Source organism: Candidatus Poribacteria bacterium, from assembly GCA_021162805.1.
Lineage (GTDB): Bacteria > Poribacteria > WGA-4E > B28-G17 > B28-G17 > JAGGXZ01.
This window is the reverse complement of the sequence record JAGGXZ010000168.1, coordinates 1-55,643: the sequence shown is the minus strand read 5'-3', so window position 1 is coordinate 55,643 and position 55,643 is coordinate 1. Positions and strand designations below refer to the sequence as shown.

At 53.5% G+C, this 55,643-nt stretch carries 52 protein-coding genes; 33 read left to right on the top strand and 19 right to left on the bottom strand.

Translation table 11 applies throughout. The features are described 5' to 3' along the window. Nucleotides 1-187: 187 nt before the first annotated feature. Nucleotides 188-340 carry a hypothetical protein gene (locus J7M22_13115; GenBank protein ID MCD6507549.1) on the top strand — a complete coding sequence of 51 codons (153 nt, stop codon included), beginning with the start codon at nucleotides 188-190 and terminating at the stop codon, nucleotides 338-340. Nucleotides 341-548: 208 nt separating this feature from the next. On the opposite strand, the gene J7M22_13110 is transcribed toward J7M22_13115, so the two are convergent. Continuing rightward, complete coding sequence (locus tag J7M22_13110) at nucleotides 549-1,814, bottom strand: hypothetical protein (GenBank protein ID MCD6507548.1); 1,266 nt, start codon at nucleotides 1,812-1,814, stop codon at nucleotides 549-551. A gap of 407 nt (nucleotides 1,815-2,221) precedes the next feature. On the opposite strand from J7M22_13110, the gene J7M22_13105 reads away from it, so the two are divergent. The 3 genes from J7M22_13105 to J7M22_13095 all read left to right on the top strand — a co-directional run bounded on the left by J7M22_13105 (nucleotide 2,222) and on the right by J7M22_13095 (nucleotide 4,096). After that, complete coding sequence (locus tag J7M22_13105) at nucleotides 2,222-2,914, top strand: LysE family transporter (GenBank protein MCD6507547.1); 693 nt, start codon at nucleotides 2,222-2,224, stop codon at nucleotides 2,912-2,914. After that, entirely contained in the window at nucleotides 2,892-3,500 is a 609-nt protein-coding gene (locus J7M22_13100) for a hypothetical protein (protein MCD6507546.1), read from the top strand. Before J7M22_13105 ends, J7M22_13100 begins: the two co-directional genes overlap by 23 nt. 134 nt (nucleotides 3,501-3,634) lie before the next feature. Next, entirely contained in the window at nucleotides 3,635-4,096 is a 462-nt protein-coding gene (locus tag J7M22_13095) for a PTS sugar transporter subunit IIA (GenBank protein MCD6507545.1), read from the top strand. Between the two features lie 149 nt (nucleotides 4,097-4,245). On the opposite strand, the gene J7M22_13090 is transcribed toward J7M22_13095, so the two are convergent. Then, nucleotides 4,246-4,464 (bottom strand): hypothetical protein, encoded by a 219-nt coding sequence (locus J7M22_13090; GenBank protein MCD6507544.1) that lies wholly within the window; start codon nucleotides 4,462-4,464, stop codon nucleotides 4,246-4,248. A gap of 524 nt (nucleotides 4,465-4,988) precedes the next feature. Between J7M22_13090 and J7M22_13085 the strand changes: the two genes are divergently transcribed. Then, a complete protein-coding gene (locus J7M22_13085; protein MCD6507543.1) occupies nucleotides 4,989-8,738 on the top strand; it encodes a hypothetical protein in 3,750 nt (1,249 codons plus the stop codon). Further along, entirely contained in the window at nucleotides 8,735-9,613 is an 879-nt protein-coding gene (locus J7M22_13080; GenBank protein ID MCD6507542.1) for a hypothetical protein, read from the top strand. Before J7M22_13085 ends, J7M22_13080 begins: the two co-directional genes overlap by 4 nt. A gap of 19 nt (nucleotides 9,614-9,632) precedes the next feature. Here J7M22_13080 and J7M22_13075 read toward each other — a convergent pair whose 3' ends face one another. From J7M22_13075 to J7M22_13050, 6 genes are all read right to left on the bottom strand, one after another. Next, complete coding sequence (locus J7M22_13075; protein MCD6507541.1) at nucleotides 9,633-10,532, bottom strand: hypothetical protein; 900 nt, start codon at nucleotides 10,530-10,532, stop codon at nucleotides 9,633-9,635. A gap of 135 nt (nucleotides 10,533-10,667) precedes the next feature. Continuing rightward, nucleotides 10,668-11,360, bottom strand: a complete 693-nt coding sequence (locus J7M22_13070; protein ID MCD6507540.1) for a hypothetical protein — start codon at nucleotides 11,358-11,360, stop codon at nucleotides 10,668-10,670. Nucleotides 11,361-11,423: 63 nt separating this feature from the next. Continuing rightward, on the bottom strand, nucleotides 11,424-11,852 hold the full coding sequence (locus J7M22_13065) for a HEPN domain-containing protein (GenBank protein MCD6507539.1): 429 nt from the start codon (nucleotides 11,850-11,852) through the stop codon (nucleotides 11,424-11,426). Next, the gene (locus J7M22_13060) at nucleotides 11,849-12,355 is read right to left on the bottom strand and encodes a nucleotidyltransferase domain-containing protein (GenBank protein ID MCD6507538.1); all 507 of its coding nucleotides are present in this window, start codon (nucleotides 12,353-12,355) and stop codon (nucleotides 11,849-11,851) included. The genes J7M22_13065 and J7M22_13060 overlap by 4 nt, the downstream gene beginning before the upstream one ends. A 262-nt stretch (nucleotides 12,356-12,617) precedes the next feature. After that, nucleotides 12,618-13,805 (bottom strand): glycosyltransferase, encoded by a 1,188-nt coding sequence (locus tag J7M22_13055; GenBank protein ID MCD6507537.1) that lies wholly within the window; start codon nucleotides 13,803-13,805, stop codon nucleotides 12,618-12,620. A gap of 44 nt (nucleotides 13,806-13,849) precedes the next feature. After that, complete coding sequence (locus J7M22_13050) at nucleotides 13,850-14,431, bottom strand: NUDIX domain-containing protein (protein MCD6507536.1); 582 nt, start codon at nucleotides 14,429-14,431, stop codon at nucleotides 13,850-13,852. Nucleotides 14,432-14,598: 167 nt separating this feature from the next. Between J7M22_13050 and J7M22_13045 the strand changes: the two genes are divergently transcribed. From J7M22_13045 to J7M22_12980, 14 genes are all read left to right on the top strand, one after another. Continuing rightward, nucleotides 14,599-15,159, top strand: coding sequence for an ACT domain-containing protein (locus J7M22_13045; GenBank protein MCD6507535.1), 561 nt, complete (start codon nucleotides 14,599-14,601; stop codon nucleotides 15,157-15,159). Between the two features lie 12 nt (nucleotides 15,160-15,171). Continuing rightward, the gene (locus J7M22_13040) at nucleotides 15,172-16,545 is read left to right on the top strand and encodes a PFL family protein (GenBank protein MCD6507534.1); all 1,374 of its coding nucleotides are present in this window, start codon (nucleotides 15,172-15,174) and stop codon (nucleotides 16,543-16,545) included. A 74-nt stretch (nucleotides 16,546-16,619) separates the two neighbouring features. Then, entirely contained in the window at nucleotides 16,620-18,107 is a 1,488-nt protein-coding gene (gene glpK / locus J7M22_13035) for a glycerol kinase GlpK (protein MCD6507533.1), read from the top strand. Next, complete coding sequence (locus tag J7M22_13030) at nucleotides 18,077-19,546, top strand: hypothetical protein (protein ID MCD6507532.1); 1,470 nt, start codon at nucleotides 18,077-18,079, stop codon at nucleotides 19,544-19,546. The genes glpK and J7M22_13030 overlap by 31 nt, the downstream gene beginning before the upstream one ends. Nucleotides 19,547-19,637: 91 nt before the next feature. Beyond that, on the top strand, nucleotides 19,638-21,011 hold the full coding sequence (locus tag J7M22_13025; GenBank protein ID MCD6507531.1) for a tetratricopeptide repeat protein: 1,374 nt from the start codon (nucleotides 19,638-19,640) through the stop codon (nucleotides 21,009-21,011). Between the two features lie 110 nt (nucleotides 21,012-21,121). Beyond that, nucleotides 21,122-22,798 (top strand): proteasome ATPase, encoded by a 1,677-nt coding sequence (gene arc, locus J7M22_13020; protein MCD6507530.1) that lies wholly within the window; start codon nucleotides 21,122-21,124, stop codon nucleotides 22,796-22,798. 25 nt (nucleotides 22,799-22,823) lie between these two features. Beyond that, nucleotides 22,824-24,317, top strand: a complete 1,494-nt coding sequence (locus J7M22_13015; GenBank protein ID MCD6507529.1) for a proteasome accessory factor PafA2 — start codon at nucleotides 22,824-22,826, stop codon at nucleotides 24,315-24,317. A gap of 12 nt (nucleotides 24,318-24,329) precedes the next feature. Then, nucleotides 24,330-24,527 (top strand): ubiquitin-like protein Pup, encoded by a 198-nt coding sequence (locus tag J7M22_13010; protein MCD6507528.1) that lies wholly within the window; start codon nucleotides 24,330-24,332, stop codon nucleotides 24,525-24,527. Nucleotides 24,528-24,561: 34 nt separating this feature from the next. Next, on the top strand, nucleotides 24,562-25,350 hold the full coding sequence (prcB, locus tag J7M22_13005; GenBank protein ID MCD6507527.1) for a proteasome subunit beta: 789 nt from the start codon (nucleotides 24,562-24,564) through the stop codon (nucleotides 25,348-25,350). A 4-nt stretch (nucleotides 25,351-25,354) separates the two neighbouring features. Next, a complete protein-coding gene (prcA, locus tag J7M22_13000) occupies nucleotides 25,355-26,038 on the top strand; it encodes a proteasome subunit alpha (GenBank protein ID MCD6507526.1) in 684 nt (227 codons plus the stop codon). Further along, a complete protein-coding gene (locus tag J7M22_12995) occupies nucleotides 26,035-27,393 on the top strand; it encodes a proteasome accessory factor PafA2 family protein (protein ID MCD6507525.1) in 1,359 nt (452 codons plus the stop codon). The genes prcA and J7M22_12995 overlap by 4 nt, the downstream gene beginning before the upstream one ends. A gap of 372 nt (nucleotides 27,394-27,765) precedes the next feature. After that, entirely contained in the window at nucleotides 27,766-30,459 is a 2,694-nt protein-coding gene (locus J7M22_12990) for a pyruvate, phosphate dikinase (GenBank protein ID MCD6507524.1), read from the top strand. A gap of 149 nt (nucleotides 30,460-30,608) precedes the next feature. Continuing rightward, the gene (locus J7M22_12985) at nucleotides 30,609-31,004 is read left to right on the top strand and encodes a nucleotidyltransferase domain-containing protein (GenBank protein ID MCD6507523.1); all 396 of its coding nucleotides are present in this window, start codon (nucleotides 30,609-30,611) and stop codon (nucleotides 31,002-31,004) included. Then, nucleotides 30,964-31,410 carry a DUF86 domain-containing protein gene (locus J7M22_12980; GenBank protein MCD6507522.1) on the top strand — a complete coding sequence of 149 codons (447 nt, stop codon included), beginning with the start codon at nucleotides 30,964-30,966 and terminating at the stop codon, nucleotides 31,408-31,410. The genes J7M22_12985 and J7M22_12980 overlap by 41 nt, the downstream gene beginning before the upstream one ends. 201 nt (nucleotides 31,411-31,611) lie before the next feature. On the opposite strand, the gene J7M22_12975 is transcribed toward J7M22_12980, so the two are convergent. Beyond that, nucleotides 31,612-32,364 carry a DUF3108 domain-containing protein gene (locus J7M22_12975; GenBank protein MCD6507521.1) on the bottom strand — a complete coding sequence of 251 codons (753 nt, stop codon included), beginning with the start codon at nucleotides 32,362-32,364 and terminating at the stop codon, nucleotides 31,612-31,614. Between the two features lie 225 nt (nucleotides 32,365-32,589). Between J7M22_12975 and J7M22_12970 the strand changes: the two genes are divergently transcribed. From J7M22_12970 to J7M22_12960, 3 genes are read left to right on the top strand one after another with little or no spacing between them, the layout of a single operon-like run. Next, nucleotides 32,590-33,045: a PTS sugar transporter subunit IIA gene (locus J7M22_12970; GenBank protein MCD6507520.1), complete on the top strand. Its 456-nt coding sequence runs from the start codon at nucleotides 32,590-32,592 to the stop codon at nucleotides 33,043-33,045. Continuing rightward, the gene (locus tag J7M22_12965) at nucleotides 33,038-34,234 is read left to right on the top strand and encodes a cation:proton antiporter (GenBank protein ID MCD6507519.1); all 1,197 of its coding nucleotides are present in this window, start codon (nucleotides 33,038-33,040) and stop codon (nucleotides 34,232-34,234) included. The genes J7M22_12970 and J7M22_12965 overlap by 8 nt, the downstream gene beginning before the upstream one ends. A gap of 15 nt (nucleotides 34,235-34,249) precedes the next feature. Continuing rightward, nucleotides 34,250-34,576 (top strand): hypothetical protein, encoded by a 327-nt coding sequence (locus J7M22_12960; protein ID MCD6507518.1) that lies wholly within the window; start codon nucleotides 34,250-34,252, stop codon nucleotides 34,574-34,576. Here the strand turns inward: J7M22_12960 and purL are convergent. The 9 genes from purL to J7M22_12915 form a co-directional block, all read right to left on the bottom strand. Further along, entirely contained in the window at nucleotides 34,563-36,950 is a 2,388-nt protein-coding gene (purL, locus tag J7M22_12955; protein MCD6507517.1) for a phosphoribosylformylglycinamidine synthase subunit PurL, read from the bottom strand. The genes J7M22_12960 and purL overlap by 14 nt on opposite strands. A 132-nt stretch (nucleotides 36,951-37,082) precedes the next feature. Beyond that, on the bottom strand, nucleotides 37,083-37,856 hold the full coding sequence (locus J7M22_12950; protein MCD6507516.1) for a sugar phosphate isomerase/epimerase: 774 nt from the start codon (nucleotides 37,854-37,856) through the stop codon (nucleotides 37,083-37,085). Nucleotides 37,857-37,868: 12 nt separating this feature from the next. Then, a complete protein-coding gene (locus J7M22_12945) occupies nucleotides 37,869-38,768 on the bottom strand; it encodes a Gfo/Idh/MocA family oxidoreductase (GenBank protein ID MCD6507515.1) in 900 nt (299 codons plus the stop codon). Nucleotides 38,769-38,821: 53 nt separating this feature from the next. Beyond that, complete coding sequence (locus J7M22_12940) at nucleotides 38,822-39,853, bottom strand: Gfo/Idh/MocA family oxidoreductase (GenBank protein ID MCD6507514.1); 1,032 nt, start codon at nucleotides 39,851-39,853, stop codon at nucleotides 38,822-38,824. Continuing rightward, entirely contained in the window at nucleotides 39,846-41,072 is a 1,227-nt protein-coding gene (gene rlmD, locus J7M22_12935) for a 23S rRNA (uracil(1939)-C(5))-methyltransferase RlmD (GenBank protein MCD6507513.1), read from the bottom strand. The genes J7M22_12940 and rlmD overlap by 8 nt, the downstream gene beginning before the upstream one ends. Nucleotides 41,073-41,214: 142 nt before the next feature. Next, nucleotides 41,215-41,385, bottom strand: a complete 171-nt coding sequence (locus J7M22_12930; GenBank protein MCD6507512.1) for a hypothetical protein — start codon at nucleotides 41,383-41,385, stop codon at nucleotides 41,215-41,217. Further along, nucleotides 41,373-44,135: a VCBS repeat-containing protein gene (locus J7M22_12925; protein ID MCD6507511.1), complete on the bottom strand. Its 2,763-nt coding sequence runs from the start codon at nucleotides 44,133-44,135 to the stop codon at nucleotides 41,373-41,375. The genes J7M22_12930 and J7M22_12925 overlap by 13 nt, the downstream gene beginning before the upstream one ends. 53 nt (nucleotides 44,136-44,188) lie before the next feature. Next, nucleotides 44,189-44,965 carry a hypothetical protein gene (locus J7M22_12920; protein MCD6507510.1) on the bottom strand — a complete coding sequence of 259 codons (777 nt, stop codon included), beginning with the start codon at nucleotides 44,963-44,965 and terminating at the stop codon, nucleotides 44,189-44,191. Then, nucleotides 44,962-45,105 (bottom strand): hypothetical protein, encoded by a 144-nt coding sequence (locus J7M22_12915; GenBank protein MCD6507509.1) that lies wholly within the window; start codon nucleotides 45,103-45,105, stop codon nucleotides 44,962-44,964. The genes J7M22_12920 and J7M22_12915 overlap by 4 nt, the downstream gene beginning before the upstream one ends. Before the next feature lie 324 nt (nucleotides 45,106-45,429). Between J7M22_12915 and J7M22_12910 the strand changes: the two genes are divergently transcribed. Next, a complete protein-coding gene (locus J7M22_12910) occupies nucleotides 45,430-45,942 on the top strand; it encodes a hypothetical protein (GenBank protein MCD6507508.1) in 513 nt (170 codons plus the stop codon). A 145-nt stretch (nucleotides 45,943-46,087) separates the two neighbouring features. On the opposite strand, the gene J7M22_12905 is transcribed toward J7M22_12910, so the two are convergent. Next, nucleotides 46,088-46,966, bottom strand: a complete 879-nt coding sequence (locus J7M22_12905; GenBank protein ID MCD6507507.1) for a sugar phosphate isomerase/epimerase — start codon at nucleotides 46,964-46,966, stop codon at nucleotides 46,088-46,090. 246 nt (nucleotides 46,967-47,212) lie between these two features. On the opposite strand from J7M22_12905, the gene J7M22_12900 reads away from it, so the two are divergent. From J7M22_12900 to J7M22_12860, 9 genes are read left to right on the top strand one after another with little or no spacing between them, the layout of a single operon-like run. Next, a complete protein-coding gene (locus J7M22_12900; protein ID MCD6507506.1) occupies nucleotides 47,213-48,406 on the top strand; it encodes an aspartate aminotransferase family protein in 1,194 nt (397 codons plus the stop codon). Further along, complete coding sequence (locus tag J7M22_12895) at nucleotides 48,399-49,334, top strand: hypothetical protein (GenBank protein ID MCD6507505.1); 936 nt, start codon at nucleotides 48,399-48,401, stop codon at nucleotides 49,332-49,334. The genes J7M22_12900 and J7M22_12895 overlap by 8 nt, the downstream gene beginning before the upstream one ends. Next, nucleotides 49,331-49,939, top strand: a complete 609-nt coding sequence (locus J7M22_12890) for a tetratricopeptide repeat protein (GenBank protein ID MCD6507504.1) — start codon at nucleotides 49,331-49,333, stop codon at nucleotides 49,937-49,939. The genes J7M22_12895 and J7M22_12890 overlap by 4 nt, the downstream gene beginning before the upstream one ends. Then, a complete protein-coding gene (locus tag J7M22_12885) occupies nucleotides 49,936-50,571 on the top strand; it encodes a DUF4433 domain-containing protein (protein MCD6507503.1) in 636 nt (211 codons plus the stop codon). Before J7M22_12890 ends, J7M22_12885 begins: the two co-directional genes overlap by 4 nt. Beyond that, nucleotides 50,568-51,248, top strand: coding sequence for a macro domain-containing protein (locus J7M22_12880; protein MCD6507502.1), 681 nt, complete (start codon nucleotides 50,568-50,570; stop codon nucleotides 51,246-51,248). Before J7M22_12885 ends, J7M22_12880 begins: the two co-directional genes overlap by 4 nt. 32 nt (nucleotides 51,249-51,280) lie before the next feature. Next, complete coding sequence (iolB, locus tag J7M22_12875; protein ID MCD6507501.1) at nucleotides 51,281-52,096, top strand: 5-deoxy-glucuronate isomerase; 816 nt, start codon at nucleotides 51,281-51,283, stop codon at nucleotides 52,094-52,096. Between the two features lie 20 nt (nucleotides 52,097-52,116). Continuing rightward, complete coding sequence (locus J7M22_12870; protein ID MCD6507500.1) at nucleotides 52,117-53,157, top strand: class II fructose-bisphosphate aldolase; 1,041 nt, start codon at nucleotides 52,117-52,119, stop codon at nucleotides 53,155-53,157. 14 nt (nucleotides 53,158-53,171) lie between these two features. Beyond that, nucleotides 53,172-54,206, top strand: coding sequence for a hypothetical protein (locus tag J7M22_12865; GenBank protein ID MCD6507499.1), 1,035 nt, complete (start codon nucleotides 53,172-53,174; stop codon nucleotides 54,204-54,206). Nucleotides 54,207-54,266: 60 nt separating this feature from the next. Next, nucleotides 54,267-55,478 carry a 6-phosphofructokinase gene (locus J7M22_12860; GenBank protein ID MCD6507498.1) on the top strand — a complete coding sequence of 404 codons (1,212 nt, stop codon included), beginning with the start codon at nucleotides 54,267-54,269 and terminating at the stop codon, nucleotides 55,476-55,478. Nucleotides 55,479-55,643: the final 165 nt, after the last annotated feature.

The following is a 55,643-nucleotide window of genomic DNA, read 5'->3' as shown; positions in this document are numbered from 1 at the left end:
CGGTTATCCATCAAGCGTAGTGCGCAAGGCGTAGAGAGTAGGGCGTAGAGCGTAAGGCGCTTTACGCCGCACGCATTACGCACTACGCAAATCAGCTCTCTGCTACACTCACCGAAAATATGAGCGACCAGATCAAGCATGAGTTTAAATTCGGGTGCAACATCTTCCTATGGGAGGATGAGGAGATATGCTCTTCAGCCATCCTTCCGTCGAGGCGATAACCTGGTGGGATTTCTCCGATAGAGGGGCATGGCAGGGCACGGCAGCGGGTTTCCTGCGCAAGGATATGTCCCCTAAACCGGCCTACGAGAGGTTGACGGAACTGGTTAAGGGAAAATGACGGACTGAGATCGAAGGCCGAACCGGCTCGGACGGTGAGCTTAAGTTGAGGGGATTTTACAGAAGATATAGGGTTGAGCTTCAACCCCCTCAGGGTGAGCGAAGGATAATCGAGACGGAACTTAAACGCGGGGAGGAAAACCTGTGGGTTTTTCCGGATTGAGGGATAATCGTAAGGAGATGCCATATCGCTATGCTGGAGCTCAGGTTTACTCCTCAGACCAATCTATGACTACCCCTATGAACTCATCCTTCCGATTGAGGAGCCCCTCATATGCCGATTTTATCCGTTCAGGCTTGATCACATGGCTTAGGAGCGGATCGACTTTAAGGCGGTTCTCCATTATCAGTTTCATCGCGATCTTCGTGTTTCGTTCTATCGAATGCCTGGTCCCCTCTGAATGTAAGGTGGGGTAAACCCACTCCAGAGCGCCCTTGAGCGATATACCGCTGCAATGGATCTGGTGTAGGATATCGGTGGCGTTGGTCTGCCAATCCGCCCTGTAATGAAAGACCGCCCCGATCGAACCAATGGCGCTTGAAATCTTCAACCTTGTAGCCGTAATGTGACGAGAGGAAGAGATTGTCCTCTGTCGTCCCCCGTCCATTCCCAGGGGTAGGTATAACCGTCCCCGTTTGGGAACCATGTTCCGCCAGGCACGCTCCCAGCTCTGCTCCGGCAGCTCTGAGATGAGATCGTAAAGGCTGGGCGGTGAGTTAACCCGTATGGCGGCGACGAGGCCCGTGAAATCCCTCTCCTCCTCGCCCTTCACAACACAGATGTCGTAATCGGGCAGATAGACAGGACCTGCATCCAGATCGTCGATCGCCACGGTGAAGGTCGAATCGCTATGGACGGTGAGAAGCGTTCTGTCGAAGGAGTTCGGATCGGGATTGCGAGTTCGCCATAGTGTAACGCGATAACATCTCGGATTCACCCTCCGCACCGATGATATATGTCCGTTAAAGGTTTCAAAGATCGGCGTCGAAGAGGGGATCGATCGCCAGAGCACGGTCAGCGTCGAAGATGCCCAGACCGAATCGGTATGCGCCTCTATCCGCTCAAGCGGCGGCAATTCCTCCGCCAGCCATCGGATCTGAAAGGTCGTGCGATAGGTGGCGGGAAGATCAGTCATATCGGGGAACTCCCTCTCGTTCAGCGGTCGAAAGGTGAAGATGGCCCTGTCCTCCTCGATGAGGAGGGACGTATCGGCCGTCTGCCATCTGCCCGTGAACCAATCGCCTAATCCCCACCAGCCGACGCTACCGCCTTCGGGGACATGGTCTTTGGGTAGCCTGCGATGGGGCCAGGATGTCAGCCAGTACTGCAGGCGGATCTCCTGAGGAGGCTTTTCCCGAAAGACGAGGGTCACCCGATGTAGCTCGCGCAGATCCTCCCATCGCCAGCCGTTTCCCTCCGGCAGCGGTTGGCCAAAAGGGGCGGCATCAAAGGGTAAACCTTCAACTACGTTCATCGAAATCCTCCTATTATCCGGCCCGCTGTTGGGATAATGTTAAGACATCACAGATCGATATGCAAGGTTCCTTGACGACGTCCCGCAAGCCGTTTATAATCGCCTGTGCAAGCGCTACGCCATCTTGGGCAACCATTGGGTCATTCGGCTTCGCCGCCATTGAAAACATCCGCCGGCTGATAACCTGTAATCCTCAGACCCTGGACGTTGGACAGATAGACGTCACCATCATGATAATGACTACAAATGACCATAAATGACGACAAATGACATTATTATTTCAGGAGGTTAGAAAAGGGGTATCCTCATGCGGATGTCCATGGCCTCTACAGCCTATATGCCCTTCGGCTTGACTTAACCCCGCCGATCTATTACCATATAGGCGAGCTGATCCGCGGGGTGTCATCATGTCGCCGTTGAGTATGTTTCTGACCGCTTTCATAGTCGGCTTCTCAGGGGCTATTACGCCTGGGCCTCTGCTCCTGGTGACGATATCCCAGACCCTGAGGCTAGGGCTCATAGCGGCGATCATGATCGTCGCGGGACACAGTCTTCTTGAACTCTTCACCGTGGTGGGCCTCACATTTGGGCTGAAGGAGGTCATGGATAAACCTTTCATCTTTAAGATGATCGGTATAACCGGCGGCATGGTCATGATATGGATGGCCGTGTGGATGATCAAAGATGCCTTTCGCCATACGCGCCCAAGCATCGGATCGTTGCTGGAGAAAGCTCAACCTGGGAGGGGAAAAGAGGGAGGAAAGTTCCTTAAACCCTTCGGTCTTGGGGTCATCGTGAGCCTCTCAAATCCGTTTTGGACCATCTGGTGGCTGACCGTCGGGGCGACCTTCGTCTCTAAAGCGATCAAAGGCAGTTTCATCCTGCTGCCCTCCTTCTATATCGGACACATCTCCTCGGACCTCGCCTGGTATGGCGCCGTTGGGATCAGCTTAACCTTAGGCGGGAGGTTTATAAACGACAAGGTATACAGGCTTTTCCTGATGTTCTGCTCCATGTTCCTGTTTCTATTCGGGGCGTATTTCGTATACACCGCCGCAAAAGGAGGGTTTTTATTAAATGCGATTTCACGGAAAGTTTAACTCATCGGTTATATTCATCCTGTTGGCCTTAGCCTTTTCCGGGTGTTTCTGGACAAGGCTGTTGATAGGGCCGAATTGGAGCGAGAACTACGCTCTCCAGTCCGCGGGAGCGACCGCTTCACCCCCTGCCATCAATGATGGCAAATATGACACGTATGGCGTGGTCCAGCCGGGCGATAAACCACGGATCTTCACCATCACTCTCCCACGCCCTCGGGAGATAAGAAGGATCGTCATATATAACGGCAACCTATATTGGTTCGACATAAAGTTCTGGGATGATAGATTAAAAACCTGGAGAACGGCAGTGGCGGTTAGGAGAAGAAAGAAATCGGTATTCCAGGGGGCACAGGAGAAATACGATTTCAGACAAGTCAAGTTTACGACCGATAAGATACTCATATACGTCCGCAGGACGGTAAACGACGGGGTGGTCGAGAAGGTTAATCCACGTCCCGGCGACAAGGTCATCGGAAGGGCGTTCAAGAGGATCTTCGACACCCCTATTCAGGTCTACCGTATCCTCGTCGAGAAACCCGCCTATGTCAGAGAGGTCGAGCTATATGGACTTGCGAGGGAGAGATAGTGCAAAATTTGCATCTTAGCTCTCCCCCTCATCCTGAAAAGGCCCGATTTCCCTGGGTTAATAAGATGGCACGCAAATTGCTTAGCCTAAGGTTAAACCTTCATCTCGATATCGGTATGTTCCGAGCAGAGGTTATGCTTTCTAATGTCATACGTAAGGATCTGATATGTCTTGACATAAAGTCACGGGATAAAGTGGGCGCTCTCAAGGAGATGCTCGATATGTTGGAGGGGATCGATCATTCCTTCCTCAAGATCCGTCTGTTCCAAAATCTGTTAAACAGGGAAGGGTTGGAAAGCACCGCCATAGGACATGGGGTAGCCCTACCTCATTGTCGGACAAATCTGGTGGATTTCCCGATCGTTATGATAGGGCGGTCCAGGAAAGGGGTTGACTTCGAGTCACCCGATGGGAAGCCTGTTCACCTGATAATCATGGTTCTTGTTCCCCAGAGCTCTAATGTGCCCTGGCTTGACCTGATAAGCGATATCATGCGTGTTATCAGAAACGAGACCTTCATCCGAGCTATCAACCTCGCGAGAACCCCTGAGGAGGTTCTCCAAGCGATATCCGATATAGAGCAGGGAAAAGCCTAACCCGATCCCCGAAAGATTCATGATCATACCGCTTAATCTGGGATATCCTATCAGTATTGTCAAAATGAGGAAGAGAAACAGGATCATTATGAGCTCCCTCAAACCCAACCCCTTTCCGTCTCTCATTGCCATAACACACCACCTTCCGATTACGGATTAATCTTTAAATTAGCACTGTTTTCCTTCAGAGTCTCGGCTATCTGCTGGAATATAGCCGTTGCCTGATTGAATATCTCCTTGATCTGATCTGAAAGCTGTGAAACTCCCACAGCCGCGCCGCCTATAAGGGTCAGCAAAAGGGCATATTCCGGTATCGATTGCCCTCTCTCATCCTCAACCAATTTCCTGAAGATCTCTCCGGCCCTCATCTTCGTTCCCTCCCTTCAGCTTAAAATCTGCACCATCTCTATGCGCAAGGAGGGTGCCAAAGAATGAGATGCCCTCGAATCCCTATAAAATCTGGGTTTTTATGGATCTTGCGTCTAGGGAGGAATGTTGTGATTTTCAACGGCGATAGCGATGGAAGGGCTACTCCACCAAATGAGCCCTCGATAATACCGGCCCGGCGGATATACTGTTGAAGATCTCAACGGTAAGATGGATGTTATTTACGGGTATCACCTGATGGGGAAAGATTCCTGCAAGGCAATCGAACGTTCATAGATACCTTTTCTCCAATACTCCAGCTACCTCGCAACATCGGATGCAATCGACGATTCGTTCGACATGGCGGACGGATTCCGGCTCCGTTGACCAACCTTCAAAATTGAGTGTAAAATACATCTGAAAGATGAGCTTGTAGGTGGTGAGATGGTGTGGTAAAAATGGATGTAACAATCTCCGTCATCGACAGCGGGAGGGATCAAGGAGATCCAGAACCGGGAGGTGCTAGATGATATGGATGATAATCTCGGCTCTCCTCCTGACAGCCGGTGAGCCGGCGTTGCTGACCAACGGAGAGATCTCCTTGGGGTTCGATCCCACCACCGGCGCCCTCATCGAGGTTCGCGATCTTAAAGCTAACATCAAGGTCGCAGGGGGAACGGGACCTCCCGTCAACGTGAAGGTCAACGGGGAGTGGGTCTTCTCCGATCCGAAGGGGAAACTCAGGCTCTCGGATCTTCGGAGGGAGGATACGGACGAGGGGAAGAAGCTCACCCTCCGCCTCTTGAGAGGTAACTGGGAGGTCGAGACGGTCTATGTGATCCCGCATGAAGGGGCTTGGGCGAGGCGGAGGGCGACCTTAAGGTTCGTCGGCGAAGGGGAGGCGAAGGTCAACTCGATCAGGTTCTCACTCTTCGGCGCGGCGATCGAACCCCTTGCGGATTGCTTCTATACTTTACCGCCCCTGTGGCCTCCGGGGAAGTTCAAGTTCGGTGAGCTTTCTCCGGGACGGACCCGCTCGGCTGGCATCTGGGCGGGGACGCCGGCGGCCGTTGTTTACAACGAAACGAAAAGAATCGGGCTCCTCGTCGGTTTCTACACCGAGACGGAACCGTTCCTGGTCGCCGCCGAGGAGGAAGAGGGGTTCCTGAACGTTCACCACACCCTTCCCGCTTTCTGTAAGCTCGGGAGAGGCGGGGAGATGGAGATCGGAGACCAGTTCATCCTGCTGAAGAGCGGGAGTTTGAAGGAGGTGTTGGAAGGCGCACGGGAGGTCTACGAGCTTTCGGGGTTTAAGACCGTCGAGAGACCGGGTTGGGCGTGGGGAACCTCGATCTACTCGCTCTTCGCCCAGGGGAGCATAGATTCCGGACTTAAGGACCTCGGAGGTTTTCGCAACTTCGCCCGTTTACTTCTGCCCACCCTGGATCGCATGGGGGTGGGGGTCGTCTGGTTCAACCCCTGCTGGCCGGGAGGGTATGCCCCGAGGGATTATTACGCTTTAGACCCTCACGCCGGGACGAAGGAGGAGCTCAGGCTCCTCTGCGATGAGGCGCATAAACGGGGGATACACATCTTCCTCGACCTCATCCCGCACGGTCCTCCGGAGAACTCGCCCGCCGGAAGGGAGATCCTGGAGAAACACCCCGATTGGGTTTCGAGAAAGGAGGACGGCTCCATCCTCTACTGGTGGGGGTGTCTCTCGTGCGACTACGCCCATCCCGGCTGGCAGCGTTACATGGCGGACGTTGTGACCTACTGGATGAGGGAGTGCGGCGTGGACGGGTATAGGGTCGATTGCGCCGGAGGTGGACCGGCGAACTGGAGTCCGCAGAGGGGTTTGAGACCGTCGCAGTCGGGGATGTTCGGGGCGCTACGGATGCTCAAACTGGTGAGAGGGGAGATGAAAAAGATTGACCCCGAAAGCGGTATACTCGGTGAGGTCGGCTCGCCTCTTTTCCTCTCGGTCTGCGACTTCGTCTACGACTGGCCCTTCTCCTTCACGGTGCTGCGTTCCTTCACCGAGATGCCGAGGCGAAGATGGGTGAGGGAGACGCTCAGGTGGTTGGAGGTTCAACGGTTGACGTTTCCCCGAGGCGCGACCTTCGGGATGATGCGGATGCTCGAAAACCACGACAAATATAAGTCCGTCCGCTACTATGGCGTCGGGCCCATGAAAGCCCTGTTTTCCCTCTGCGCCTTCGTTCAGGGGGTGCCGTTCCTCTTCCACGAACAGGAGGTGGGGTTTGAGCGGTTCTTAGGGCGGGTTTTAAACGTCAGGTGTGAGATCCCCGAGCTGGCCCGGGGCGATGCTTTTTATCTCGCTGCAAAATCGACCACCCCCGAGGTCATGTCCTTCGTGCGCAAGCTGGATGAAGGCTTTACGGTAGTCGCCATAAACTTCGCATCCGAACGGAAGGGGACGGAGATCACCGTGCCGCTTCGGGAGATCGGTGCGAAGGCGGGAAGATATAAGCTGCTTGAGGCGTTTGAAGGGCAGATCCTGGGCGAGGTAAAAGCGGAGGAGACGCTCAAAATATCGCTCGACATCCCGCCTTTCGAGCCCAGACTGGTCGTCGCAAGACCGGAAGGGATACCTTTCCCCGCCATAGCTCCCAGGCGAAGGTCGAGGGGAGCTCCGGAGAAAATCTCCTCCGCCCCGGAGGTGGAGGAGCTGGGCGATGGGAGGGTTGTGATCAGAAACGGACATTACAAGCTACTCCTCAGAAACGGGCTTATCGAAAGGCTCCTCCCCGAGGGTTCGAACGTGGCGCTCATCGAGGGGATGGATCTGACGGAGGGCGATCGGAAGATATGGCTCGGGAGAAGGCTGAAGCTGTCGGAATCGGCCGACGTGCGCATCAAGCGGAGGGAGCTCGACGGAGCCGTGGAAGTAGTCTTCGAGGGGCGATGCCCGAGGTTTCCCGACGGGAGAGGGATGAGGTGGAAAGCCATTTACACCTGCGACCGCTCCCCTGAGGTGAAGCTTGAGCTTCAGCTCACCCCGGAGTTCTCCACTCCTCCGGTTTTGACGTCGTTGCTCTTCGAGATACGTTCGGGGATGGTCGAGGAATGGGATGTGGAGACGGTCGAGGGGAAGATCGAAGGGCTTTTCAGCCCCCGTTACGCCCTGAACCGTGAGTTCCAAGGGCGGAGATACTGGCATCCTAGCGGGAGGCTATGGGAACACAGGCTCCACCCGCTCAACCCCGAGCTCCCGGCGATCCACCTCATCAAAGGCGAGGGGACGCTCACCCTGGCTTTCAAGAGATATCCTGAAAACAACGTGTTCGTGAGGGAGTTCAACTCCGATGGTGAGAAGGGGTTCACGTTTTTCGCCGCCCTTCTTCCCGAGGGGGAGCCCGTGAGGTTCGGTCAGGGTAGACCTTTCGGCGTATCGCTCTCGCTCTCCGTTGATAAACCACTCCCCTCCATCGAGAGGAGGGTCTGGCGGTGCGGGCCCGTTTCGGTCGAGTTCGACGGACCGAACTGGAAGTTTGAGAACGGCGATCTCAGGCTCGTCATCGGGAGGAGCCGGGGAGGGAATCTGAGGTCTTTGGTCCATAAGGGGACGGGTCGAGCCTTGGCGATAACCTCGAACATCTACACCGATTACGGGATCTACGGGTCGGTGAGGGATTCGCTGGGGAGGGAGGTGCGGGTCAGCGCCAATAGCTTCCATGATTTCGAGCCGGATGTGATCTTGAGGTCGAAAGGAGGGGTTGAGCTGAGTTTCCGGAGCTACCTCCGGCTCTCCTTCTGGGGTTGGGCGAACGTCGCAAGACCTCTACTGGGCTACAAGTTGACATATGTGTTCGACCGTTCCCCGGGCGTTGAGGTGAGGTGTGGGGTGAAACCTTCGATCTGGAGGAGCGACGTCAGGGCTTTCCTCGCTCACATCGTGCGTATCCCCGATGCCCGAAGGTGGCGTGCTGAGACGGAGGGAGGGGTGAAAGAAGGGGTGTTCGGAGAACGGGTCGGCAGGCTCTGGCAGTCGAAGGAGGTTCCCCTCAGAGAGGGAGGTTCCATCGAGATCGAGGTCGAGGGCGGGCTCATCCTGAGGTTCGACGAAATACGATGGCGAGGGCGAAAACCTCAGAATATCTTCGTCCATCAGGACAGATCCGGCACGGCTACGGTCTTCTTCGCTTTCCTGGACGGTCTCCCCGTGGAGGTCCGTCCCGAATGGGATCTCATAGGTTACAGGTTGGAAGTCATCGAGCGTCATTTTAAGCGATCGGGAGGGGAGGGAAGATGATCCTGATGCTGACGTTAGCGCTCTTCGCCCTTCAACTAACCGAGGTTCCCGAAGGGTGGAGGGTTGAAAACGACCATTATGCGGTGCTGATCTCAAGGGTAAACGGGATGATCTCAAAGCTCCTCTTCAAAGGGACGGGCGAAGCTCTGATCGAGAACATGAACGCATACACCGATTACGGTATTTACGAGAGGAGGCGTTACGTGGGCTCGAGGGGTTCTGATCCGGAGGTCTTTGTCAGTCAGGAAGGGAGGGGCGTTAAGATCCTCTCAAAAGGTCGTCTCAAGCCCTCGCCGCTTGAGAGGAGCGTCGCTTACAGGGCGGAGTTTATCTTCGATGAATCGCCGGAGGTTCGGGTCTCCTGTGAGCTCGTTCCGAACTTCGGCGTCGAGGATGTGAGGGCGTTTCTATCGCTCTGCTGGGCGATCTCTTCGCTTTCCGAATGGCTCATAAGTTCCGCCGACGGCTGGCTCTGTCAGGAGAGAGGCGATGGGCAGGTGAGGGATTTTTCGGGGTTCCTCGATTTCAGGAGACCGGTCGTCCTGTTCATGACTCAAAAAGGAGCACATCTCTTGATTGATGGGATCAACTGGGAAACGCCCACGCCGCCGCAGAGGGTAGTGATCCACGGGAGGGGTTTCTTCCTCTGTTTCATGGACGGCGTCTCCTCTCCGCTGATAAAAGGCGGGAAGTATAGCGTCAGGTTCTCACTCAAGGTGGGGAAGGGAATCCCACATCTCTCAAGCGTCTCCGCCCTACGTATCAGCTCTTCCTGCTCGGCAAGCGAGAGGGGGATCGCCAGGGTGGTAATCCCCCATCCACAGGGCAAACACGCCGATCCCGATATGGACGCCGAGGAATCGCTCAGCGGGTAGAGGAGGAACATAGGATCAGCTAAGGCCTTGGCTCGAACCGAGCACGGTAAATCCTATCACCCTTCTCATAAAGAATCCATAGAACGCCGTCTATCAGGATAGGCTGGGATGGGGTGTCGATCTTTCCGGCGGAGAAGGTGAGAACAGGTCCCCTCCGCCAAGAGATCAGATCGGCTGAGAGGTAGACGTGTTTCGGAGGCAGCTTTTGGGCTAAAGCCATATACTCGCCGTTTATCAACCACGGGCAGATAGCGAAGGAATAGATATCGTCAAGCCCCTTGAGGGGTTTATCTCGCCGATTCCAGTGGAGGAGATCCCTCGATATGGCCAGCCCCAGCTTCTGATCCGTGTAAAACCCTTTCATCCCTCGGTAGATCATATAGAACACCCCATCCCTTTCGATCAGGGAGGGAGAGGTGGTCAAAATGGGGTCCCACTTCCCCTGTCGGCCGGGTAGAACCGGGTTGCCGGGGTATTTCTCCCAATGGCGGAGATCGTTTGATCTTGCCACCCCTATGGCCGCCCCTTTTCCGTCCTTCCCGGTGTAAAGCAGGAAATACGTCTCCTTGTTTCTGGCGACGACGGGGATCTTAGCGGCCAGGCTATCCCAGGCGCCTGGAGGGCCGACTTTTAACACGGGGTTCTCCTCATATTTTCTCCAGCGCAACAGGTCGGTGGATACGGCGATGCCAACTTGCTCCTGACGTCGTTCGTTCTCCCCTTCGTAGAAACAGTAGAACACTCCGTCCTCGATATAGATGAATGGGTTATCCACCGCAACGTGATCCCACGCCCCCTCAGGGCCTCGGTCTATTACAGGCTTGCCCTCAGGGTCCTCCACCCAGACGCCCTCAAGGGGTAACTCGATATTCCCAGCGAAAGCGAACACAATAGCAAGCATTAAGCCCAGGCTGAGCATTTTCACCCTCCATTTAAGCAAATTGGGGCATCCGACCCTTCGCCCCTGCCTGGCCCCGGCATCGTTTCGCAGGCCGAAAGGTCAGGAGCGATCTTACCCATGATGATCGTTTTACAGGGCGCAAAGTTACCCAGTTCAAATTCCACCCTTTATCCTAGCCCATGTGAGTGGCATTTTGCCGCCGGGGTTGACCTGCGCTTCTGGGATGCCCGGGCCTGTGACGGTTATCTCCTCAAAGAAACTCTCCGCATTCGTCGAGAAAAGTCCGACCTTCCCCTCCTTCCAGATCTCGGGGTCTTCCGTTTTTATCAGCTCCTTTCCGTTAATCAAGCACTTTATGACGTTCCCCTCAACGATCACCACGAACTCATAAACCTCACCGGGTTTCGGGGTGAAAGGGGCGTCTTTCTTCCATGCCACATCCGGGTATTTACCGGACGGGGATTTAAACAGCCTAGCTATATTTCTTCCGTCGTAGACGGCTGCGAAGGAGTAGAACCCGCCCTTGCCCTCCTCCACGCCCTGGTGTAGGAACACGACTCCGACCCATCCGTTGTTCTGCGTCCCTTTCACTAGGCCGCCTTTCGCCACCAGGTGGAATTTCTCGTTTCGAACGTTGATCTCATCGAGAACCGCCCTCTGCCAGAGGTCGCCGCCTTGAACCTGGAGATATCTCCCATCCTTCACAACCCACTCGCCCACAACCCGTGCCCATCCATCGTCCTTGTTGTCCTCGAAATCGTCCGTGAAGGCGTTCGTCTGTGTGCAGAAGACCGAACACAGCCACCATAACATAAGTAAAGCTGAAACGCTTGAGATCTTCCTCATCTCATTCACCTCCTACCATGGATGTATGCTCTTAGGTTAAAGCGAATAGGGTTGATGATCACATTATCCGCCAGGTTTTGAACTGATAAGTCCCCTACAAAGCTGAAGCACGAATTGGGCATCGTCGATCGCCTCAAGGGCATCCGAGTCCGAGTAGAGTTCAGAAGCGGGAACCCCTCCCTCCTCATCGCCGTAGAAGCTTCTTCCCCTCTCCCTGGCAAGCTTTCTGGAAATTTCCGCCAGTCTGACTATCTCATCCCTGAAAAAGCGGGGAAATCTATCCTGCTCCCCTAACAGTATCTCGGACACGTCATGAACTTTAGCAGGCTCCACCCCCACCCATCTCAAGGCCGCCTTGAGCGCCAGCTCAACCCCTTCCTGTGCTTCTCTGATCACCACATTAAACCGCTTCATCTCGAAAAGCCGCTTCAACTCCCCCACCCTCACGGTGGCGTCCTCGAGGTAACCGATCGCCATCCTGTCGTTTCTCATATTTCGATCACCTCTCCGGGCCTATAGTCCGGTTTAAGGTCCCAATACCATCCCCCGCCTTTGAGGAACTTCCTTTTCGCCCCCAGCTCTTTCAACCTTTGCCTTATCTCCTCCAACACCGATCTGAAAAACCCCCCTTTGTCATAAAGGATCATCCCTTCCTCAACCATGTCAAGATAGATCGGCGAATGATAAGCGGCCTCCTCCCTGCTTTTCATTATGGGCATAAACTGACACAGATAGCCCATTTCACGAAGAAGCTTGAATCCATCCATAAGCCTCCCCGCGGCTTCGTCGAAAAGCCTCGATCTTTTAAACTGCGATTGAGGGAGCTTCTCTATAACTATCAACAGGTCGATGTCAGACCTCTCGTGGAAATCCCCCCGTGCAAATGAGCCAAACAGCACCACCGATACCAGTTCCTCACCAAACCTCTCCTTTAGCGCCTCTACGAGCTTATGCAGGAGTCGATTTACCTCATCTTGAACCTTTCTCCTCTCCATCTCTTCCTCACCGCAAAATAGGATATCTCACTTCCTCGGTTATGTCAATAAGGGGCTGTTCTTATTCCCCTTGAGTGCAGTACCTATGGCTAATTGTCCGCCGTCCACAGCTCAACCGTCATTTATAGTCATTAAGTCATTCGGCTTCGCCGTCATTAATGACTACAAATGACAATAAATGACCTATAATCGGGACAGCCGAGAGGCGGACGGTAGCTTTAAAAACCTCCGCTACACTCAGCGATAATATGAGCGTAAGGGGTTAACGTCGCGCCTTGTACTCCCTTCCCTTCCATCTCGCCTTTCCCGGCAGGCCGGCGAGACCGCATATCAGGATGTAAAGGGTGTGAAAGGGTTGAATGGGCAGGAAGAATTTCATGAGATCGCCTCTGCCGAACATCCTCATACCCTTGGAGACCAGCAGGTATTCAGGCAGGAATTTCATGGCGATCGCCGTTGGACCGATCCATATCGGGATCACCCCGGCAAGGCTAAGGAGGAGAGTTGGGTAAAGCAGCAGGTTCATACCGTAAACGGCCACCATAAAGGCCAGGGCGGAAAACCTGTTTTCAAGCGAATTGGAGGCCCATCTGATCCTCTGGGCCAATAAATCACGAAGGGTTACCTTAGGCATCGTGATAACCAGCGACTCCCTTAAACAGCACGGGATTATCCTCCACGACGTGTTTCGGTTGACCCACTGGATGAACATGTTATCCTCGGCGACCGTTCGACCTATCCTCTTAAATCCGCCCATCTGTTCATATACCTTTCGTCTGTATGCCAGATTATTCCCCGTGCAGGCTAATGCCAACCCCAGCCCCATTCCCCCGGCGAATGCCGTAAACAGCGTCAACAGCTCGAAGGATTGCATCTTCAAAAACAACCTCCTCCATCTTCCGAGCTTCCTGAAGTCCGGGGATCTATCGTCTATCGTCGAGAACCCGGCCACCACACCGACCTCAGGATCGGAGAAGAAGCTCGTCATAACGGAGACCCAATCGAACGGAACGATACAGTCGGCGTCGGTTGTCAATATGATCTCCCCCCGGCTATATCGGATCGCCTTGTCCAGGGCGGTCTGCTTCCCGGTTAACCCTTCAGGCTCATCGTTTTCAAGGGGAATGATCCTGACGTCCGACCGATCGGCATATGATCGGATGATGGAGAGGGTCTCGTCCTCCGATCGATCATCGACAGCCACTATCTCATAGAGGTGTGAGGGATATGACTGCTCTATGAGCGATTCGAGGCATCGGCCGATATGTTCCCTCTCGTTTCGGGCGGATATGATCACGGAGACGAAGGGCCGACCTTTCGGGTCGGAACGCCTTCTGAGCATCTTCCGCGAGATCCTCTCGGCCCTGCCAAGCCCTATTCTGAAGCAGAGGATCACGGACATGTAGATGAAGGAGAGCAGAAGGGTGAAATACCCGACAAAGCTAAGCATATTTCACCTCACATCAGCCTTGATCAGATAGATATGCCATCCTATCACTCCCCCTTCGTCTTTTTCCTATACAACCACAGCAGAGCTAGGATCGTCTTAACATCGCATATATCGCCTCTATCTATCATCCTCAAGGCTTTCTCCAGCGGAAGCTCAATGACCTTGATATCTTCACCCTCCTCCCTTACTCCTCCGCCCTTATGGGAGGGTTTGGATACATATCCCAGATACAGATCCATTCTCTCGGAACTGCCGCCGGGTGAGAGGTAGAAGGAGGTGAGCTTTTCCAACCTCTCGATCTCATATCCCGCCTCCTCGATCGCCTCCGATCTCGCGACTTTGACGGAATCCTCCTTATCCTTAACGCCCGCCACGATCTCTAAGATCCATCCCGGCCCTCCCTTCACATACGCCGGGTATCTGAACTGCTCCACCAGGATGACGGAATCGGCGTCGGGATTGTAAAGCAGCACGCCCACGGAATCCCCCCGCTCGAAACAGTATCGGGTTATCGGCTCGCTCATCGATCCGTCGTACCGTTCATATTGCACAAGGGCTCTCTCAATCTTGAAAAACCCATCATAGACCAGATCGCTTTCGAGCACCTCGACCTTTCTCTTCGACATCAAAACACCCTCGCAAACGACAACATTATTCAAACAGGGATATTTTAGCAGAGGAAATGGAGGGAATCAAGTAATAAGCGCTGTCGTCGAGCGGGCAGCCCGGTGATTTGACCGTATGACGTCGATATAGTATCATGTAAATCAGTTCCCCGGTGAGGTGGGAGAGGATGGAATACATCATAACCGTCATGTCGCGCGATCGGCCGGGCATCATCGCCGGCATCGGTAGGGCCGTCTTTGAGATGGGAGGCAATATAGAGGAGATCAGCCAGACGGTTGTTCGAGGATACTTCACCGTTATACTCTGTGCCACCTTCTCCTCTTCGCCTCCGGTGGAGAGAGTGAAGGAGGTGATCGCGTCCACAGGTGCTCCCGGAGAGTTGGAGGTCGCCGTGCGCATAAGGAGAACGGATGAACCTCTAAGCGCCACGCCAACCACATATGATCGTTTCATACTTACCCTGTTCGGACTAGATCGACCGGGGGTTATATACCATATGTCCACCTATCTCGCCTCCCTCGGCATCAACATCACCGATCTCTACGGCAGGACTGAGGAGGGAGGTTTTACGATGGTGCTTGAGCTCTCCGTTCCTCCGGAGCTTGATCCGCGAGGGCTGAAAGAGGAGCTTGAAAGGCTGGGGCGTTCCTTCGGCATGTCAGCTCACTTCCAACACGAGAATCTATTCAAGGCGACGCATGACCTGCGATCGCTCGCCGTGATTTAGGAGGTGATACCGATGGTGAGAAGTGAGGATATCCTGACGACGATACGGATGATCCATGAGGAGAACTTCGATATCCGAGCTGCAACGATGGGGATCAGCCTGCTGGATTGCCGATCTGAGAGCACAGATAAATTGTGCGAGCGCATCCGCGGGCGGATTATAGATCGGGCGGGGAAGCTATGGGAGGCCTGTGAGACGCTGGCGGCGAAATACGGCGTCCCAATCGTGAACCGGAGGGTGGCCGTTACGCCCATCAGCATAGTCGCCGCAGGACACGGTGAAGAGGGGTTTATCCAAGTAGCCCATGCTCTGGATGAGGCGGCACGTGAGGTGAAGGTTGACCTGATAGGCGGCTACACCGCTTTAGTGCATAAGGGGATGACGCCGGACGATGAGGGCCTGATACGATCGATCCCGTTCGCCCTCTCGGAGACGGAAAGGGTATGCGCTTCCGTCAATGCCGCCTCAACCAAGGCGGGAATCAACATGGATGCCATCTTGCTTGTGAGTGAGATGTTGATAGAGCTTTCCCGCCGTACCAGCGAGAGGGATGGCTTCGGATGCGCTAAATTCGTCGTTTTCGCAAACGCGCCTGAAGATAATCCCTTCATGGCGGGAGCGTTCAACGGCATCGGCGAGGCGGAATGCGTTATCAACATCGGCATCAGCGGCCCGGGAGTGGTAAAAGGAGCGATCGAAAAGGGAAGGGAGATGAAACCCGATCTGACGTTAGGCGATATGGCTGAGATTATCAAAACCACCGCCTTCAGGCTGACACGAATAGGCGAGTTGATCGGGAGAGAGCTCGCCGGAATGATCGGAGCCAAGTTCGGCATCGTCGATCTATCGCTTGCGCCGAGCCCGAAGGTCGGAGATAGCGTGGGCGAGGTTTTACAGGCAATGGGTATCAGGGCGGTGGGAGCTCCAGGATCAACAGCCGCATTGGCGCTCCTGACCGATGCCGTCAAAAAGGGCGGGCTTTTCGCATCCTCATCAGTTGGCGGCCTTTCCGGCGCTTTTATACCGGTCTCGGAGGATATCGGTCTCTCAGCCGCCGTCGAAGCGGGTTATCTGACGATAGAAAAGCTGGAGGCGATGAGCAGCGTCTGTTCAGTGGGTCTGGATATGGTCGTCGTTCCAGGCGATGTGGACGCGGAAACGATCGCCGCACTGATAGCTGATGAACTGGCGATAGGGGTCATCAACCATAAGACAACCGCAGTGAGGATCATACCGGTCCCTGAAAAGAAGGCGGGGGAACGAGTCGTGTTCGGAGGGCTTTTCGGGGAAAGCGTTGTGATGGAGATATGCAACATCGGATGCAATCGACGATTCGTTCGACATGGCGGACGGATTCCGGCTCCGTTGACCAGCCTTCAAAATTGAGTGTAAAATACATCTGAAAGATGAGCTTGCAGGTGGTGAGATGGTGTGGTAAAATAGGGAGGGTCAGAGGAACAATGGATTACGTTCTCGCCATAGATCAAGGGACAACGGGGACGACCGTTCTTCTTGTGAATGAGGAAGGGGAAGTTGCCGAATCGGTCTATGCCGAACTGAGACAGATCTACCCGAGACCGGGTTGGGTGGAACATGACCCGGAGGAGATCTGGCGCTCGACGGCGGGGCTCATTCGTAAGTTGCTCTCCCGATCACAGGTCTCCTCCTCACAGATAAAGGCGATAGGGATCACCAATCAACGTGAGACGACGATCGTCTGGGAGGCTGAAACCGGCAGACCCGTCCACAACGCCATAGTCTGGCAGTGCAGACGAACCGCGGATATGTGCGATCAATTGAGGGAGAAGGGGCTTGAGGAGAAGGTCAGAGATAAGACAGGGCTTATCCTCGATCCTTATTTCTCCGCGACCAAGCTCGCCTGGATCATCCGGGACGTCAAGCCTGAGGGGGAGATCCTCTTCGGGACGGTGGACTCCTGGCTTATATGGAGGATGACGGGCGGCAGAACACACGCCACCGATCAGACCAACGCCTCGCGAACGATGCTCTTCAACATCCACGAGCTGAAATGGGACGAAGAGCTGATAGGGATCTTCAATGTGGGCGCCGTCAGACTTCCTGAGGTGCTGCCTTCTTCGGCGCGTTACGGCGTGGCTCAGGAGCCGAGCGAGATCGAGGGCATCCCGATATGCGGCGTTGCCGGCGACCAGCAGGCATCCCTCTTCGGCCAGGCCTGTTTTGAGAGGGGAGAGACCAAAAACACCTATGGCACGGGCTGTTTTCTGATGATGCAGACCGGCGAAAAGCCCGTTTACTCAAATGAAGGGCTCCTTACCACCTTGGCCTGTTCCGTCACGGAGAGGCCCAGATATGCCCTTGAGGGAAGCGTATTTATCGCCGGAGCGGCGGTGCAGTGGTTAAGGGACGGTTTAGGGATAATCGAATCGGCAGCCCAAAGCGAAGAGATGGCTTTAAGCGTGGAGGATACAGGCGGGGTGTATGTCGTTCCGGCCTTCACCGGCCTCGGAGCGCCTTACTGGGACAGCCGGGCGAGGGGAGCTATCCTGGGGATCACACGGGGAACCAGAAAGGAACATATCGTCAGAGCGACGCTCGAGGCGATAGCACATCAGGTGGCCGACGTCATGGAAGCGATGGAGAGGGATTCCGGAATGAAAATCTCTGCTCTGCGGGTTGACGGCGGCGGATCGGTCAATGATTTCCTTATGCAGTTTCAATCGGATATCCTGAACCTGCCCGTGGAACGATCCAAATATAGAGAGACCACCTCTTTAGGAGCAGCCTACCTCGCCGGGTTAAGCATCGATATGTGGGATCTAGACCGGATCCGATCTCTTCGTAAGGTCAACAGAACGTTCACCCCTCAGATGGAGGATGAAAGGCGGATCCTATTGAGGAGGAAATGGAAGGAAGCTGTCGGGAGAGTGTTGACCAGATGCGGCTGCAATGGAAATACACCCTCATAATAAACCTCTTCATAATAACCTTTATGGCCTTCTTCTTCGTCATAGATGATATAAAACTCAGAAGGGACCGGATCGAGGGACAGATGAGAGATATCTCCCGTGGGATATTGATCCGCGATATAGCCGACGTGCTGAAGACGACCGTACAGGATCTCTCCGATCCTAAGATGATAGAGAGGGAGCTCAGAGGCGTCGTTAAGGAGATGGGCGTTGAGGATCAAATCGTTGACGTCAACGTGACGGATGAAAACGGGAAGATCGTAGCGAGCTTGAAGGGGTGGGAGATAGGAAATATGGTTAACATAGACAGGGAGGGATATGAGAGGATATCTCGGGGGAGAATACGGATCTACAGGCTTGCGCGGTACCATGACAGATGGGTGACCGAGGCGATCATCACATACCCCAGATCGGCTCGGTTCGAGGATAACTCCAACATAGTGATCGAAAACGGTCTCATCCAAATCCTCTTCGACGCCCCGGATGTGGCGAGTTATCTCTGGGAGCTTAGGCTTATACACATGATATATGTCCTGGCAACCAGCATCTCCCTCGCGTTCCTGATTAGCCTCCTCACGGGACGGATGGTGATTCGGCCGCTTGAAAACCTCGTTGAGATAATCCAGAGGGCCGATGAGGGGGATCTGAACTTCCTCGTTGTCTCCCGATCAAAGGGTGAAATCGGCAGGGTGAGCTCCAGATTGGCGGACATGATCCGGCAGATAAAGGTGGCTCATAGGGAGAGAATAGAAGCTCTAAGGAGAATGGCTTCCGGTGTGGCCCATGAGATAAGAAATCCGCTTAACTCCATCAGCATGACGGTTCAATACCTCAGATCGATCATCTCATCCGACGAGGTATCGGAGGAGGATCTTGATGAGGCACGGGAATGCCTGGAGATCATGGACAAACAGGTCAAAAGGCTCAGCCAGATAACTGATCAATTTCTCACCCTCAATCGTCCGCCGTCGCTTCAAATCGAGCCTACAGATCTGGAATCACTCACCGACGACGTACTATCGGAATTCAACGCCGCCTTTAACAGCGCGGGCATCTCAATCATCAGGAGATACTGCGGAGAGCTCAAAGAGGTGCCCCTGGATGCCGACAAGATCCGACAGGCCATATATAATCTGATCCAGAACGCCATCCAGGCGATGCCGAAAGGCGGCAAGATCTATATAACTACAAAGCTGGAGAAAGGCAAGTTCCTGGACAGGGCTGTGGTGGAGATAAGGGATACAGGGATAGGGATACCGGATGAGATCCAGCCCAGGATCTTCGACGCCTACTTCACGACGAAGGAGAGGGAGGGAGGCGTGGGACTTGGCCTGTCGCTGACGCTCCAGATCGTCGAGGCTCATGGGGGCAAGATCGAACTCAGAAGCAAGGTTGGGATGGGCTCATCCTTCAAGATCATCCTGCCTATCAGGAGGTAGGGGGCGAGGCAACCTTGACATGTTCTTTAAACCGATGATATAATCTTACACGAATTCCACTGGTGGCGGGGAAAACCCGCAGGTGATCGTTATGAGATTCAGGTTAAAGGTTGTATCTCCCTTGATTCTATCCCTCACACTGATCTTTTTAATCCCCGGCTGCTTACCTAAGGGCGCAGTCTCTCCGCAGAAAGAAATCGATATGATCCTGGAAAACGCCTCTTGTTTCCAGGAGGAGCAGGACTACGATAGGGCGATAGCCGAGTTTCAGAAGCTCCTGGACAAATACCCGCAGAGCGATCAGGCGGACAACGCTCAGTTCGAAATAGGCAACAGCTATAGGCTCAAGGGAGATTACAAGGCCGCTATCAAGGCCTATGAGAAGGTGAACTCCAAAAGCGAGCTGGCCGATAGGGCGAAACTCCTGATCGGCGATTGTTACCTCGCCCTCAACGAGGTGAAAAAAGCGAGGGAGATCTATAGGTCTCTTGTCAGAAAGTATCCCTATCTCAACAACGACGAGGCGCGCGAGGCCAGGAGAAACCTCGATCTGATGGCAAGGATAGTCAAGCTGGAAAGTGAGGTCAGAGAGGGTGTGGAGTCGCATAGAGATAACGCCCTCTTCGAGATCGGCAGAATCTACCTCGAGGAGTTAAACCTTCCCGATGTGGCAGCCGAAAGGTTCAAGGAACTGACCGAGAGGTTCCCGAAGAGCGAGTTGGCCGATGATGCGATGATGATGTTAGGCGAGAGCTACTGGCGCATGGCCAAGTACGAGTCCCCACCCAAGGTGGACACCAGGAAGCTGGCGGCGTTCGTCAGGTATTACTACATCCTCGACAGGTACCCGCAGCTCGGGGAGATGGATCTACGCAAGATCGGGCTCAGCCCCCATTGGCCCGCCGGATATCCGAGCAGGGGATACGAGAAGTTCTACGGCAGGGGCATGAGGTATGATAACTACTACCTCGAAGTGCGATTCCTCCTGAGCAGATATCGCGATCTGAGGGAGTGGCGATATACGGACTTCCTGCCTCCCTGCTATGGCAAGGCGATGGAGACGTGGAATGAGCTTCTGGAGAGATACCCGAACACCGATGCAGCCCTGAAATGTCGCAAAGTAGCGGCCAAGAGGTTAGCCGAGCTCGGAAGGGCCTTCTATAACGCCGGCGCTCCTGGATTCAGCAACGTCCTGCTTCATGAGTCGCTCAGCTACTATCCGACGCCGGAGGCTCATATCTACCTGGCTTACTTCTACGCCGACGCCAGGGCCTTCTCAAACGACAGGACGTCGCTTTATAACAAGATTCAGGTGTTCGATCACATAAAGCAGGCGGAGAAATTAGTGTCCCCCGACTCGGAGCTGGCCTCCCAGATCAAACAACTGAAGACCTGGATGAACTACCGAATGCGTGTGGAGGCCCTTGAGGCTAAGGTAAGCAAGCTCAGCAGCCGGGGAGGCTAATAAACCGAATAAAGAAAGGATGATAGCCGATGGAAGAGGTCCGGCAGATAGGTCCTCAGGCCGAGTTGGTGGCCAAGTATGAGGAACAGATAAGACGGCTTGAAAATTACATGGAGTCGCTTGAAAACGAGGTGGCCAATTTAAGACGTAAGCTTAACTCGGCCCATTCTGAGGAGATCGAGCTGAGGCTGTATGAAACCACGCGTGAGCTGATAAACGCGCATAGGCGTAACCGAAAACTTACGGACGCCCTGCGCGATGTGAGGGAACAGATAGAAATCCTGAAGGAAAGGGTCGACAAACTCACCGCTCCGCCCAACAATTACGCCGTTTTTCTGAACGCAAATGACGACGGAACGGTAGACGTCGACTTGGGTGGGAGAAAATGGAGGGTTAACGTAGATCCGTCGATAGACGTGACGAAACTCCGTAAAGGCCAGGAGGTCATCGTCAATTCCGAATATAACGTCGTGGGGGTTCGTCAGTTCGACGGACAGGGTGAAGTGGTGAAGGTGAAGGAGAGACTGGACGAGAAAAGGGTTATAGTCAACTACAGGGCGGATGAGGAAAGAGTGGTCGAGCTGGCTGAAACGGTCAAGGAGGAGGAGTTCAGATACGGCGACACCGTGCTGGTCAACCTTCAGACCGGATTGGTGATGGAAAAGCTGCCCAAAGCAGAGGTGAAGGATCTGCTTCTGGAAGAGGTGCCGGATATAACATACGATGATATAGGCGGGCTGGACAAACAGATCGAGCAGATCCGTGATGCCATAGAGTTGCCCTACGTCTATCCGGAGGAGTATAAGGAGTTCGGACTGACACCCCCTAAGGGGATTCTACTTTACGGACCACCCGGATGCGGTAAAACCCTTATAGCCAAGGCAGTGGCCAACAGCCTCGCCAAGAAAGCCCGCGAGATAACCGGCAACCAGGACATAAAGGGGTATTTTATCAACATCAAAGGACCTGAGCTGCTGAACAAATACGTCGGCGAAACTGAACGTAAGATCAGGGAGATCTTCCAGAGAGCGAAGGAGAAGGCTCAAGAGGGCATGCCGGTGGTCATATTCTTCGACGAGATGGATTCGCTGTTTAGAATGAGGGGCTTGGGCATCTCATCCGACATGGAGTCGACCATCGTCCCCCAGTTCCTGGCAGAGATCGACGGCGTGGAAGGGGTCAGAAACGTCATCGTCATAGGGGCCAGCAACAGGCAGGACCTGCTCGACCCCGCTATACTCCGCCCTGGTAGGCTGGATATCAAGATCAAGATCGACCGTCCGGATGAGGAAGGAGCGAAGGATATATTCTCCAAATACCTGAAGCCCGATCTGCCGATCGCACAATCCGAGATAGAAGCGGCCGGAGGGGATATAAACGCTGCCATCAGGAGCATGATCGAAAGGGCGGTTGAAATCATGTATGCCGAGACCGACGAGAACAAATTCCTCGAGGTGACTTACGCCCACGGCGAAAGGGAAATCCTCTACTTCAAGGATTTCGTCAGCGGAGCTATGATCGCCAATATCGTCTCAAGGGCTAAAAAGCACGCCCTCAAGAGATACATCCAGGGCGAGGAGGAAAAGGGGATAAGGTTCGAGGACATCGAGAAGGCGATCCGCGAGGAGTTCAAGGAGAACGAGGACCTGCCCAATACCGCCAATCCGGATGACTGGGCCAAGATTTCCGGCCGTAAAAGCGAAAGGATCGTCAGCGTCAGAACGCTGTTCGATAAAGAGGAGAAGAAAAAAGATTACAGGATCGTCGGGACGGGGCAATATCTGTAATCCTAACCTTTGGAGGGAATAGCAGATGCCGGTTCCCAAGGTGATGGGTGTCGAAACGGAATATGGGATAAGCGTGAAGGGGGCGGTTGACAGGGATCCTGTCACGGCTTCCACCCTCGTCGTCAACAGCTACAGGGATAGGGAGAGGAATAAGGTCCTGTGGGATTACGATCAGGAATCCCCCACTTCTGACGCCAGAGGGTTCACAACCGATGAGACGGTGCAGAATCCCGATGAGGAGAGCAATCGGGTGATAAACGACATCCTGATAAACGGCGGAAGATATTACGTCGATCACGCCCATCCCGAATACTGTACTCCGGAATGCCTGGACGCCAGAGAGCTGGTGAAATACGATAAGGCCGGAGAGATCATCCTCAACATCTCCCGTCGGATATCGGAGGATGTTCTGGGAAAGGACACCAGAATAATAATCCACAAGAACAACAGCGACCACAAGGGGCATAGTTATGGATGCCATGAGAACTATTTGATGGATAGATCGGTGGATTTTCAGGAGATCGTGGACGGTCTGACCCCATTCCTGGTCACGAGGCAGATATTCACCGGCAGCGGGAAGGTTGGGTATGAGAACGGCAGCGACCCGGCGGTCTATCAGATCTCACAGCGGGCCGACTTCTTCGAGTCGGAGGTGGGGCTCAGCACCATGGTCGATCGCCCGATCATCAACACCCGCGACGAGCCTCACGCCGACGAGAAGAGGTTCAGAAGGCTACATGTCATAGTCGGCGATGCCAATATGTCCGAATTCACCACATATCTTAAGGTGGGCACCACCGCTTTGGTTCTGACGCTCATAGAGATGGGGATGATCAAAGACAGGTTTAAGCTCATGAACCCTGTGAAGGCGATCAAATCGGTCTCCAGGGATCTGAACTGCAAAGGCCGTATAAACATGCTGAAAGGAGGAAGCTGGACCCCCATACAGATTCAGAGGGAATACCTGAACCTCGCCGTCAAACATCTATCCTTGACAGTCGATCCGATCGCCAAGGATATTCTTGATAAATGGGAGTTCGTGCTCGATAAACTCGAAGAGGACCCGATGCAGTTGGACAGGCATATAGACTGGGTCATCAAGAAACGACTGATAGAGGCTTACATGAGAAGGTTCAATCTCGATTGGTCAGATCACAGAGTTCTGATGTTGGATCTTCAGTATCACGACGTCGATCCTGAAAAAGGATTGTACTACAGGTTGGCCAAAAACGGACAGGTTGAGAGGATCCTCAACCCAGGTGAGGCGTTCAGCGCCGTCACCGACCCGCCCGAAAGCACAAGGGCCTATTTCAGAGGTATGTGTCTGAAAAAGTATTCGCAGCAGATTCACAGCGTCAGTTGGAATTCAATGGTCTTCGAGCTCAATTCATCCTCGTCCTTGAATAAGATCTACATGCAGGACCCGTGCAGGGGGACGAAGGAGTTGGTGGGTGAGATACTGGACGGTTGCAAAACCGCCGATGAATTGATAAAATTCTTTGATGAGCTGTCTAAATGAGGGGGTGTGAATATGCCTTCCAAGGAGAGAAAGCAGACATACAAAAAGAGAGAAGAGGAGAAGAGGGAGGAGCGTCAGGAGCCGGAAGCCGATAAGGGGGCCCAGGATATCAAAGATGACCTGGACAGGCTTCTGGACGAGATAGATGAAATCCTTGAGGAGGATTCGGAGGAGTTCATTGAAAACTACATACAACGCGGCGGCGAATGATCTGTGGGAGCCTAAAAGCTCAGACTTCCTCGAAATGCTGATGCGTTACCATCCTCATTTGTGGCCTGCTTTCGGCTCTCCATTACCTGGGACTGAATCGCTAACACATAAAACCCTCAGGCGCCTCCCAGACAAAGAGGGGGTGCTCCTCGGAACCACCATCCTGGCCCTGAAATATGAGGACGGTGTGGTGATAGGCGGCGACCGAAGGGCGGTGGAGGGATATCAGGTGGGGGAGCGCAGGATCGAAAAGGTCTTCTCGGTGGACGAATACTCCGCCATAGCCATAGCCGGAATCGCAGGACCCTGTATCGAGATCGCAAAGATCTTCCAAGTTCAGGTCGAGTATCACGAGAAGATGGAGGGTACCCCCCTGAGCCTCGAGGGCAAGGCCAACTTCCTCTCAACGCTGATCAGGTCGAATCTCCAGGCTGCGATGCAGGGATTGGTGGTCATACCCATATTCGCCGGATACGATCTCAAACGTAAGGAGGGGAGGATATTCAAATACGACCTCACCGGCGGAAGATATGAGGAGACGGAGTACTACGCGATCGGATCAGGCGGCAAGGACGCTCGCGCTACCATGAAGAAGCTCTATAGACCCGATATGGACAGAGACTCGGCTTTAAGGGTGGCCGTTGAGGCCCTATGGGACGCGGCCGATGAGGATATAGCGACTGGAGGACCGGACTTCATCAGGGGTATCTATCCTACCCTCAAGCTGATAACCCAGGAGGGCACCAAAAGCCTGAAGGATGATGAGGTGGCCGGATTGTTCGATGAATTGATGGAAAAGCTCAAAGGAAAGCAGAGAGGTTGATGGCATGCCACAGTTCTACGTTTCCCCCGAACAGGTGATGGCTGACAAGGCCAACTATGCCAGAAAGGGGATCGCCAAGGGCAAGGACGTCGTGGCGCTGGAATATATAGATGGCATCGTTTTCGTGGCCGAGAACCTAAGCGCTACGTTGAACAAGATCCACGAGATATATGACAGGATAGCCCTGGCTGCCGTGGGAATGTATCCGGAGATAGAGCCGCTGAGAACCACGGGGATCTATCAGTGCGAGATCAAAGGATACGCCTACAGCAGGGAGGATGTCAACGCCAAATGGCTGGCCACCCTTTACTCCCAGCAGATCGGAACCGTCTTCAGACAGATCGACACTAAGCCGCTTGAGGTGGAGTTACTGCTAGCTGAGGTCGGCGATACGCCGGAGGAGAACCAGATCTTTCACATCTCCTTCGACGGGAGCGTCTGGGATGAACGCAAGATAGCCTCCATAGGCGGCCATGCCGAGGAGATAAGGAAATTCATCCAGGGGATCTACGAGGAGGGGATGCCCCTGGAGGAGGCGATAAAGCTGGCCGTCAAAGGGATCGAGAGCATAGAGAACGATAAGAAGCTGACCTGCGATAACCTGGAGGTCGCCGTTTTGGATAGGAACAAGGAGAGGAGGAAATTCAAGAGAATTCCAAAGGGAAAGGTGGCTGAGATTTTATCATGAAACGGCGGATATTCGGTCTCGAAAGCGAATACGGCATCGTCTGCATGCCGCTCAACAAGGGCGGCAGGCCTCTTCCGGTGCAGAATGCCGTGACCTATCTCTTTAAGGGGATAACTTCCGGCAGGATGTATCCGGACGTCTTCCTGGAGAACGGAGCTCGGTTCTATCAGGATATTGGATGTCATCCGGAATATGCTACGCCGGAGTGTGATAACGTCTATGACCTGGTGGTCCACGATAAGGCCGGCGAGCGGATCGTGGAGGAGCTGATGATAAGGGCCGAAAGGGCCCTGCAAAGGGATGGATTTAACCATAAGATATCCATATTCAAGAACAACACCGATTCGCGCGGAAACACCTATGGCTGTCACGAAAATTACCTGATGGACAGACATGTCAGCCTCCGGCAGCTCGCCACTCAGCTTATCCCGTTCTTCGTCACGAGGCAGATCTACACGGGCGCAGGCAAGGTCAAAAGCAGCATCAGGGGCGGATATGCCATCTCACAGCGGGCTCAATACATTCGTGAGGATATCTCGATAGCCACCACCACTGCCAGAGGGATAATCAACACGAGGGATGAACCACATGCCGATAGGGAGAAATACCGCAGACTCCACGTGATCGTGGGAGATTCGAACATGTCGGAATTTACCAACTATCTGAAAGTTGGCACCACGCATATCGTGTTGATGATGATCGAGGATGGATTCCTAGACAAGCGAATGGCGCTTTACGATTCGGTCAAGGCGATACAGCAGATCTCCGAGGATCTGAGCTGTAAGAAGACGATCGAGCTGGAAAGCGGCAAGAGACTCACCCCTGTGGAGATACAGAGATATTACCTCGAGGCGGCCCATAGATACTTCGAGACGGAGGAGATCGATCCCGTCAGCAAGGATGTGCTCAAGAAATGGACCTACGTACTCGACAAAATAGCCGAGGATCCGATGCAGTTGGACAGGGAGATCGACTGGGTGATAAAGAAACGGATGATAGAGACCTACGTGAATAGACGTAGGATAAGATGGGATGACGCTAGGGTTCACATGCTCGACCTGCAATATCACAACATCAGACGCAAGGTCGGCCTATACTATATCCTCGAGAGAGAAGGAAGGGTCGAGCGAATCGCCACCGATGAGGCGATAGAACACGCTATGCGTAATCCCCCTGAAACAACAAGGGCGAAGTTCAGGGGACAGTTCGTCAAACTCGCCAACGAACAGAAGATACTGTGCGGGGTCAATTGGAGCTACATACAGCTTTATGAGCCATGCCAGCAGCTTTACCTTTCAACCGACCCGCTTGATCCCGTCTACGAGGAAGCCAGTAAGGGGATGTATTCCTTCTGAGTTTACGAGAGCCTCCGGGAAAGCCCATCCTTTTAAGGGTGGGATGAAAGGCGGCTTGCTTTTATCTCCTCTTATGTTATAATTATGCAGCGGACTGCAGTGCAGCTATTAACATCGCTGCCGTAGGAGCATGTCTCTTGCGGCAAGGGTGGTCTGACACCGCCCGGCCTAATGGCCAGACCGGGAACGCCGGTTCCCGGCCCGATGGGGTAAAGGACTATACTTCGACGGAGTATAGTTAAACCCTAACCTTAAAGTTCCCTGTGGGAACCCCACGTGTTTTAGCCGTGGGAGGATGTCAGAAATCAGGGCCCAAATTGTAAAATAATGCGCGGCCCAATTTACGTTTATCACCGCAAAAGGAGGAAGTAGATGGCAGCGAAGTACGTATACTTCTTCGGCCGTGGGAAGGCTGAAGGCAACGCTAAGATGAGGGATCTTCTTGGAGGAAAGGGCGCCGGACTCGCTGAGATGACCAACATCGGAATCCCCGTCCCGCCCGGCTTCACCATCACCACCGAGGTTTGTAAGCTTTATTACGAAAATAACAAGCGATATCCGGAAGGTCTTAAGGAACAGGTTGAGGAAAACCTTCGTAAGGTTGAACAGATCATGGGGGCCAAGTTCGGAGACCCCGAAAATCCGCTCCTTGTCTCCGTTCGCTCAGGAGCCCCGATCTCGATGCCCGGCATGATGGATACGATCCTGAACCTGGGCCTCAACGATGATACCGTCCAGGGATTGATTAAAAAGTCCAACAACCCCAGGTTCGCCTATGACGCCTATCGAAGGTTCGTCCAGATGTTCGGAAACGTCGTGTTGGGCATACCACACTCCAAATTCGAGGAGCTTATAGATCAGAAGAAAGAAGAGAAGGGCGTCAGATTCGATACCGATCTGGACGCCGAGGACTGGAAGGATCTGGTCGGCAAGTTCAAAAAGCTGATCAAGGATGAAACCGGCAGGGATTTCCCCGAAGATCCTCAGGAACAGCTTTGGATGGCCATCAACGCCGTCTTTGAATCGTGGAACAACGAGAGGGCGATCATCTACAGGAAGATCCACAACATACCCGACGATTTGGGCACGGCTGTCAACGTCCAGACGATGGTCTTCGGCAACATGGGCGACGATTCCGGCACAGGCGTCGCCTTCACGCGTGATCCGGCTACCGGCGAGAAGAAGGTCATGGGCGAGTTCCTCATCAACGCCCAGGGCGAGGATGTGGTCGCCGGAATCCGAACCCCTCGACCGGTGGAGGAGCTTAAGGAGGTCATGCCGGAGGTCCACGAGCAGTTGATGCGGGTGTGCGAGACGCTGGAGAGGCATTACAAGGACATGCAGGATATCGAGTTCACGATTCAAAACGGCAAGCTCTTCCTCCTTCAGACCAGAACCGGCAAGCGCACGGGGGCGGCTGCCATCAAGATCGCCGTCGATATGGTGAGAGAGGGCCTGATAGATAGGGAGACGGCCCTTCTCAGGGTTGATCCGATGGCCCTGGATCAGGTGCTACATCCGATGATAGATCCCAACGCTGAGGTCGAGGTGATAGCCAAAGGCCTTCCGGCTTCTCCAGGGGCGGCCGTCGGAAAAGTGGTCTTCGACGCCAAAACGGCCGAGGAATGGGCCTCAAACGGCGAGGAGGTGCTTTTGGTCAGGCCTGAGACCTCGCCGGAGGATATAGGCGGGATGCACGCGGCTCAGGGGATTTTGACCTCGCGCGGCGGGATGACCAGCCACGCTGCCGTGGTGGCCAGAGGTATGGGAAAACCCTGTGTCGCCGGGGCCGGTGAGGTTCTGGTCGATGAAGGCGCCCGCACCTTCAGAGTAGGCGATATCGTCGTCAAAGAGGGCGATTACATCACCATAAACGGCACAACCGGCGAGGTTATCCTCGGAAAGGCTCCCCTGGTTGAGCCCCGGATAAGCGGCGATTTCGAGACGCTGATGAAGTGGGCCGATGAGTTCCGCCGTCTCGGCGTCCGGACGAACGCCGATACCCCTAAGGACGCCAAGGTCGCCAGGGAATTCGGCGCCGAAGGGATAGGGCTATGTCGTACCGAGCACATGTTCTTCGAGGGCGATAGGATCATCGCCATGCGCGAGATGATCATGGCCAAGGATGCGGAGGGTAGAAGGGAGGCGCTTGCCAAACTCCTGCCCTATCAGAGGGAGGATTTCATCGGCATATTTGAGGTCATGGACGGTCTGCCGGTCATCATCCGTACCCTCGATCCGCCGCTTCACGAGTTCCTGCCCAGACGAGAGGAGCTCCTCCAGCAGATAGCCGAGTTGAAGTTCGAGCTTGCAAACTCCAGCACGCTCTCCGATATGGACGAGAAACTCGCTAAGCTCAGAGAACTAGAGGAGGTGCTCGAAACGGTCGAGAGACTCCATGAGTTCAATCCGATGCTCGGCTTCAGAGGATGTCGTCTCGGCGTCTCCTATCCGGAGGTGACCGAGATGCAGGCTAGAGCCATATTTGAGGCCGCCGCCGAGGTGGCAAAGCGCGGGATCAAGGTCATACCCGAGGTGATGATACCGCTCGTGGGTAACGTCAAGGAGCTCCAGATGCAAAAAGAAATAGTCGACAGGGTCGCCGAGGAGGTCATGCGTGAGAGCGGCGTGAAGTTCGACTACATGGTCGGAACCATGATCGAGGTGCCCAGAGCCGCCTTGACGGCCGATGAGATCGCCGAGGTGGCGGACTTCTTCTCATTCGGAACCAACGACCTCACCCAGATGGGGCTCGGAATGAGCAGGGACGACGCCGGCAAATTTCTCGGCTTCTACGTCGAAAGCGGCATCTATGAGAAAGACCCGTTCCAGTCGCTGGATCAGGTCGGTGTGGGACAACTCGTGGAGATCGGAGTTAAGAAGGGGCGTTCAACCAAGCCGGATCTCGAGATCGGTATCTGCGGCGAGCACGGCGGCGATCCCGACTCGATCGAGTTCTGCCATAAGGTGGGGATGGATTACGTGAGCTGCTCGCCGTATCGCGTGCCCATAGCAAGGCTGGCTGCCGCACAGGCGGCCATCAGGGAGAAGCAGGCGAAAGAATAGAGTATGGTAAACCATCCTCCAAATCAAGGGGCGGATGGCGATCGTTCGCCCCTTGATCAACTCCAATCCTCTCCTTCCAAATCCCGATCGGAATGTGTGATCTGTTCCTCATCGATCAATTAAAGGGATATTTCGGGAAAAGGAATGATGTGGCTTTCGCCTTTCTGTTCGGCTCCCAGGCTAAAGGAACTGCTACACCGAGATCAGATGTGGATGTGGCGGTGTATTTCTATCCGAAGAGGCGCAGGCCGATAGAGTTCGAGGAGGAGATCTACTACGAGGGTGAAGAGGAGATCTGGTCGGATCTGGAGGAACTGCTGAATAGAGAGGTGGAACTGCTGGTTCTGAACAGAGCCCCCGCTACGGTAGCGGATAGCGCTATAAGGGGGATACCCATACTCATCAATGATCCGGGGTTATATGTCGATTTCATGCTGGTGGTAACCTCCGAAGCCATCGATTTCAGGGAGATGATGAAGAGGGATTTCTTGGAGAGATTAAGGTATGAGAGAAGAGCTGAAAGAGAGATTAATAAGACACCTTAGATTCCTGGAGGAGGAACTCAGCGATTATCCTCTGTTCGAGTCACTATCATGGGAAGAGTATAGCACTAACCGTAGCAAACGAAGGGAAGTAGAGAGATGGGTGGAAAACCTGGTGAATTCCTCGATCGACATCGCCAAGCTTATCCTATCCCTGGAAGGGATTGAAGTGCCTCAAACTTATAGGGCAATCGTCTTCCTTCTCGGTTCAGTGGAGGGATTCGACAAGCGAAATACTGAGGAACTCGCTAGATATGTAAGGTTGAGAAACGTGATAGCACATGAATACCTTGATGTCAAATGGAACTCGATCAGAAGATTCATCCTCCAATCTGAAGCTTTATACGGAAGGCTAGTCGACGAAGTGAGAAAATACCTGGGAGAACTATTGGATGAAGAGACCTCTTAACTCAGTATCACATCCTCGCCCAATACGCTTTTTTACCGGCCTCCAGCTTTTTGAGTGCTATATCTCCCTGTCCATCTTAAGCAGGTTCTGGCGTGTTCTCCAGAAGAGAAATCCGGCCGTGGCGTCGCCTCACGTGGTGACTATCGCCCATCTCTCGACATATTTATAAATGATGAATCTGAGCCTGTGTTTGATTCATGATCAGTTCACCTTTTCTAAGATCCCCACGATTTTCCCCAACTTGGTGCGAGCCTCTATCTTGACGGGAATCCTACGATCATCGTCCGTGAGCCAAAGTTTATGTCCGCTTGAAGAACACAGGACGATGGTGCGCACCTTACCCAGAACGGTCTTGACGGTTTCAACGCCGGTCATTCTCACAGTGATTATCTGAACCTTTTTTCTCAGGAGGAGGGGAAAGGTATAGGGTTTGCCCAGCTCGATCGCTTTGGCCCTAACCAGAAACAACATGGAGAGCTCGTCCTGAACGTCAGGTGGAACCTCGATCCGCATGGCTTTCCCTTTCTCCTTCATAACCGCTATTCCATCATCGGGATCGAAATCGATCTCCACATGTGCCCTGAACTTCCTATCCACGATCTCCTTCTTGTAAAGGATCGGCCTGAATGTCTCGGGATCGATGTAGCTCTCCCTCGAATCCCTGAAATAGTAGATCTTAGAGAAGAAATCGTTCGTCTGAGATGTCGATTTAACATGGATCACATCCCGACCATCGATCCTCTCCACGCTGAGCGTCTGTAATATCTGCCATCCGGCCGGTATGCCCAAGACCTTCGCCTTGAAGATCAACCGCTCTCCGAGTCTGAAGGGTGAGGAATCGAGGGTGGGCTGTTCTGAAAGGGGGAGAACCTCCTCGGCGTGCATTGGGATCGATGCGATTATTGAAAGGGAAAGAAGGGCGATCCTAATAAACCCCGGTTTTAAGGCAAGCATCTTCCCCTCCATAGGTAACTTGCCCTATATAACGAAACATTCGCGCTACAGGTTACACCACACCTGTGCCTTAGGTGCACTCCTGATCGTCCGGCTAACATGATAGCTGCATTTTTTGCATCTCGTTCCCCAGGAGGTATAGTTAAGGTTAGTGTTGACGGTGTGTCGTTAATGGCATAGAATTTGCGAAACCACCGCCGAAAAACGTCTGGCGGAGATGTAGCGATGAAAAGCCTTGTCGAGCTTATATCGCCTGATAGAATCGTCGCCCTTAAATCCAAAACCAAGGAGGAAGCCCTGCTGGAGCTTGTCGATGTGATATCGAAATCGCATCACATAAAGGATAAGGAGGAACTGCTGAAGGCTATCCTGGAGAGGGAGAGGATAATGAGCACGGGGATAGGATTGGGCATCGCCGTGCCTCATGCCAAGTTGGACTCCGTCTCCGACTTCGTCATAGCCATGGGCATCTCAAAGGAGGGAATAGAGTTCAACGCCCTGGACGATAAGCCGGTGCACATCATCGTCATGATAGCGGGGCCGAATCAACAGGCGATGTATCTGAGAACATTGGCGAAGGTGACGCTGCTCTTGAAAAACGAGAGGATCAGAAGGAAGATCATCAACTCCAAGTCGCCTGAAGAAGTGATGGAGATAATTCGGAGTTTCGGAGATGAATGACCTTCTGGAACTGGCGATCTTATTGCTTTTGGGGCTCTACGTGGCTAAGGGTGCGAAAGCCCTTCGCACTCCCCAGGTGGTAGGATATGTTATAGCAGGCGTCATCCTGGGCCCCTCCGTCATAGGTCTTTTAAGCCTGGAAGGGTCATTACGATACGATATCGTGACCTCAGTTACGCTTGGGATCATAGGATTCGTGATAGGAGGCGAGCTGGCGCTCAGAAACCTCAGAGGGCTGGGGAAGGCGATCGCGTGGATAGTTCCGCTTGAGGCCAGTTTCGCCCTTTTCCTGGTCGGCCTCGGAACCTACGCTCTCACACGTAACGCCCCCCTTTCAATTCTCCTGGGAGCCCTGGCTTCGGCGACCGCTCCGGCGGGGACGGTGGACGTGCTTCAGGAGTATAAGGCCAAAGGCCCTGTAACAACTACCCTCTACGCCGTTGTCGGCCTCGATGATGCCTTTTCGCTGATATCCTACGGGTTCTGTCTTCCCTTAGCTAAGTTTTTCATCTCAGGCGAGCCGATGAGCCTGCAGGGCGTTGTGTTGACTCCACTTCGGGAGATAACCTTGGCCATAGCTCTGGGAGCGGCGGCGGGCGCGATAGCGGTCCTCCCCGCAAAATGGCTCAAACACAGAAATGAACTGCTGGCCTTCACGCTCGGAATTATCCTGCTGATAAGCGGCACAGCCGTCAAATTTCATCTCTCCCTGATACTCGCCACGATGTCCATGGGTGTGACCATGGTGAACCTGAGATACGCCGTATGTCGCAGGATGATCGAAGTTCTAAACGATTTCGCACCGCCGATCTACGTGCTCTTCTTCGTCTTAGTCGGAGGTAGACTCGATATATCCCTCCTGCCGAAGATGGGTTTGGTCGGGCTTGCCTACATCGCGTTGCGCGAGTCGGGAAAATATCTGGGGACATATCTGGGGGCGACGTTCGGTAAAGCTGATCCGAAAGTGAGGAAATACGCCGGGCTAGGTCTCTTTTCCCAGGCAGGTGTGGCTATCGGACTGGCCCTTTCAATATATCACGAGCTGATTCAGGCGGGTAGTCAGAACGCTGAGCTCGGAAAATACATAATAACGGTGATAACGGCGACCACATTTGTCGTTCAGATTATCGGTGCCCCTTTCGTCAAGCTGGCCATAGTCAAGGCAGGGGAGGTCGGCAAAACGAAATGAGTTTGGGAGAGGAAGATGTATTACCTGATAATCCATCTCTATCAAGATAGGTTTCAAGATGATGTGATGCTCGCCCTCACGGCCGAAGGGGTGGGGGATAGTCTTATCATCGATGCCGTCAATATGAGAAATGTGCTCGCCTTCGAGATGCCCATATTCGCCGGATTTAGAGCCGATCTGAGCAGAAGAAAAAGCTACGCCAAGCTCATCCTGGCCGTGGTTCCGGACGAGGAAACGATAAACAGAATCGCCGAAACGCTGAAGATAAGCGGCATGAACATCAGCGATCCGGAAATCTGCAAGATAACCTATTTTCCCGTGAAGATACTTAGGGGAAGCTGAGCGTCGATTTCCAGACCCGCTTCATCTCCCATATGTCGGAACTGATAACGATCCGTCCCGTTCTCCCCTTAACGATGAACCTCTCATCACCCCTCACACGGCCGATTAACCCAAGCGGCACGCCGTTCATAACTCTCTCGAGCTCCTCACGCTTTTCCGGTTTCACCTCGACGATGAAGCGGCTGTTGGATTCGGAGAAGAGGATGAAATCGTCCCTGTCGATCTCCTCCCCTAGAGGGACCGAGTGAAGTTCGATCTCCGCTCCCAATCCGCCGGCGAAAGCCATCTCGGCTACAGCAACCCCGATCCCGCCCTCAGAGCAATCATGACACGCCATCACGAGCCCGCCCTTGATAGCGTCATGTAGTTTCAACATCACGTTTTTCCCGATATCAGGTCTGACCTTGGGAACAGAATTACCGGTATATCCGAAGAGATCAAGATAATGAGAGCCACCCATCTCATTATAGGTCAACCCGACGACATATATCAGATCGCCCTCCATTTTGAAATCCATGCTGACGATCTTCGTCACATCCTCGATAACACAGATAGCGGAGATGAGAAGGGTTCCGGGTATGGCTATCTCCTCGCCCGTCCTCGTATCCCGGTATTCGTTATAGAGGCTATCTTTGCCTGAGATAAAGGGCGTCCCGTATGCGACAGCGATGTCGTAACAAGCTTTTGCGGCTCTGACCAACCCTCCCAATCGATCTGGTTTATCGGGATTCCCCCAGCTGAAGTTATCTAGGAGAGCGGTTCTCCCTATGTTTCCGCCGACGGCCGTGATGTTACGAAGCGCCTCATCTATGGCCGAGGCGGCCATCCAATATGGATCTATATCCCCGTATTTCGGATTGATCCCGTTTGCAACCGCTATTCCCTTCCTAGATCCCAGAACGGGCGTATGGACGCAGGCATCTCCGGGCCCGTCGTTCTCCCTGCCCTGAAGCGGTTTGAGTATACTCCCACCCTGAACCTCGTGATCATACTGTCTTATCACCCACTCCTTGCTGGCGACGTTGGGTGAGGAGAGGATCTTCAGAAGACATGGCGTCAGATCCTCGGGCTCGGCGAAATCCGGCTCGGGATATCGAGGTTTAACCCAAACGGCCCTTTTTTTGACGTTCGGCCTGCCATGGTGTAGGAAGTCCATATCGATGTCGGCCACCACCTCATCCCCATACATCACGACCAACCTCTTGGTGTCGGTGAACCGGCCGATGACGGTGGCTTCGACGTCCTCGGCGGCGAAGACATGGATCAGCTCCTCGACCTTTTCGGGCGGCACGGCCAACACCATCCTCTCCTGCGCCTCTGAGAGCCAGATCTCCCATGGTGCAAGCCCTTCGTATTTAAGCGGGACCCTTTCAAGATGCACGATCGCCCCTGTTTCGGCCCCCATCTCTCCCACAGCCGACGAAAGCCCCCCGGCGCCACAGTCCGTTATGGCCGAATAAAGCCCCCTGTCCCGCGCCTGGAGCAGTGTATCCACCATCTTCTTCTCGACGATCGGATTGCCTATCTGCACGACGCTTCCGAGTCCCTCGGAGCTTTCATCCAACTCCAAAGATGCGAAAGTCGCCCCATGTATTCCGTCCCTTCCGGTTCTGCCGCCTATCACCACTATCAGGTCTCCGGGGGAGACCTCCTTGGAGCTTCGGTCTTTCGGTATCAGCCCGACGTTGCCACAATAGACGAGCGGATTGCTGACGTATCGGTTGTCAAACAGTATCGCTCCGTTAGCGGTGGGAATTCCCATCCGGTTGCCGTAATCCCGTACGCCTGCCACCACACCCTTGAGGATCCGTTTGGGATGTAGCACACCTCTGGGAAGCCGATCGTATGGATAATCGGGCATTCCGAAACAGAAGACGTCGGTGTTCAGGATGGGCTTCGCCCCCAATCCGGTTCCCAATGGGTCTCTGATCACGCCGCCGATCCCCGTGCCCGCTCCTCCATAGGGCTCTATCGCCGAAGGGTGATTGTGAGTTTCGACCTTGAAGGCGAGGTTGTAATTCTCATCGAACTCGATTATCCCCGCGTTGTCCGAGAAGACTGAAACACACCATGGTTTGTTTATCTCAAATGTGGCGCGCATGATGGTCGATTTTAACAGGTTATCTATCAATTTCGTTCCGTTTTCATCCATATATTCGATAAGTCCGCGAAAGGTCTTGTGAACACAATGCTCCGACCAAGTTTGAGCGATCGTCTCCAGCTCGACGTCGGTCGGATTCCTGCCCAACCTCAGGAAGTAATTCTGGATCGTCCTCATCTCGGCGAGGTTCAACGAGAGCAGCCCTTCCCTGCTTATCCTCATCAGTTCCTCATCATCTGCATCTAGGATCGGGATCACATTGACTTTTTCCATATCCCATCTCCTCGGAAAGCTGGGATATTATACCATAGAGATCATGTCGGAACAACCGCTCGTGTTAAGTGATCGCAGGGCCGGACATTCAAAGGGAATGCCCGGCCCTTACTCCCTATCTTCGTTCCCCGTCTAGCGGATCACGCTTTTGAGATACTCGACGAACTTCGGCACGCCGGTCATGGGGTCTTCGGACTCCTCATATTCTATCGAGATATAGCCCTTATAACCTGCCTCCCTGAGGATCTCCGATATCCTGGCGAAATCGGCTTTCTCCCGCTTTCCGGTCTGTGGGTTAAGAATGGTCACCTTCGCGTGAGTCGTGACGGTATAGGGAGCCACCTCAGCTATTTCTTTGTAGGGGTCCGTCCGGAAGTTCCCTGTATCCAGATTTATCCCGAGCCATTCTGAACCGACGGCGTTGTAGATCTTAAGCACCTGCTCGGCCGTTGAGGTTATACCGCCGTGATCCTCAAGCGCCAAGATAACCCCCTTAGGGGCGGCGTATTCCACACACTCCTTGAGAGCGTCCACCACCCATCTGAAGGCTTCATCCTCGGTATGGCCCTTCGGGACTCCGCCAGCAAAGACCCTTATGCAGGGCGCACCCAGGTGGTAGGAGATATCCACCCATTCCTTAACCATCTCTATCTGTCCACGCCGTTCCTCCGGATCGGCCTTGCAGAAGTTATTCCCGACGGCCGTTCCTGAGATATCCAATCCTCTCAGGAACACCTCTCTTTTGAGCTTATTGAGGTAATCGGTTTCAGTTGTCGGGAAGTAGTAGGCAGTTAGCTCCACTCCGTCAAGGCCCATCTCGACGGCTTTGTCCAAGAAATCCTCAAGCGACATCTCTCCGCCCGTCAGATACTGGCGGAAAGAATATGCACAACAGCTTATCTTCATCTCGCATCCTCCTTATCGGATCTCCAATTTCACCGGTTCCCCACCTTTTTGGGAGGATTTCAGGGCGGCCTCTATGAAGGCGACGATCTCCAGGCTTTCCGAGATATCTATCGGAGGTTTGCCGGTCTGAAACATCTCCACGACCCTCTTCAGAAGCTCCCTGTATATGTAAGCGGTATTGATCTGAGAAAGCAAGATTCGATTTTGGCAGAAGGCGGAAAACCCATAGCCGCTTGCCCCTTTACGGATACCTCTGACCGTTCCGACCTTCCCGTCCTCCCAATGGCCTACCACCACGTCGGTTCCCTCATCCGAGATGCAGGTCACATATTCACAACCTGGCCCCATCAGGGCGTATAAGGTCTCAACCCCGTGGATGCCATAATGGAACAGACCGGGGTTTCTGGAATGCTGCGGCGCGGGGCTATATGCGTCAACGCCCACCACGTCTCCATACTTCTCCCTCTTCGCCTTGACTTCTTGAACCTCAAGGGCGTATCTGAGGGAGGATGAGGAGAAAAGGGGAACTCCCTTTTCGTTAGCGAGCTCGGCTAGTTTCTTGGCCTCATCGAGCGAGCAGGTGAAGGGTTTGTCTATAAAGGTGGGGATCCCGGCCTCTATGAAGGGCAAAGCCCTCTCATAGTGAACGCTGCCGTCCACGGATTCCACCATCACGGCGTCTATTTTACCGATCATCTCCTCAGGCTTATCCACCAGCTCGACGCCGTACTCCTTCAGCTTCTCCGTAAACCCGGGTATTCTCTCCGGGGATATCTTCGATTCCCCCGGACATCCGATAATCACTTTTGCGCCTTCAACCCACTGTTCCTCATCTATGTCGATATGATTGAGCCTCTGGGTGAAGGCGACAACATGTGACGTGTCGAAATCCACCAAACCTACTTTTATCATCGTCTGAACCTCCTTATAACGGTCTTTTTCCCTCCTAACTCCTCATCTCTCGTTTAAATCGTGACCGGCTGATGTTTCTCACCGGATTCATATGCGGCGGTGATGATCTGAAGGGCTTTCAAGCCATCCTCGCCCGTCACAGGGGGCTTATCAGCGCCGGAGAACACAGCTTCAGCAAACTCCTCGATATAAAGGGTGCGTGGGTTCCCAATCCGCGGTAGTTGGACCTCGTTCCATTTCCCTAGCTCAAGCCCTTCCACCGGGAGCGTCGTATAGATCCGAAGCGGGGTTCCAAGAACTATCTGTCCATCTTCGCCGAAGATCCTGTCTCCGAAATCCCCCTTACCCCTAGCGCAGGAGCTTGCATCTATGGAACCGATGGCGCCGTTATCGTAACGGATGATCACATTTATCCAATCCTCCACTTCCACGGGTGTGACAAAGGTGTCGTATTCGGCATAGACCCTGATGGCCTCAAGACCTGTGATGAACCTCATCACATCGATGTTGTGTACGGCGTTCATGATCAATATACCACCGCCGCTCTGATCCTTTTTAGTCCGCCAGTCGGTCTTGACCCTTCCGGAGTATCCGCCGTGCCAATATGAGGCGGGTTTATCGCCCATAGCGGACATCTTCAAAGCTATCACATCCCCGATCGCCCCTCGCTCGATTAACTCCTTCGCCTTACGAACATCCGGACGATACCTCATGACGAAACATACGGAGAGAAGCACGCCGTTCCTCTTCGCCGCCTCAATCATATCCTGGGCCTGTTGTAGATTGACGGCTATCGGCTTTTCCACCATGACGTGTTTCCCGGCGTCAGCTGCCTTGACGGAGATGGGAGCATGTAGGTAATGCGGAGTGGCGATATAAACGGCGTCCACGTCTGAATTCGACAGCATCTCATCCAGGTCGATCGTGTAGGCGGCTCCATATCTATCCGCTAAATCCTTCGCCACCTCCCCTTTGACATCCATCGTCATAACTATCCTCGCGTTGCGGGCATCGGCGATGCTATGAGCATGTGAGACCGCTATCTCACCGCATCCGATTATCCCAATCTTTAACTCCCTATCCATTTCTGTTCCTCCTTCTCCTTTTTCCCGGGGGACGCCTTTTGAGGATAGCCAGGGTCTCGATATGATATGTCTGGGGAAACATATCATATGCTCGGATCGGCCTTTCAAGCTCATACTCATCGCATAATCTCTTTAAGTCCTCAAACTGGGTGATCGGATTGCATGACATATAGACGATCCTATCCGGGCCGATCCGTTTGATCCTTTTTATGATCTTACGCGAAAGCCCCGGGCGGGGTGGGTCGACAACTATCACATCAAACCTAACATCCTTTTTCAGATATTCGCCCACATCGCTAGCGTAAAATCTGACGTTTTCGATCCCGTTGAGCTTCGCGTTTTCCTCTGCAGCTTGAACGGAGAAATCGGCTATCTCCACCCCTGTCACGTGATCGCAGACATCGCTTATGTAGACCGATATTGTGCCTATGCCGCAGTAGAGATCCAGCACCCTACCGTATACCCATTCTCTGATGTCTTCATATGCCTTCCAGACAAGAAGCGGATTGCTCTGGAAGAAGACGTCCGGTTTGATCATGAACCGATACGGTCCGACTTTCTCGGTGATATGGGGCGCTCCCAGATTTAGGATCGGCTCGCCATAGGAGTGATCGCTCAGCCCCTCATGCTTGAGCCAGTAGACGCTTTCAGACCGATCGAGCGCCTCTTCCAAGAGCCGAACCAGTTTTTCCCTCTGCCTTACATCCGGAGGCGAGGCGGAGGTGAAGATCACCATCAGCTCATCCGTGAACTTAGCTTCCCTCAGAACCACATATCTCAGAAATCCCTGATGCTCCAGGAAATCATAGTCTTCTATTCCAAGCTCCCTCACCCTCCTTTTGATGAATCTCAGCAGATCAAAGGCATGCGGAGATATGAGGTGACATTCGTCGAGATCGATCACCTCGGCGTAGTTGCCCCTTCTTCTAAGTCCGATCTTCCCGAAAGCACAGACGAAATCCATCCTATGCCTGTAATAGAGGGGTTGAGGCGACGGGATCACTATCCCTTCCAGCTCGAACCGATCTCCGAAGAGCTCCCTTAGAAATGAAAGTTTCATGCGCAATTGATCCTCATAAGAGATATCCTGCATGTAACATCCCCCACAGCGTCCGAAATGGGAGCAGATGGGATCGACCTTGGGGTATTCACCTTTTAATCTATCGAAGAACCTTCGCACGCTTTTGGTAGATGGGAATTTGCTTCTCTCTCTGCTCATCCGATCACCCTATCTTCTGAGGCTCAAAACCATCTTAATCATACCAGGATTTCCGAAGGAGTTCAACACCAACTTTTCCGATCTCCGGTTGCCTTCGCTTGACTTTTCCCCTCAGAAGCACGGCCGGTTCTCCCCTCTGAAGTCAGGGCGATGTATCCTCCACGGTCCGACCGTTCTTCTCCCCGACCATCTTGAAAACAGCGGGGACGTTCCGTTTTTTGTGCTCTTTGAGCAACAACAGGAGCGCCTCGTCGCTTTCGGGGTTTATGAAATCCTCCGTATCCCACCATATCAGGACTCTCATCGTTGCCATGATCGAACCACCTCCCTTGCCAGGTCAGAGCACTTCGTCCATCTCACCCTCCCGCTCCATCTCTCCCTTACCTCCTTCCCTATCTCCTCCAGCACCCTCAACCCTGTCCTTCTACCGTTTGAGAACAGCGACTGCCAATGCGTGTGAAACACGACTGGGATGCCCGCCTCTATCAGCTCGGAGAACCTCTCCACATAGCGATCGACGATCGATCGGACGTAATCATCATCCGTATCCATCCTGTCCATCGTCTCCCAGATGAAATCCCCGCACTGTGAAACTATGCTCACCACCCATTCGTCCTTCCTCCCCGACGGGTGGAAAACCTTCGAGTGGAAGATGGTATCATCGGTCCTCATATGAAGGAAATACCACGTCTGACCTCTTCTGTACACCTCTTTCTGAGCGTTCAATATGGCATATGCCGCGGCGGGGATGTCAAATCGCACCCGCCATAGTTCCTTTGCCCCCTCGGTCGAATACAAACCGAGGTGAAACTCGTTGATGGCGAGTATCGCCCGATGCCCGTCAGGAAGACGAATCACCTTCAGCCCGATAGGTCGTCCGTTTGGGATCTCATATTCAGCCATGGCGTCACGTCTGGCCCCGTCGAAGAAGATCACCGACGGCCTCGCTCCTCCCCATCCATAGCTCATGAAAACCTGATCCATCGTCCCATCCCCGTTTAGATCGATGCCGTTGGGGAGGACTTTTTCCCAATACACCAGGCCGCGCCAGAGATAACCGGATTGGGTTGGAAGCTTGAACTCCTCTCCTGGAGGACGCCAAATGATCTGACCGCCCGATGTGATCCAGGCGATGCTCTGATAGGTCCCCAGGATGAGAGCGGGAGGCTCATCGGGCCCGGGTTGCCACACTCCCATCGAATAGGCCCTGTTAAAGCGGAAGAAATCCTTATAGAAATCCTCAGAGGTGCTGAGATGCATTTTCCCTTCAAGCGAGCCGTCGGGAGCGAAACGATAGAGGTAACTCGCCGCATCGCAGGCCAGGATCTCCCTCTGGCCGTCTCCGTTCACATCGAGCGCCTCTAGCGAGATCACCCTATGCCTGAACGTGTACTCCCACAGCTTCTCGCCCTCATCGTTGAGCACCACGAGTTGATTATCCCTCGTCAGAGCGATCACCTCACGCCTCCCGTCGCCGTTCAGGTCGGATGTGAACAACCGGCATATCTCTGCCCGCTCCCGTTTCGTCGAATAAAACTCGACTGAACCGATGAACGGCTTAACGTTCGGGCTTTTCCTCCATTTGACCAGCCTCACGCGCACCGCTTTACACCGCATTCCGGGGAAGATCAGCAGGTTCCGGACGTAGAAGTAGCTTTTGCCGCGAGGTCCGAGGATACGATAAGAGGGCTTCGGCGGCGAGGGAGCCGCTCGGATATCCATCTTAAACCCGTCGGAGCTGAACTCGACGACCACTTTCTCAAAGAATCTTTCAACCGCTTTAGGTTCGGGGAAAGCGCCCACCGGAGGCTCTCCTACGATCACTTCCGCCAGATCCACCTCCCCGTCGAACCGGCACGTCCAGATCCTACCGTCGGGCGATCTCTCCACGTCGGCCGGAACCACCCTTTGGAGGTGAGAGCGGAAACCGTCGAACTTCCACTTCATCCGAGGTTCAATTTCGGTCCCAACCTCCGACCTTAGGGCGATAGCGCCCCCGCATCTTTCCCTTTCCCGTTCGATCCTCCTCCAGAGCGATTCCAGATCGTTCCTGATTATTCCCTTCAGATGATCATCTGAGATCTCGACCTCCTCCTCTCTCATCTCACCCTTCGATATGATTCGGGCATCCCTCCACTGAAGGAAAGTCCCGTCAGCGATGGCGACTCGTTCGGGTGAGACGTAGAACAGGGCGGCGTCGGTTTTAAGCGGCACGTTCGGTATCGATCCGTCGCCCAGGCCCATGATCGCCAGCTCCGGTTCCTCCTTTCCTCCCCGCCTTCTCATTCCGCGCACGATACAGGCCGTCGGGGATATCCGCCGTGCGGTGAAATCCCTCCCATCGCCGGGGTCTGTGGCGTAGAGGATGTTCTGGAAGCTTGTAAATTCCCCCTTCTTTTCGGGATGAAATTGGATGAACTGTCGCAGCAGGTAGGGCACGAGTTCACCTTGGTATTCTCTCTCATCTGCCCGTCCGGCCTGCTGATTGAGGTTGAAGGCGGGTTTCAGCCAAAAGGTGACATCGCCCTGCCTCTGCATCCACCCCTCGTCCCTCAGCTCGGCCGGAGAACATGTCCGCCAGGTGGCGGTGAGGCTATACTGCCCCGGCTTCTTCGCCTTGATCTCATCGATGAACAGGAAGTAATCGCCCCGTTTCCAGAAGATACATCGTTTCCAGTCGCATCCGTTTGTTCCCGGAACGGTGGTGGCCGTCAGACCTATATGTGAGAGGTTAGCGGCGGCGACCAGCTCCACGCCCCACGGATCGGGCTCCGTTCGTATGCCCCGGCTCACCACGACGCCCGATTTATAATAGTTCCCCTCCTTGCCCGTGTGGGCAACCAGGAAAAGCTTCCCTCTATCGACGTAACGCAGAACGCAGTTAATTCCCAGCGGCGGACCGGGGTTATGGAATCCATCCAGGCATAGATACTGATCGTCCGGGCTGAAACCATCGCGGAAGACCAACAGTTCGACGGTTCGATCACGGGGTATCCCCAATTGCGCTCGATTTTTATCGTTCAAGGCCTGACTGTATGAGTGCGGCGAGATAGGCAGCCACATCACGCCCGACCATTCAGATGGCCTTTGGGGTTTAATCCCACCTAAGGGCAGCCTCAGCGGAAAACCGAGTTCTCGACGTCGTTGACCTCCTCCTCCGTAAGATAGCCCAGATCGGTGATCAGCGTGAACTCGAACAGCTTTCTGGCGATGTAGTATCCCAGGTGCATGCTCTTGGCCCTCTTAAACCCCCGGATCATATCCTCGTTCCGCGGGCGGGCCATCCGTTTCCAATAGGACTGAACCGCATCTCGGAGAGGATCAGGCCCCGGCAGGACGATCCGTTCGAGGACGAGTTCCCCAGGCTTGGCGCGCTCTTCGACGATCCTCCCGAACTCCCTCAGCGCCTTTCTCATCCCCTCAGCGTCCGACGCCCCGATCAGAACCAGACCGACGCCCGTTCCCCATGGATTTGGATGCGTCACTATTTTGAACCTCCCCGGTCCCGGATCGTCCTCATCGGCCACAAGCATACGACGCACGTAGGGCTCAAAGAGGGCGGAGTTGACGGAGAGATTTCCGATGAAGATCAGATTCGCCCTCTTCGCCTCCGGTGTGAGCGATAGTCCCCTCTCGTCCGTGACGTTCTTCGGCGGGCGAATCGGCACACTCACCCCGGTTGCTTCGTGGATGATCCCCTGGATCTCCCGCCCGGCCTCGGCGAAGGGGCCCTTTTGGGGAGCTACGATGAGGGCGGACGATTCGCCGTTATGGACCAAAACTACTTTAGGGTAAATCGATCGTGGCAGCATACAAAGGACATCGGCGTTCGATCCTAACCCAGAAAGGATGCTAAGCATCGCTATGGACGCAAGGATGAAGATCCTTCTCATAATTTAGCCCTCCCAGTTCCAAATCGGATATTGTCGAACTTCGTTATACTAATCGCCCAGCGGCAGAAGTTCGGGACATACCGGCCGATTCGGCTGCCCGCCCTGAAGATAACCGCCCCCCATCCAAACACCATCTTCAACGAACTCTACTCCCTTGATGTTGACACTCTCACCAGCAGGCTCAATCAGAGCTTGGTTGTTGCCACAGCGTTGATTCAATAACAGCTATGCCGGCAATATACCTCTTGTCTGAAATTCAGGTATGCTATATAATAGTAGCAAAACAAACATGGTAGGTGAATAAGATGCCGAGCTTGAATTTTCAGGTGATACCGAAATCCGAACAACCGGCAGAGATAACAATACGAATACCGAAGTCTTTAATATAAATCGAGAAAATCCGTTACCCTGTTTATCCGTGAGGCTGTGAAAGTGATAGAAGAGATGGAGAGAGAGGCAACATTATGAAAAAAACCTTGGGTGTTATATTGCTCCTGTCTATAGCTCTACCCTCCTTCGCCGAACTGACACAGCGGGACCTGGACAAGATTAGCGCACTGATTGACCGCAAACTAGAGCCTATCAAGATGGACATCGCTGAGCTAAAAGGGGAGATAAAAGCCGTTAGAGCTGAGATGAGGGGCATGGCTACGAAGGATGATATCGTAGCACTGAAAGGCGAGATCTCTGAGATAAAAGGCAGGATGAACGCTATGGCCAGCAAAGATGATCTCATCGAACTTGAAGCAAGGACAACAGCTCGGATTGATGCGCTAACTCAGGCTATTATCGCAATGGCGGTAGCTATTTTCGTCGCTATATTGGGCACTATTGTAGGAGGACCTATCTTTGCCCAGTGGTGGCAAAAACGGCAAGAGCAGAAGGAGGCTATTAGACAAATAAGAGAGAAGGCACAAGACTTGGTGAAAGATCATCCCGAACTAGCCGAGATATTCAGAAGCATTGGGCTGATCTGATCCGGATCAGCTGCCAGGTTGTTGAGAACTTTCATCTCTGCCCTCCTCGAATTCCTCCTATGAAGGCGTTTGTCCGCGATCTCGAAAGTCAGCGTCAAGACCAGAGGTATGATGAACGCTGTGATCCGAATCCATTTCGACATATCTATTGCCTTCCCTCTATCCCGTCGATTATGCGCCGGATGTTCGCGACCCCCTCTATGACGCTCCCCTCGATGTCCTCTCGATCGACCACCTCCAGCGATATCACACCGTCGTATCCCGCTTCTTTTAGCGTTTGAAACACCTCACGCCACCGCGCGTCGCCTTTCCCCCCGGTCGTCGGACGGATGTATTCCCCCGTGGGGATCTGAATCCATCCCTCGCGGGGCTCACGGCTGATGAGGAAATCCTTAGCGTGGACGTGAACCGTGTATTTGGCCAGTTTTCTCGCGGCTTCAAGGTGATCCTCGCCGAACACCTGCCGGAAGTTGGTGAAGTCCAGGTTGATCCCGAAATTCGGACGGTTCACCGTTTTGACGATCCGCTCTATCTGATCGGAACGTCCCAACAGCCTTCCGTGGTTTTCAACCCCCACCTTGATCCCCCTCTCCGCCGCGGCGTCGGCGACCTCGGCCATGCCCTGAGCGATGCGGACGAGTATCTCATCCAGATCCACCTCATCCGGCGATTTACCTTCCAGCGAGGTGCGAGGATCCAGTCGGATCGTATCCGTTCCCAGTATCTGGGCCGTCTCCAGCCTCCTCTTACACAGATCGATACATCCCCTATACCTCTCCTCATCGTAGACGGAGAAATCGCTGTCCAACGTGTAACACGAGACCTTCAAGCCGAGCTGGTCTATCAGCCTTTTCGCCTCCCTCGCCTGTTCTCTCTCATCGCTATCTGGTATCCAGAACCGGCTCAGCAGCTCGACGTATTCGGCCTCTGTCCGTGATCCTATGAACTGGATCACATCCATGAGGGTAACCTTACCCTCCCTCAGTAGGAGGTTGAAACAGTAACAGCTAACCCCAGCCTTCATGTCTCATCCTCCAAGTCCCTTGGACATCGATAGAATCCTCACTTCTCCCCCAGAAAGAAAGACTACCAGTATGGCTATGCCAGCCTTCGCGGTTGATACGATAACATAAAATAGGGGTATTTTCAACAGATATGGTGCTCTAACTTTCTAATACATTATCACTTATGCGCTCGGTTGCCTCTGCTTGACTTTTCCCCTTTTGTGATGTAACCTAATTCATGCAGAATTCCCTCGGAGGAGTGGAAGATGACGAACGCCGAGATCAAGGAGTTGGCTTCCCGCTATATAATCAACACCTATGGTGAAAGGGAGATCGCCCTCGTACGCGGAGAGGGATGTTACGTTTGGGACGCCGACGGCAAAAGATATCTGGATTTTCTGGGCGGTATAGCGGTCAACTCGCTCGGTCACTGCCATCCCAACGTGGTCGAGGCGATCAAAAGACAGGCCGAAACCCTGATCCACTGCTCAAACCTCTATTACATCGAGCCCCAGGCGAGATTGGCACGGCTTTTGGCCGAAAACTCATTCGCGGATCAGTGTTTCTTCTGTAACAGCGGGGCGGAGGCAAACGAGGCGGCTATAAAGCTGGCGAGAAAATACTCTAAGGAGAAAGTTGATCCCGGAAGATACGAGATCATCACTATGCTCAACTCCTTCCATGGAAGAACCCTGGCGACCATAACGGCCACGGGGCAGACGAAGTATCATAAGGGGTTCGAGCCTCTGATGCCTGGATTTAAGTATGTGCCCTTCAACGATCTTGAGGCCGTTGAAAAGGCGATAGATGAGAAAACCTGTGCCGTGATGGTGGAGCCCGTTCAATCCGAAGGCGGCGTTCACATCCCCGATCCGGATTATCTCAAAGGACTGCGTCGGATCTGTGACGAGCGTAAGTTGCTTCTGATTCTAGACGAAGTTCAGACTGCGATGGGGAGACTGGGCACCCTTTTCGGATACGAGTATTTCGACGTCGAGCCGGATATCATAACCATGGCGAAGGCCCTGGGAGGCGGGGTGCCCATAGGGGCGATGCTGACAAAGAAACATATTGCCGAGAGCCTCACGCCAGGATCCCATGCCTCTACCTTCGGCGGGAATCCGCTAGCATGTGCCGCCGCTACTGCTGCCCTTAAAACCACCATCGAGGAAAAACTACCACAAAACGCCGCTCGAATGGGGGAATACCTCAGGGAAAAACTTGAGGGACTGAAGGATAAATTCCCCTTTATCAAACAGATCAGAGGAATAGGCTTGATCGTCGGGGTGGAGCTGGATCGAGATGCCAAGCCCTATGCCGCCAGATGCGTTCAGAAAGGGCTCTTAACGATAGCCACGGCCAATACCGTCATAAGATTTCTACCGCCTCTGATAATAAATGAAGCTCATGTCGATGAGGCGGTCGGGATACTTGAGGAGGCTCTCAGGGAGGATGGCTGATCTGGGATGGCTTACCACATATGACCCGAGGATGTTCCTCGCCCGGGCGATAGAGAGGGCTATCGAACGGGATCTGCTGACTGATGAGATCCAGGACAAGTTGGTGCGGGATGCAGCGAGCATGTCACATCACCTGATGATACTTAGACTCCAGACCACCTCCGCCAGATATGCCGCCAGACAGGGCGTGGATGAAACGGTTAGAACCGTGAACCTCGGATTGCAATTCGCGAGCGGAGGCGATCTCGAAAGAGCGGCAAACCTGATCTCTAAGAACAAATTGGTCATCTTCTTCAAGATCGGAAACACGCTCATCAACAGGCTCAAACAGGGAGCCCAGGATCTGCTGGAGAAAAATCTGATCCATCCCCCTAGAAGCATCGATATGCTCAGACAGGACATCGCTCTGATAGATGCCATGCCGGTGGAGGTGTTCAATGTCCTGGAAAAGCGGTTCCTGGAGAAAATAAGGAAGGGCATATTAACGGCCGAAGAGAAGGAGGGGAGAATCAAGCTTTTAGGTGAAGGAGAGAAACCGATCTCCCAGATCGACGAGGTGAGACTCGCCGAGAAGGTCCTCGGTGAGCTCAGGTTGAAGTCCGAATATGCACGTGCTCTTCCGGTGAAGGGGTTTTTCACCACCAAGTTCTTCCTCGATCCGACGCTCGACTTCATCCTGGCGGCCACAAGACACCTAATGGCCAATCTCGCACTAAAAAGCAAGGTCGAGTATAAGCTCTCATCCGAGGAGGCCGAGGCATTCAGGGAGAAGATTCAGGATAAACTTGTCAGATCCGCCCTGCTGAAATGGATCGAGGAATACATGGGGAAACTGGATAAGGATGATGATCTCAGAAAATTCGCCAGACGGTTTTGGATGAAGGCGATGTCGGATATAGAGACCTTCGGAACGGAGGATTATCGGTGAGAGGTAGACCAGCGATCAGGTTGGCGGTGATGATGTGTATCGCGCTGATCGGATGTAGCGGCGAAAGGGATGCATTCGAGCGGTCACAGAGGGATATAGATAGAGGATGGGCTTATTATTCCGTAGGAGATATGAGCTCTGCTCTGATGAGCTTCGAGCGAGCAACCTCAGTCGATCTTCCTCCCGGAGATGCCTATAACGGGTTAGGATGGGTCTACCTGAGCTCCTCGGAGAAGGTGGGAGGGAACGATCAGCTTATATCCCAGGCCGTTGGGGCCTTTCAACAGGCCGTCAGGATAGATATGGAGAACTCCGACGCCTGGGTCGGGTTGGCTCTATCGTTGTTTCTGAGGAGATCCGATGAGGGCGACCTGAAATCGGCTATAGAGGCGATCGACCAGGCGATGAAAAACGAAAAGCTTCTCTACAGGCATGATTATACGTCGAAGGCCGATCTATGGGCGTTGAGAGGGATGTGTAACTTCTACCTTCAAAAGGTCGATCTCGCTCTTGAGGATCTCAGGAAGGCCCTTCAGATCGATCCGAGGAATGAGACAGCTTTGAGATTGCTCTATCTAATAGATCGAGGAGGATCAAAGGGGTGAAGGAGATCGAAGAATTTATAACCAGATACGTGGGTGAGCATATATACCATCTATCGCTTATTCGAAACTTGGACTCAATACTGAAGCTGGGATTGCTTTCAAGGAATGAGCTAGGTAAAATCGGTGTAAGCTTTTGGAACATATCAAACTATAAGGTCCAAGCTCGAAGGGAAGCGAAAAGGTTCGTTTTAAGAATAAAAGACAGAGATCTCATAGTATCACTGTATGATTATGTTCCATTTTATTTCTCTCCACGTAACCCAATGTTGTATAAAAGACGTGAATACCAGGATCAGATAGCCATAATTGCTGTAGATTCTTCGATAATAGGTAAACCCGGTGTTATATTCTCGGATGGAAATGCTGCTTCGGAGAGGACAAGGTTCTATCAGGACGTTGGAAATCTTTCTAAGCTTCAGTGGGACATCATTAACTCTAAATACTGGACGAACTTTGAGGATGGTAAAAGGATAAAATGCGCAGAAGTTCTTGTCCCTCGAAAGGTGAATGTTAACCTTATTGAAAGGATATTCGTGTATTCGGACGAAGCGAGAGCTAAGGTTGAAGAGATTGTTCGGAGTTCCGGGCAGAAGATAATTGCTGAGGTGAAAAAGGGGTTTTATTTCCCATGATAAAATACAGCGACTATACCGTGTTTGATATGGATACGCAGGTGATCGTTAATACGGTTAACTGTAAAGGGGTTATGGGAGCGGGCTTAGCGTTGGAGTTTAAACTGCGTTATCCTGAGATGTTTAGGGATTACCGGAAGCGGTGTAAGCAAAATATGGTGAAGCCGGGTAGACCTTATCTCTTTAACGAGTTAAAGCCATGGATTCTGAACTTTCCAACTAAATATCATTGGAGGTATCCCTCTAGGATTGAATGGATAGAAGAAGGATTAAGGTATTTCGCCCAAAACTATCATAGGATGAACATCCGTTCAATTGCTTTTCCAAAGCTTGGCTGTCGAAACGGTGGGTTGGATTGGAGCGTTGTAAAACCGGTTATGGAAAAATATCTAGTCTCCTTAGATATAGAAGTTTTTATATGCCTAGATGAGAAACCTAAACCCTGGGGCGTAGAGGATAGAATGATTAAGCTGTTCAATAAAATAAAAGAGGATATAGCATATAGAACCAAAGTTCAAAGTGACATCGGAATAAGAGGTGATGTTTTATGTGAAGTCGTTAAGAAACTGCCAGTTACAAGGTTCAGGGAAATAAGAAGGATAAGAGGAGTGGGCAAAGGATACTATGAGAAGATATTTGTCTATTTCTATCATCAGGTTGTAGGAGAGAAAACTTAACTATATCTGTCGGATGAAATGGAGATAGGGAGATGAACCTGCATCGCAGATATTCCCCCCAGTATGGTTATACCCCTGTGATTTCAAGGGGTGAACTGGGGTTAGAGCTGATAGAGTTCGGAATATTGAGGCTTGCCGAGGGGATGACCCATACTGAAAGCTCGCCGGATGAGGAGATGGTATTCGTGCTTTTAAGCGGCGAATGCACCGTCTCGATCGACGGCGGGATGATCACCCGGCTCAGCCGCAGAGATGTCTTTTCGGACAAACCCTCCGGGGTGTATCTGCCCTTCGGGTCCGAGCTGGATATAACCCCCCTAAGCGAAGTGGAGATGGCGGTCTGTAAGGCGCCGTCGGATCTAGAGGTGCCTCCTCAGGTGATAACGCCTGAAAGGGTGAAATATCGTTCCGTCGGGGCTCACAACTGGAGGCGTGACATATACGATATCGTCGATCTGGAGATCCAGGCGCGAAGCCTGGTCGTAGGTGAGACCTTTAATCCCCCCGGCAATTGGTCGAGCGCCCCCCCACACAGGCACGATTTCGATAACCTCCCTGAGGAAAGCGATATGGAGGAAGTTTACCTCTTTAAGCTACACCCGGAGGAGGGATTCGGCCTGCAACGCATCTACACGGATGACCTTTCCCTTAACGAGGCATATGTGATAGAGAACAACTCCGTCGTTGCGATCCCACAGGGGTATCATCCGGTCGTGGCGGGGCCCGGCTATAGGCTTTACTACCTTTGGGTGCTGGCAGGGGAGAAGAGGGTTCTGGCACCCAGGGATGATCCGAAGCATGCATGGCTTAAGAGATGTGAACCTATCGTCAATGAAATCCTAGGGTAGGAGAACGAGGAGGTTTGAGAATGGCGATTCACGTCAATGGGGCTCACGTATGGAATGCCCTTAAGGATGAGCCCGTTATAGTTATGGCGTGTAACACCAGGAATCCCCTTCCCATCCCGGGCATAATGAGGGCCGCCCAGGAGCTGGACGCCGTCGTGGCGTTCGAGCTTTCGAAGAGGGAGATATTCCTGACGAACATAGAAGGGCTGTACGAGGACGGGGATAAAGGGCTTTCGGGGATGAACCCCCAGATGTACGCGGATATAGTTAACAGGTATGCTGAGGAGTTTCCGAATCTCGTCTATTTCCTCCACGGAGATCACATCCAGATAAAGTCCGTCACCCTTTCGCAGATATCTGAGGCTAAGACGCTCATAGAGCAGGAGTTGGAGGCCGGGTTCACATCCTTCGGCATAGATCCCTCTTTCGTGCCCATACCTGAAAACGCCGCTATCCTGACATGTCTGGTTATCCCGATCGTCGAGAACGGATTCGGCCTTGAGGCCGAGGTAGGTGAGATCGGCAAGGAGGAGATCACCACGGTCGATGAGGCCACCGAGTACATCGAGAGGCTCAAAGCAGCGGGGATAACGCCGAATCTGCTCGCTATAAACAACGGCAGCAAACACGGAAACTACGCCCCCGGCGAGGAGGTGCATATCAACCTCCAAAGAACCGGGGAGATATACGAGGCGACGGGCATTCCGATAGCCCAACATGGTATCACGGGAACGCCTTTACATCTCGTCGGACAGTTCGCCGACTATGGGATACGGAAGGGGAACGTCGGGACCCATTGGCAGAACATCCTCCTGGATAACGTCCCGGGTTTGAAGGAGAAATATGTGGAGTGGGCTGAGAAAAAGAAGGAGGAGCTGGGATTGGAGAAGCTCGGCATCGAATACGCGAATGCCGTCTTCCTAGAGGAGACGTTAAACCTGCCGGATGAGATCAAGAAGAAAGTGGCCGACGCCGCGTACGAATCGGCGTTGGAGTTCTTCAAAGCCTTCAGAAGCGAGGGAACGGGGAGGATCGTAAGGCAATACATAGCTAAACTTTAAAGGGGGGATATCGGATGAGATACTCTATAGGGGATTACAGGTTTAACGTCGAGGAGTTCTTTCCCTGGGAGCTCTTCTCAAGGATAGTGGAGGTGAGGGTGAACTCGCCCGATGTGATCTATCAGGAGGCGCAGGCTCGCAAAAGGCGTGAGACCCTGACCAGGGACGGGAAGCTCACCATTTTGGCCTGCGATCACCCGGCCCGGAACGTCACGAAATCGGGTGACGATCCGATCGCCATGGCAAACCGCCACTCGTACCTGGGGCGTATCCTCAGGGTCATCACGAGTGAGGAGTTCGACGGTGTGATGGGCACGCCCGATATCATCGAGGAGCTCTTCATAGTCAACTATCTGATCAAGGAGGCAGGCGGAGAGGGATTTCTCGACGATAAGGTGATCCTCGGCTGCATGAACAGAGGGGGATTGAGCGGGACGGTATTCGAAATGGATGATCGATTCACCGCTTACTCCGCCGAGATGATCGCCGATATGAGGTTGGACGGAGCGAAGATGATGTTCAGGCTCGATCCGAACTCGCCCGATTCGGGGAAAACCATCATGTACTGCGCTCAGGCGGTAAACGAGTGTCTGGAGTATGGGCTTTACGCCTTCGTTGAGGCGCTCTGGGTCGAAAAGACGGAGGAGGGGTATAAATCGATCAAGAGGGCCGAGGAATTGGCCAAGGTCGTCGGGGTGGCTTCGGCCCTGGGGGTCTCCTCAGCCTACACCTGGCTGAAGATCCCATATTGTGAGAACTTTGAGATCGTCGCAAGGGCGACGACGCTGCCGATCCTCATGCTCGGCGGGGCATCCAGGGGAGATCCGACCCCCGTCTTGGAGGAGTTCGTCAACGGAATGAAGGCCGGACCGAACGTGAGAGGAGCTCTGGTGGGGAGAAACGTCCACCATCCCGGCGACGATGACCCTCTGGCGGTGGCTCTGGCGGTAAATGGAATCGTTCATAAGGGTTACGACCTGGATCAGGCGATCGAGTGCCTTATGGAAAACAGAGGTAGAGATATGGATCGCCTGAGAAGATATCTCTGAGAGGCGATTTCTCTCATCACGGCTAGACCTAAAACAATTGATGATAGTGAGGAGGGGAAAATGGCGGGGAAACTTAAAGGCAATCTCATCGTCGGCCAATCAGGTGGCCCGACCGCCGTCATAAACAGCAGCCTCTGCGGAGTTATCCAGGAGGCGTTTAGGCATGACGAGATTCAAAATATCTACGGGATGGTTCACGGGATATTGGGCGTGCTGAACGAGGATCTGATAGATCTTCGCAGACAGGACCCGAGGGTGATCGAGGGGCTCAAAAGAACCCCTTCGGCGGCGCTCGGATCATGCAGGTATAAGCTCACGGAGGAGGACTACGGCAAGGTGCTGGAGGTCTTTAAGAAATATAACATCAGATATTTCATCTACATCGGCGGCAATGACTCGATGGACACCGCTCATAAGGTAGGCGAGCTGGCTAAAAAGGAGGGATACGAGCTCAGATGCATGGGCGTTCCCAAAACGGTGGATAACGACCTCGCGGGAACAGATCACTGTCCAGGGTATGGCTCCGTCGCCAGATGGAACGCCATGGCCACGAAGGATGCCGGCAGGGACACCGAGGCGATAGGGGTGGTGGATAACGTTAAGATCATCGAGACCATGGGCCGTAACGCCGGATGGATCACCGCCTCGACCGCTTTGGCCAGGGATTCCGAGGATAGCGCCCCACATCTCATCTATCTGCCCGAAAGGGTGTTTGACAGGGAGAAATTCCTGGCGGATGTGGATAGGGTCTACAGCAAACTGGGATACTGTCTGATCACCGTCTGCGAGGGGTTGAAGGACGAAAAGGGTGAATATCTCGTCGCTTCCGGCCGCGCCGTTGACGTGGACAAGTTCGGACACAAACAGCTGGGAGGAGTGGCGGCGTATCTATGTGATCTGATCGCCACTGAACTGAAGATCAAAGCCCGGTTCGATAAGCCCGGCACGATCCAACGTTCCTCCATACTCCTGGCCTCCCGGACCGATCTGGAGGAGGCGTATATGGCGGGCGCCAAGGCGGTGGAGCTGGCCGTGGAGGGCGTCACCGATAAGATGGTCTCGCTGGTGCGCGAGTCGAACCATCCGTATAGATGCACCACCGGCACCGTAGATCTGGATTATGTCGCCAACGCCGAGAAGAAGGTCCCCGACGAGTTCATCAACGAGGAGGGCAACTTCGTCACGGAGAAATTCTATGAATACGCCCTTCCGCTCATCGGAGACCCGCTGCCCGAATACATCAGATTTGAGAGGATACCGGTAACCGTCTGACATTTTCGGGGACGGTCACACCGTCCCCGAACCTGGGAGGGATTTCCGGATGAGCTCATCGCTTCAGATTTTCAAGATCGAGGCGGATGTGCAGTGTGCAGATCATCCCATCACGGTGGATGAGTTCCTCAAGCTCTTCGATGAGGACGCACAGGCGGAGCTCAT

What these genes read in the sequence shown, in the direction of transcription:
- J7M22_13115 (MCD6507549.1), top strand. Translation starts at nt 188, where the DNA reads ATGCTCTTCAGCCATCCTTCCGTCGAGGCGATAACCTGGTGGGATTTC.
- J7M22_13110 (MCD6507548.1), bottom strand. Translation starts at nt 1,814, where the DNA reads ATGAACGTAGTTGAAGGTTTACCCTTTGATGCCGCCCCTTTTGGCCAA.
- J7M22_13105 (MCD6507547.1), top strand. Translation starts at nt 2,222, where the DNA reads ATGTCGCCGTTGAGTATGTTTCTGACCGCTTTCATAGTCGGCTTCTCA.
- J7M22_13100 (MCD6507546.1), top strand. Translation starts at nt 2,892, where the DNA reads ATGCGATTTCACGGAAAGTTTAACTCATCGGTTATATTCATCCTGTTG.
- J7M22_13095 (MCD6507545.1), top strand. Translation starts at nt 3,635, where the DNA reads ATGCTTTCTAATGTCATACGTAAGGATCTGATATGTCTTGACATAAAG.
- J7M22_13090 (MCD6507544.1), bottom strand. Translation starts at nt 4,464, where the DNA reads ATGAGGGCCGGAGAGATCTTCAGGAAATTGGTTGAGGATGAGAGAGGG.
- J7M22_13085 (MCD6507543.1), top strand. Translation starts at nt 4,989, where the DNA reads ATGATATGGATGATAATCTCGGCTCTCCTCCTGACAGCCGGTGAGCCG.
- J7M22_13080 (MCD6507542.1), top strand. Translation starts at nt 8,735, where the DNA reads ATGATCCTGATGCTGACGTTAGCGCTCTTCGCCCTTCAACTAACCGAG.
- J7M22_13075 (MCD6507541.1), bottom strand. Translation starts at nt 10,532, where the DNA reads ATGCTCAGCCTGGGCTTAATGCTTGCTATTGTGTTCGCTTTCGCTGGG.
- J7M22_13070 (MCD6507540.1), bottom strand. Translation starts at nt 11,360, where the DNA reads ATGAGGAAGATCTCAAGCGTTTCAGCTTTACTTATGTTATGGTGGCTG.
- J7M22_13065 (MCD6507539.1), bottom strand. Translation starts at nt 11,852, where the DNA reads ATGAGAAACGACAGGATGGCGATCGGTTACCTCGAGGACGCCACCGTG.
- J7M22_13060 (MCD6507538.1), bottom strand. Translation starts at nt 12,355, where the DNA reads ATGGAGAGGAGAAAGGTTCAAGATGAGGTAAATCGACTCCTGCATAAG.
- J7M22_13055 (MCD6507537.1), bottom strand. Translation starts at nt 13,805, where the DNA reads ATGCTTAGCTTTGTCGGGTATTTCACCCTTCTGCTCTCCTTCATCTAC.
- J7M22_13050 (MCD6507536.1), bottom strand. Translation starts at nt 14,431, where the DNA reads ATGTCGAAGAGAAAGGTCGAGGTGCTCGAAAGCGATCTGGTCTATGAT.
- J7M22_13045 (MCD6507535.1), top strand. Translation starts at nt 14,599, where the DNA reads ATGGAATACATCATAACCGTCATGTCGCGCGATCGGCCGGGCATCATC.
- J7M22_13040 (MCD6507534.1), top strand. Translation starts at nt 15,172, where the DNA reads ATGGTGAGAAGTGAGGATATCCTGACGACGATACGGATGATCCATGAG.
- glpK (MCD6507533.1), top strand. Translation starts at nt 16,620, where the DNA reads ATGGATTACGTTCTCGCCATAGATCAAGGGACAACGGGGACGACCGTT.
- J7M22_13030 (MCD6507532.1), top strand. Translation starts at nt 18,077, where the DNA reads ATGCGGCTGCAATGGAAATACACCCTCATAATAAACCTCTTCATAATA.
- J7M22_13025 (MCD6507531.1), top strand. Translation starts at nt 19,638, where the DNA reads ATGAGATTCAGGTTAAAGGTTGTATCTCCCTTGATTCTATCCCTCACA.
- arc (MCD6507530.1), top strand. Translation starts at nt 21,122, where the DNA reads ATGGAGTCGCTTGAAAACGAGGTGGCCAATTTAAGACGTAAGCTTAAC.
- J7M22_13015 (MCD6507529.1), top strand. Translation starts at nt 22,824, where the DNA reads ATGCCGGTTCCCAAGGTGATGGGTGTCGAAACGGAATATGGGATAAGC.
- J7M22_13010 (MCD6507528.1), top strand. Translation starts at nt 24,330, where the DNA reads ATGCCTTCCAAGGAGAGAAAGCAGACATACAAAAAGAGAGAAGAGGAG.
- prcB (MCD6507527.1), top strand. Translation starts at nt 24,562, where the DNA reads ATGCTGATGCGTTACCATCCTCATTTGTGGCCTGCTTTCGGCTCTCCA.
- prcA (MCD6507526.1), top strand. Translation starts at nt 25,355, where the DNA reads ATGCCACAGTTCTACGTTTCCCCCGAACAGGTGATGGCTGACAAGGCC.
- J7M22_12995 (MCD6507525.1), top strand. Translation starts at nt 26,035, where the DNA reads ATGAAACGGCGGATATTCGGTCTCGAAAGCGAATACGGCATCGTCTGC.
- J7M22_12990 (MCD6507524.1), top strand. Translation starts at nt 27,766, where the DNA reads ATGGCAGCGAAGTACGTATACTTCTTCGGCCGTGGGAAGGCTGAAGGC.
- J7M22_12980 (MCD6507522.1), top strand. Translation starts at nt 30,964, where the DNA reads ATGAGAGAAGAGCTGAAAGAGAGATTAATAAGACACCTTAGATTCCTG.
- J7M22_12975 (MCD6507521.1), bottom strand. Translation starts at nt 32,364, where the DNA reads ATGCTTGCCTTAAAACCGGGGTTTATTAGGATCGCCCTTCTTTCCCTT.
- J7M22_12970 (MCD6507520.1), top strand. Translation starts at nt 32,590, where the DNA reads ATGAAAAGCCTTGTCGAGCTTATATCGCCTGATAGAATCGTCGCCCTT.
- J7M22_12965 (MCD6507519.1), top strand. Translation starts at nt 33,038, where the DNA reads ATGAATGACCTTCTGGAACTGGCGATCTTATTGCTTTTGGGGCTCTAC.
- J7M22_12960 (MCD6507518.1), top strand. Translation starts at nt 34,250, where the DNA reads ATGTATTACCTGATAATCCATCTCTATCAAGATAGGTTTCAAGATGAT.
- purL (MCD6507517.1), bottom strand. Translation starts at nt 36,950, where the DNA reads ATGGAAAAAGTCAATGTGATCCCGATCCTAGATGCAGATGATGAGGAA.
- J7M22_12950 (MCD6507516.1), bottom strand. Translation starts at nt 37,856, where the DNA reads ATGAAGATAAGCTGTTGTGCATATTCTTTCCGCCAGTATCTGACGGGC.
- J7M22_12945 (MCD6507515.1), bottom strand. Translation starts at nt 38,768, where the DNA reads ATGATAAAAGTAGGTTTGGTGGATTTCGACACGTCACATGTTGTCGCC.
- J7M22_12940 (MCD6507514.1), bottom strand. Translation starts at nt 39,853, where the DNA reads ATGGATAGGGAGTTAAAGATTGGGATAATCGGATGCGGTGAGATAGCG.
- rlmD (MCD6507513.1), bottom strand. Translation starts at nt 41,072, where the DNA reads ATGAGCAGAGAGAGAAGCAAATTCCCATCTACCAAAAGCGTGCGAAGG.
- J7M22_12930 (MCD6507512.1), bottom strand. Translation starts at nt 41,385, where the DNA reads ATGGCAACGATGAGAGTCCTGATATGGTGGGATACGGAGGATTTCATA.
- J7M22_12925 (MCD6507511.1), bottom strand. Translation starts at nt 44,135, where the DNA reads ATGTGGCTGCCTATCTCGCCGCACTCATACAGTCAGGCCTTGAACGAT.
- J7M22_12920 (MCD6507510.1), bottom strand. Translation starts at nt 44,965, where the DNA reads ATGAGAAGGATCTTCATCCTTGCGTCCATAGCGATGCTTAGCATCCTT.
- J7M22_12910 (MCD6507508.1), top strand. Translation starts at nt 45,430, where the DNA reads ATGAAAAAAACCTTGGGTGTTATATTGCTCCTGTCTATAGCTCTACCC.
- J7M22_12905 (MCD6507507.1), bottom strand. Translation starts at nt 46,966, where the DNA reads ATGAAGGCTGGGGTTAGCTGTTACTGTTTCAACCTCCTACTGAGGGAG.
- J7M22_12900 (MCD6507506.1), top strand. Translation starts at nt 47,213, where the DNA reads ATGACGAACGCCGAGATCAAGGAGTTGGCTTCCCGCTATATAATCAAC.
- J7M22_12895 (MCD6507505.1), top strand. Translation starts at nt 48,399, where the DNA reads ATGGCTGATCTGGGATGGCTTACCACATATGACCCGAGGATGTTCCTC.
- J7M22_12880 (MCD6507502.1), top strand. Translation starts at nt 50,568, where the DNA reads ATGATAAAATACAGCGACTATACCGTGTTTGATATGGATACGCAGGTG.
- iolB (MCD6507501.1), top strand. Translation starts at nt 51,281, where the DNA reads ATGAACCTGCATCGCAGATATTCCCCCCAGTATGGTTATACCCCTGTG.
- J7M22_12870 (MCD6507500.1), top strand. Translation starts at nt 52,117, where the DNA reads ATGGCGATTCACGTCAATGGGGCTCACGTATGGAATGCCCTTAAGGAT.
- J7M22_12865 (MCD6507499.1), top strand. Translation starts at nt 53,172, where the DNA reads ATGAGATACTCTATAGGGGATTACAGGTTTAACGTCGAGGAGTTCTTT.
- J7M22_12860 (MCD6507498.1), top strand. Translation starts at nt 54,267, where the DNA reads ATGGCGGGGAAACTTAAAGGCAATCTCATCGTCGGCCAATCAGGTGGC.